Here is a 54,727-nt window from a genome sequence, read left to right on the forward strand (position 1 = left end):
GTGAGGCCAGAAACCTGCCGGTGACCCGGGTCGGCGTGGTCGACCAAGGTAGCGACTCGGTCGAGGTCCAGGGCCAGTTCAGCATCACCCTTGCGGAGCTTCGGAGCACGTCGGAGGGCGTGCTGCCCGGGCTGTTCGGGTGACGGCCGAGACCCTCGACGCACGTCATCCTCTGCTGCGCTGGGCCTGGAGCCTGGTGCGGTTGGACTTCACCGGCATCGCCGTCGGCGTCCTGTTCTTCTGCCTGTCGCTGACTCCGTCGCTGCTGCCGCGGGATTGGCTGTTCGCCGGTCTCATCGGTGGCATCAACCTCGCCATCGGTTACGGCATCGGAGTCCTGCTCGGAAAAGCGTTGTACCGCTTTGTGTTGGCGCGACGCACCTGGTGGCCCCCGCAGAAGCGGGTGCTGTACTGGGTCAAGGCCTTGGTCATCACCGGCTCGGCCGCGGCCTGCGTGCTGATGTTGATCCCGGCCGCGGCCTGGCAGCGCCAGGTCTCGGCGCTGATGGGTATCGAAGGGCCGGCCACCCTCGGCTACATGCGGACCTTGATCATCACCGCTGCGGTGGCCGCTGCGCTGATCGGCACCGCGCGGGTGCTGCGCGACGCGGTGCGACTGCTGGCCCGGTTCTTCATCCGGCGCTGGCGGCTGCATCGGGAGGTGGCCCAGTTCATCGGCACCGCGATCGTGGTGGTGCTGGTCATCACCCTGGTCAACGGTGTGCTCTACCGCGGATTCCTGGCGGGGGCCAGCCGGGTGTTCCAGCCGCAGAACTCCACCACCCGTGAGGGTGTCAACCAGCCGACCGAACCCCAAAGATCGGGCAGCCCAGCATCATTCGCGCCGTGGGATTCGCTCGGATTTCAAGGTCGCAATTTCGTGGCCACCGGCCCCCGCGCCGCCGAACTCGAAGCAGTCAACGGTGAACCCGCCAAAGAGCCCATCCGCGTGTACGCCGGTCTGCACACCGCCGACACCGACGAGCAGCGGATCGCGGTGCTGCTCAGTGAACTTGAGCGCACCCAAGCCTTCGACCGCAAGTTGTTGGTCATCGTCCCGACCACCGGTACCGGCTGGGTCAATCCGGTGGCCGCGCGCGCGTTGGAGCTGATGTACAACGGCGACACCGCGATGGTCGGCATGCAGTATTCCTATCTGCCGAGCTGGATTTCGTTCATGGGCGACCGGCAGAAGTCGATGGACAACGGCCGGATGATGATCGACGCGATCCAGGCGCGTTGGGAAGAATTGCCGCCGGAGCGCCGGCCCAAGCTTGTGCTGTACGGCGAGAGCCTGGGGTCGATGGCCGGTCAGGGCGCGTTCGACTGGCTTCCCGACATCTCGCGGATGGGTTTCTCCTCGGTGCTGTGGGTGGGCCCGCCCAACGCCAGCCCGCTGTGGAACGGGTTGACGGTGCGCCGCGACCCGGGCACCCCGCAGGTGCGTCCGCGTTACGACAACGGGCGCACCGTGCGGTTCTCCGAGGCCGCCGACGCCGGCGAGATCGCCGAGGACACCGCAGGCCCGTGGGAAGGCACCCGAGTGCTGTTCCTGCAGCACCCGTCGGACCCGATCGTCTGGTGGTCGACGGATCTGCTGTTCTCCGAACCGGATTGGTTGGTCGAAGCGCCCGGCACCGACCGCACCGCTTCCATGCGCTGGTACCCCATCATCACCTTCTGGCAGGTGGCCGCCGACATCACCAACGCCTCGAGCGTGCCGGCCGGGCACGGCCACAACTACGGCCACTCGATGCTCGACGGTTGGGCCGCGGTGGCCCCACCGGAGGGCTGGACACCGGCTGACACCGAGCGGATCCGGGTGGCGCTGGACAAGACGGCGGGCGAAGACGGGCCCGAGAACTGACGGCATGAAAGGGAAGCGATGAACGCGAGCCCGAACCCGGAGGCTGAGCCGACGCGGCTGTTCTTGCCGGACGGCGACGTCGAGTTGGCTGCGCTGCAGGGTTATTGCAGCGCGAACGCCGACATGCTCGCCCTCAACACCGACCCGTTGTATGTGTATGCCCGCCACCGCGATACGTGTCGGCAGGTCGGGCTGGTATCCGGTGGCGGCAGCGGCCATGAACCCATGCACGCCGGTTTCGTCGGTCTGGGCGGGCTCGATGCCGCGGTGCCGGGCCGGGTGTTCGCCAGCCCGCACAACCGGCAGATTTACGAGGCCTCGCGCCGCGTCGCCGGGGACGGCGGGGTGTTGCACGTGGTGAAGAACTACACCGGTGACCGGATCCACTTCGGCATCGCCGCCGAGCGGTTGGCCGCCGAAGGCATTCCGACCGAGCGCGTCCTCGTCGACGACGACCTGGCCACCGAGAACGACGAGACGGGCACTGGCCGACGGGGCACCGGTGCGACCGTGATCGTGGAGAAGTTGCTCGGCGCGCTGGCCGACACCGGGGCAGACCTGGCGCAGCTCAAGAACTTCGGTGACCGCGTGGTCAGCGAGAGCCGCAGCTTGGCCGTCGCGTCGGGATCCCATACGTCGTTTGCGACGCGCCGGGTGGCCTTCGACATCGCCGAGGGGACCCTCGAGTACGGCATCGGCATCCATGGCGAGCCGGCACAGGATTCGACCCGGTTGGCGGGTCTCGAAGATCTCGTGGAAAAGATGGTGACCGCGTTGCTCGACGCGCTGCCCGCCGGCACCGACCGGGTGCTCGTGCTGGTGAACGGGCTCGGTGCGACCACCGCACTGGAGCTCGGCGCGATCACCGCGATCGTCGACCAATTGCTCTGTGCGCGCGGCATTGTCATCGACGGCGCGCTGGTGGGCACCTACATCTCGGCCCTCGACATGCGGGGATTCTCGCTCACCGTGACCCGCTCGGACGATCAGCGGGCGCAGCTGTGGCGACACGAGACCGCGGTACCGGGATGGCCGCCCATGTCGACGTTCGCTTCCGCCGAATCGCAGGCTCCGGCCTCGGCCGCCCCGGTTGCCGACGACGATGACGACCCTTTCCTGCGGTCGGTGGGCGAGGCCGTGGAGCGAGCCCATGCGAGGCTGACCGATCTGGACCAGCGTGCCGGTGACGGCGATTTCGGGGACAACCTGGTGGCCGGAGTGCGCAATGCTCGTCGTCTTTCGTCGTCGCAGCCCGGACTGACGCGGCTGGCCCGCAGCTTCCTCGACACCGTCGGTGGATCGAGCGGCCCCCTGATCGGACTGGTGCTCGACGCCATCGCCGAGGAGACGGCGTCGGTGGACCCCTCCGAACACGCTGCCGCGCTTTCGCGCGGGGTGGCCCGCGGAATGCAGTCAGTGCAGCGCGCCGGTGGGGCAAAGCCCGGAGACCGGACGATGCTCGACGCGCTGGACGGCGCCGGCCGGGCCGGTGGGCAAAGTCTCGTCGACGTGGCCCGCGGCGCGGCCGACGGCGCTGCGGGCACGGCACAGATGCGCGCCCGCTTCGGCCGGGCGAGCTATGTCGGTCAGCGGGCCGTCGGTAGTCCCGACGCCGGAGCGGTGGGTATCGCGTTGTTGATCGCGCTCATCGCGTCAGATCTGGACCCCGAGGCCGCACCGGCGTGCCGCCGGATCATCGCCGAGCTGACCGGGCCGGCAGCCGGCGCATGAACCGACGCCGCGCACAGCTGCGCGCCCTGGGGCTGGCGACGGCGGTGGTGGCGTGGAACGGCGTGGTCGATCCGCGGCTGCCGTCGCGCTGGCAACCGCTGGTGCGGGCGGTGCTCGGCAGTGCGCTGCTGCTTCGGACCGGGGCCCGTTCCGGGTTACGCCCCCCGGCCTTGTGGTCAGGCCTGCGGCTTGGCCTGGCGAGCGCCGCCGCGGTGACCGCCGGGGTGGCCGCGAGCTCCGCGGTGCCCGTCGTCCGCACCGAGATGCGGCGTAAGCCCCTTCCCGAAGCGCCTGGTCGGTGGTTGGCGCTGCGTATTCCACTGGGAACGGTCTGGCCGGAAGAAGCCACGTTCCGGGCCGCACTCGCCACGGTCGGTGCCGACGCCTTCGGCCCGTCGGGCGGTCAGATGCTGCAGGCCACCGCCTTCAGGTTGTCCCACATCGCCGACGCCCGGGCCGCCGGGGAGCCGGTGATCCCCACCGTGCTCGCCACCGGCGTGGCGGGATGGGTGTTCGGCCGGCTCACCCAACGCTCGGCCAGTCTGGCCGCGCCGATACTGGCGCATCTGGCGATCAACGAAGCGGGGGCGCTGGCGGTTCTGGCCTACCGGCACGCGCCAGCAGCGCGGCCACCGCGAGGATCACGACGGTGAGCAGCAGCGGCCACCACGTGGGCAGGGCGTACTCGGTGACACGCAGCGGGATCAACACCACGCAGACCATGACCACGGTCAGGACCAGCCGGGGCGCCTGCTGAGCCGCCGTCGACCCGGCCACGCGTGAATTCGCCTCGGTGACAAGCAGATAAACCACGAGAAGCAACAGTGCCGGGACCGTCGTCTGTAGCCGGCCGATGTGCTCCTGAAACCGGCAGAACGCAACGGCCAGCACGCACATCGCCGCCGGAACCAGCATCGCCACCTCCGGTCCGGGCCCGAACAACCGAGCGGCGACGCGGGTGGCCGCCCACATCAACACCAGCAACGCCGCCGATGCCAGGCACAACGCCCCCGCGGAAAACCAGTAGAAGCCCGCATCCGAGAAGAACTCCGAGATCACCAACGACAGATTCACGGAAGTGGTGTGGAAGCCGCCGGTCGTGCCGATGTTGACCGCGACCAGAAGGGCCAGCGCACTCAACGCGGCGACGCCCACCGCGGTGCCCATCGGGCGGGCCGGCGACCGCAGCCGGCCGCTGACCACGGTGGCGGTTTCGAAGCCCACCAAACCCAGACCGAGCGGGATGGCCGCGGCCGTGGCCAACAGCACTGATCCGAAGTGGGTGGACCCGACCTGGATCGGAGGGGTTCCCGACACCACCCGGGCCACGACCGCCAGCGCGAGGTACACAAAGACCAGCAGGCCCACGCCGGCGAGGGCGGCAGCCGTCGCACCTACTGCACGGGCCGGCAGGTACGCCACCACGGCGCCGGCGATCACCACCACTGCCACCGACCATCCGGGCCACCACCAACCGGCCAGCGCGGTCTCCAGATCGGGTGCCCCGGTCAACGGTTGCAGCGCCAGACTCAGTGCCGCGCCCACACCCAACAACACGTAGGCCGCCAGCTGGATCAGGCTGGTGAACCGACCGGCGGCCGGACCGACGGTGGCGGCGACCAGATCACCCGTCGACACCGCACTCGGCGCGTTTCGGCGCAGCCGGGCGAACGCGAAGATCAACACGGCCGCAATGGATGCGGCGCACACGGCGGCCACACCGTGGAACGCCGCGGCGCAGATCGGCGCGAGGGACAGCCCGACCCCGCGCCATGCCGGGAGGGCAGGCGGCCAGGCCGCGGGCTGCTCAACGCTCGCCGGCACTGCGCGCTTAGGCATCGGCCAGTGTTTTCGGCCGCTGAATCCCTCGCATCCGACGATAGTAGAGCCGACCTCGACCTCAGCTGAGCGAGAACACCTCCGGTGGTGGCTGATAGACGCCACCACCGATACGGCCGTGGCCGGTGTCGGAGATCATGCCCAACAGCACCAGCGGGCTCACTCCGGCCGTCGCAACCGTGTGCGCCGACAGGCCGGTCCGCAAGCCCCCGGCCGAGTCCATGGTGAGCGGGAGCAGCCGCTGCGGCCGATCGAGGGCGTCAGCGGGCAGGTAGCCGTCCAGTGCTTGGGTGACGGCAGGGGCGCTGCGCAGCGACTGACCGCCGAGCCCGAGCAGATCCACCACCGCCGAATCGCCGATCGCTCCGACCGCGGTGCGGCCCTGATGCGCCGCCTCGACCGGCCCGGACGGCGCGGTAGCCGCCACGGTCTGCCAGTGCCCGGGCCGGGCGGCCAGCTGGATGCCGAAATCCACACCGTTGCCGCCGGCCCGCGTGATGAGGCCGGAATGTTCGAAACCCTCGGCGGCACCGAGGATCAGGGCTGCGGTGCCCATCCAGATGTTCAGCGCAAACGCCCCGCAAGTGGTCAAGAACTCACGGATGTCGTCCGGCGCGGTGTCATCGAGCAGACATTCGGCGAACAGCCGAGAGCCGGCCAGGGTGCGGCTGTGCCCGTCGTCTCCGTGGTTGAGGGATCCGGCGAGCAGACCCAGCAGCGGGATGGCGGGATCCAGCCGCGCGGCCAGCCAGGCCGCATACCGCCCGTTGAGCCAGCGGTGGAACTCCGGGACCTCCGGATCGAGAACGCCCAGCCGCAGGCAGTGCCGCATGCCCTCGTTGAGCGCGGCGTAGCGCACCCGGCCCGATTCGGGATCGGAGATGACGTGCAGCGCCATCGACGGTGAGATCACCCCGGCCAACGGCACCACCAGCCCGTGGTCCTGAGCCGGCGCATACTCGACGCACCCGTCCGCCAGCAGTGCCCACGCCTCATCGGGGGTGGCCGCCCAGTTTTCGTAGATGCAGGCCAGCGCCAGCGAGTTACGAACCGGGACCGGAACCGCGGACCAGTCGGAGAACGGCGGGCCGGCGTGCCACAACCGGCGATCGGCTCCGGTCACGTCGACGGCCCGGGTCAGCCCGGTCCAGTGCGGGTCAGTGGCCAGCATGGCCGCACCGGCCGCGGCATCCGCGGCGGGCAAGGCTGAGACGGTCACGCTTGCACCCAGGTTTCCGACAGTGCCAGCGCGGCCGATTGGGCACGGCCGCCGAAGAAGTCGCGCTCCACGGTGGCTCCGGGCAACGCGGTGCCTTTCACCGTGACGACGGCCGAGCCGGCCGGCAGAAAGACGCTGAGCATCTCGTGGCGCCCGGTACCCGATTCGGCGGCCGGTTGATGGACCGCGAACGACGGCTGCAGCTGATCCCACTGCATGGCCACCTCGACACCGGCGGAGGCGTCCCGGGCCCGCTCTACCCAGGCGGTGTCGGTGATGTCTTGGGAGAACTCGGCGTTGGTGTGCAACTTGACCGATTCGAATGCCTTGGTGGGCCGGAACAACACGAACTTGCTGACGAAGTCCTCGATCAGGAAGCGGGCCAGCGGCTCGTTGTCGGTGAGCCCGAGGGCCGAAGCTCGTTCGGGGTCATACGGATCGGTGACGACGACGGTGAGGTGGCCGGTGCCGTGGTCGGATGCGGTGATCCGGAAGAACACCGACAGGGAGGACCAGTCGCCGGTCGGATCGGTCTTGAGATAAATGAAGGGGTTGTCCCCGGTCCAATCCACCTTGCCGGGCAGAACGGTGCTTGTCATGGAGTAGTCCTTTCTGCGGTTCTCAGACGCCGAGTTCGGCGCGCAGCGAGAGAAAATCTGTGGTGGGTTCCCAGCCCAGCAGCTCACGCGCCTGCCGGTTGCTGAAGATCGATGCCCGCGGATTGAGTTGGAACAGACGCGGATTGGTGATCTCGGGCAGTTCCCCGATCCGGGACCGGTACCAGTCGAGCGTCGGTTCCGGATGCGAGGTGTCGTCGGCGCTGAGAAAGAAGGTGCCGAACTTCAGGTCGCGCGCCTCGAGTGCTTTGCGGAAGCCGGTCGCCACATCGCGGGCGTGCACGTAGTAGTAGAGCCAATGGGTTTCCGGATTGTCGATGAACGCGGTGTATTCGGCGATCGTCTCCGGCAGCACCACCGCCAGCGGGCGCAGGCACAGCACGTCCATGGGGCTCCCGGTGGCGAAGCTGCGGCCCATGGTTTCCATGATCTGCTTGCTCACGCTGTATGCCTGCACCGGGCGAAGTTCATGGCGCTCGTCGACCTGCAGCGCCTGCGGCGTCCAGTCCGGCCGCATCTCGGATAATCCGCACGCCGAAATGCTGGAGCACAGCACGACTTTGCGTACCTCGTTCTCGGCGGCGGCCTGCAGGACGTTCCAGGTGCCCATGGTGTTGACCCGAATGTACTGTTCCGGTGCGGCGTTCCAGTCGTAATCGAGGGCGGCCAGATGCACGACCGCATCCGCACCCTTGGTGGCGCGGCGGACGCTGTCCAGATCGGTGACATCGAGCTGGGTGTAATCGACCGCAGCCTCGGACTGGGCGAGATCGGCGTTGGTGACATCGAATCCGGACGCCAGTTCGTCGACGACATAGCGGCCGACGCGACCGGACCCGCCGGTGACGACGACCTTCGACAGGGTGGACATGAGATGTTCCTTTCGGATGAGGGGCTCAGATATCGAGAACCAGGCGGGCGGTTCGGGCGCGGGAGACGCAGATCATCATGGTGTCGTTGGCTTCCCGCTCTTCGGTGCTGAGTACCGCATCACGGTGCTCGGGCACGCCTTCGACCACCGCGGTCTCGCAGGTACCGCAGACTCCTTCGGAGCAGGAGAAGTCCACCGCCATACCGTTTTTCCGGAGAACTTCCAGGATCGAACAGCCGGCCGGAACGGGATAGCTGGCACCGCTGCGGGCGGTGACCACCTCGAAGTCGACGTCACCGCTGACATCGATCGGGGCGGCGGCGAAGCGTTCCAGGTTGAGCTGCCAGTCCGCGTCGGCGTGGTGTAACTCGGTGAGAGCGTCGAGCATCCGGCCCGGGCCGCAGGCGTAGACGCCGCAACCTGGCGTCAGTTCGGCCACCAGGGCGGGCAGATCGAACAGGCCCATCTCATCGTCGACCCAGATCGTGACCCGGTCTTCGCCCAGAGCCAGCAGCTCGTGGGCGAAGGCCAACCGGTCCCGGCTGCGCACCAGGTACACCGCGCGCCAGGGCCGGCCGGCGGCCGTGGCCATCCGGGCCATGGCCAGGATCGGCGTGATGCCGATTCCACCCGCGACGAACAGGTAGGACTCGGCGGCCTCGTCGAGCGGGAAGTGGTTGTGCGGACCGCGGACCCGGACTGAGGTGCCTTCGTTCAGGTGCGCGTGCACATACGCCGACCCGCCGCGGCCTTCGGGTTCCTCGAGCACGCCGAACCGGTAGACGCCACGATCCGTCGGGTCCCCACACAACGAGTAGTGCCGGATCAGCTCGGTACCGTCGGGTCCGGGCAGCAGGAACTCCAGATGCGCTCCCGGTCGCCAGGGCGGTAGTTCGCCACCGTCCGGTGCGACGAGGTCCAGACCGATGATTCCGGTCGCGGCATCGTGGCGCCGGGCCACCTGAAGGTCGAATGCCGAAGCGTTGGCGGGCTTTTCCGGTGCCATCGAGGTTCGGCTCAGCTGGCTGGTCATGACTGTTGGTCGGCTGCGCGGTACTTGCGTACCAGCCAGTGGTTGAGTGCGACGAGCACTTCTTCGGGCGGGGCGTAGCGTCCGCGCGGGGCGAACCGGGACCGCATGCCGCTCTGCGTGCCGTTCCAGGCCATTTCGTCTTCGCGCATGACCTCGGCCAGATCCTCGACCTCCTGCTTCCAGTCCACATCGAAGTTCGGCAGCGCCAAGGTGGACTCCGGGTACATCCAGGTGGCGGCGAACTGTGAAGTGCCGGCAGTGGTTCCGGGTAGCCAGTGGAAGTACTTGACCTTGTCGGGCATCGCGATGATGAGCAGGTTGGGTGCCACCGTGACGTAGGCCAGCTTGGACCGCTGCTCACTGGTGAGGTTGGGCAGGAAGGGCTGCATCACCCGTCCGGTCTTGGTGGGCGAGGCGCCTTCTTCGACGCTGATCAGCTCGTAGCCGATGACGCCCTTGTCGGCGTCGTTGAAGGAGGCGCGGAAGTTGATCTGTTCGGCCGAGGTCGGGTACATCGGTACCCAGGATTGCGAGTGCAGGAATTGGCAGTGATAGCACTCGTCGCCGAACAGCTTCCAGTTGAAGTTGTAATCGGTGAACTGCTGCGGCGCCGCTGAGTGCAGGGAGGCGATATCCCAGTTGGCCAGATAGTCCGAGAGTCCGCCGAGCCGCTCGGTGAGCGGAGGAATGGTGTCGTCGAAGGTGACGAAGATGAAGCCTTCCCAAAGCTCCGAGCGCACCTCGGGCAACTTGACGTCGGCCTTGTTGAAGCACGGTGAATCGTTGAGCTGGGGAGCGGACTGCAGTTGCCCGTCCAGGCCGTAAACCCAGGAGTGGTAAGGGCATTGGAAGCGACGGCGGTTGCCGCTGCCCTCGACCAGCAGCATGGCACGGTGTTGACAGACATTGGCCAGCACCCGCACCACGCCGTCGCGGCCGCGCACCGCCATCAGCGGATCGTTGGCCACCGTGACGGTGAAGAAGTCGCCGGCGTTGGGGATGTCGGCGGCCCGGCCGATGCAGAACCACTCGTGGCCCCACACGGCGTCGAGTTCGAACTGGTGGAATTCCTCTGAGGTGTACACCGCCGGTGGCATCGAGATGGCGGTGTCGATGCCTTGGTCGCTGGTGTCGAAAGCCTGAAGGGGGATGGGGCTGTGCAGGTTTCGGGACATGTTTCAAACTCCTTCGTTGCCGCGTGAACGGATCAGGACAGGGTGTCGATCAGGGCGCGCATCCAGGCGCCGAGATCACGGGGCAGCTGGGCGGTGATCAGGTTGCCGTCGACGACCACCGGCTCGTCCACCCAGTCGGCGCCGGCGTTGCGCAAGTCATCGCGGATTGCGGTGACGCTGGTGAGGCGGCGGCCCGAGACGATGCCGGCCGAGATGCCGACCCAGGCGCCGTGGCAGACGAATGCCACCGGTTTGACCGCGGCGTCGAACTTGCCGACCAGGTCCAGGACGGCCGCCGAACGGCGCAGCAGGTCGGGGGCGAAGCCGCCTGGCACCAGTACCGCGTCGAAGTCGTCGGCACTGAGGTCGGCGACGTCGGCGTCGACCGGGTATGGCCCGTAACCCGATTTGCCGCGTACGGGTGCGGTCCCCATGCCGGCCACGGTCACCTGGTAGCCCTCCTCCCGGGCCCGGAGGACGGGGTAAATCAGCTCCGACTCTTCGAAGAAGTCGGCCGCGAGGACCAGGATGCGGGTGGGTTGCTCAGGATTGGACATGGCAGCTCCGGGGAATCGACTGAGATCGAGCGATCTGTGAGAACAAACGCGAGTGTTCTGTAGGTCCAAACGCTTGTCAAGCGTCGGATCCCGGATGGAGGTCAGAAAGCCTGATCGGTGCGCCGAAGTGGGGTGCGCCGGCGTCGATCAGTGCGGAACGTTGGACACCCAGACGGCGCGGGCCACGCCCGGGCCCTCGTTCCAGAATCGGTGTGGGCGAGAGGATTCGAAGGCGATCGAATCGCCCGGGCCCAGGACGAAGACGTCGAACTCGACCTGGGCATGAAGACGGCCTTCGAGGACCAGGCCGTATTCATGACCGTGGTGCCGGATGAATGCCTCCTCCGGCGGGGACGAGGCGATCTTCGAGTAGATGATCTCGCGGAAATCTATGCCCGCATCGGTGGACGGGGTGAGCAGTTCCCAGCGCACGCCGGGGCTCACCTCGATGGCCTGACGCTGATCGAAACGACGGATATACCGGCCTTCACCTGGTGATCTCGGAATGTCGGGATCGCCGGCGGCCGCGGTGGGACGGCCCCCGTCGGTGCCGTCGTCGAACAGTGAATCCATCGATACGTCGAGTTCGGAGACGATCGCGTAGAGCAGGCTGATCGACGGCGCCACCAGATCACGCTCGATCTGGGAGAGGTGTCCGGGGGAGACGTTGACCCGTCGGGACAACTCGCGAAGCGACATCTGTCGCGCCTCGCGGGCCTGGCGCAATCGGGATCCCTGGCCCCGGCCCGGGCGGCTTCCTGCAGCTTGGCCGTGTGAATCCACCACGCCGCGAGTGTAGGTGACGGCCGCCCTCGCGGCGGTGGCTCCGGCGACCGGTGTGTTCCGCTCGCGTTAAAAGTGTTCGTTCACTATTGACATAGCGTTCGTTAAGAAAGAACACTGTCGGGTGTCGGGGATCACATCGAGGGTCCTAGACTTCACAATCCGCACTCCGCAGAGGAGATCCGCTTGTCAACCGCCTCATCGTTCATCGACACCGTCCCGCTCACGCGCTTTCACAAACGTCTGCTGCTGCAGAGCGCCGGCGGACCCTTCCTGGACGGCTACCTGCTGAGCATCATCGGCATTGCCCTGGTCGGGATGACGCCGGAACTGGGCATGTCCACCGGCCAGGAGAGTCTGGCCGGCGCCGCGGCGCTGATCGGCATCTTCGTCGGCGGGGTGGCCTTCGGTCGCATCACCGACCGCATCGGGCGACAGCTGATGTACACCGTCGACCTGTCCGTCCTGGTGGCGGCCTCGGCCCTGTGTGTTTTCGTCGACGCGCCGTGGCAGGTGATCGCCTTGCGCTTCGTCATCGGCATCGCGATCGGGGCGGACTATCCCATCGCCACCGCGCTGCTGGCCGAATGGCTACCGGCCAAGAAACGCGGCGCCATGCTCGGCTCGCTGGTGGTGTTCTGGTTCCTCGGCGCCACCGTGGCCACTTTCGTGGGCTTCACCATCTCGGCACTGTTCGGCGACCACGCGTGGCGGTACATGCTCGGAAGCGCGATCATCCCGGGCATCGCCATCCTGCTGATGCGGATCGGCACACCGGAATCTCCCCGCTGGCTGCTGTCCAAGGGACGAGTGGACGAGGCAAAACAGGCGGTACGCAAGGCATTCGGCGAAAACATCGACCTCACCGGCCTGGAAACCATCGAGACGCCGGCCACCCAGGATCTGGGTTTCCGCGGACTCATGCGCGGCGTGTACCTTCGCCGGACCTTCTTCTGTGGCTTCTTCTATCTGGCCGCCGTCACCCCGGTGTTCGCGATGTACACCTTCGGGCCACAGATCCTCGGCTCGTTCGGTCTCGCCGAGGGCAATATGTCCAACCTGGGCTACACCCTGATCAGCCTGCTGTTTCTGATCGGCTGCCTGCCGGCCCTGCGCTGGACCGAGTCGCTGGGCCGCCGTCCACTGCTGATCTGGTCGTTCGTCGGCATGCTGATCCCGATGGTGGTGCTGGGCATCGCCCCCGCCGGACCGGCGTTCCTGGTGATCGCTGCCTTCGCGGTCTATGCCATCGCCTCGGGCGGACCGAACATCCTCGAATGGTCGTATCCCAACGAGATCTTTCCGACCGAAATCCGTGCCACCGCAATGGGACTGGTCACCGCGGTGAGCCGGGTCGGCGCGGCCATCGGTACCTTCCTGCTGCCGATCGGGTTGGATCACCTCGGCACCGGACCCACCATGCTGGCCGCGGCCGGACTCACCCTGGCCGGCCTGGTCGTCTCGGTGCTGATGGCCCCGGAAACCCGCAATCGCAGCCTGGCCGAAGCGAGTGGAGACGGCACCGTCAAACCAGGGCCGGTCGCTGTCGTGGCCGAGCCCGAGAACCAGCCGGCGAGCCAACCGTGACTCAACCGTGCGACTTGGGGATCCACGCGATTGCCGAGCTGATTCACGACGGTGACCTCCTGCCGTCGCAGCTGCTGGAGAGCTGCCTGGATCGCATCGACGCCCGGGAACCGGCTGTCGGGGCGTGGGAGGTACTCGACGTCGAGGGTGCCCGAGTGCAAGCGAAGGAACTCGACGACCGCCCTCCCACCGGCCCCCTGCACGGGGTACCGGTGGGAGTGAAAGACATCATCGACGTCGCGGGACTGCCGACCCGATGCGGTTCGCCGGTTCGCGGTGGTGCCCCGGCGGCGCAGGACGCCTGGATCGTCAGGCGGCTGCGGGAGGCCGGGGCCGTCATCGTGGGTAAGACCGTCACCACCGAGTTCGCCTACTTCACCCCGGGCAAGACCCGGAATCCGCACGATGTCGAGCGGACCCCGGGGGGTTCGTCCAGCGGGTCGGCGGCCGCGGTTGCCGACCGGATGGTGCCGTTGGCGCTGGGCACCCAGACCGCCGCGTCGACCACCCGGCCCGCCGCCTACTGCGGGGTGGCCGGTCTGGTGCTGCCTCCCGGACATCTGGACGACAGCGGGATCACCGGGTTGAGTCCCACGCTCGACTCGATGGGCTTCCTGACGCGCTCCGTGCCGGACCTGCAGCTGGTGGCCGCCGGACTGTTGGGTATGGATCGCGCACCGGGACTCGACCACGCGCCTGCCTTGCGAATCTGTGCCGCAGAACAGTTCGGTGAAGTCGAACCGGCCATGCGGGAAGGTTTGGCCAGTTCGGTTGCCGCACTACACAACAGCGGTGCCGTGGTGGACCGGCTGGCCCCCGAGGCGGCACCGGGATCGCTGGTGCAGGCGCACCTGGACATCATGGCAGTGGAAGCGGCACAGTCCCTGGCGGCCGAGACCGGGCAGGTGAGTCCCAGCCTGCAGGCCCTGCTCGATCAGGGGCGGGCGACGTCCGAGGCTGCCTACCGCCGGGCCATCGACCATGCCCGTAGGCAACGAGATGCGGTCACCGAGCAGTTGCGCGGGTTTGACGCCATCCTGGCTCCGGCCGCGCCCGGACCGGCGCCGGTCGGTATGCCGACCGGCAGCCCGGTGTTCAGCCGGCCCTGGCAGGTGATGGGCTTGACCTCGGTGGCCGTCCCGGGGCTCCGCGACACCGATGGGATGCCGCTGGGCCTTCAGGTGATCGGACGGCCCGACGACGTACCGCGGCTGCTCGCCGTGGCCGAGTGGATCGAGCGGGTATTGGCCCGAGCCGTCACGGGTTGATCGTGGGCTCACCGACCTGGCGCCCCCACACGTAGTCGATGAAGATCGGCGAGCCGAGTTCGACGTGGTTGTACGGGGCGATCGACAGACCGGTGTCCATCACCAGATACGGCGCCGGCCACAGGTCGCGCGTGATCTTCTGCCAACAGCCCGGCCGGCCCTCGGGCCCACCGCTGGCATTGACCCGCGGCAGATTGTCCGGATAGACGTAGGCGTTGCCCACCCCGATGCTCGACAGGGTCCCGGTGACGTCCAGCGAATACCCGTTGTCACCGCCGAAGGTCTCCCAGAAGGCCGGTGCGACATCGTGATAGTTGCGGATGGTGCAGAACAACTGCCCCTGATAGTCGTCGAACAGTTTCGACGTCGGGATCAGATCCTGCGCGCCGCGCTGCAGATAGGGACCGCCCCGTTCGAGGATGTCGGACCCGGTTTCGGCGAATCCGACGGCTGCGATCAGGGCGGCGTCGAGGTGACCGCGCTGGGAGTTGAACGTGTCGGCACTACGGGCCGCGTCGGCCAGTCCGTCGAACAGATCAGGCGCGGCCGCTGCATAGCGCGCGCCGAGATCGGCCAACCCGGCGATGTCGTGACGCAGCGCAGGCAGTCGCGGGTTCACCTGATCGAGGATGGTGTTGCCGTCGGACAACGACTGCCCGAACGCGCTGCCCATACCGGACAACGCCTGCGCGGTGGCCGACAGCGTCTGGTTCAACTTGATCGGATCGACAAGTTCGGTGATCGCGGTGATCGTTTCGAACAAACTGTTGAACTCGGTGGTGACCGCGGTGACATCGATGGCGGTGGTGCTCGAAACCCGTTGTGGGCTTGGATGTTCCGGCGAGGTGAAGGCGACGTACTTGTTGCCGAACACCGTGGTGGCCGCGATCGATACCTGCACGTTGGCCGGCAGCAGATCAACGTACTTCGGCGTGATGTCCAGGCGTACCAGGGCCCGCACCGGATCTGCGCCGTCCGTGCTGACCGAGGCCACCCGGCCGATCGGCACCCCGTTATAGGTCACCTTCGAACCCGGGTCGAGCACCAGACCGGCCCGCGCGGCCAGCAGGGTCAGCCCGACCTTGGCCTCGAACGCGCCCCGGAACTGCGCCGCGATCAGTCCCAGGGCCAGCGCGAGAACCGTCACCAGCACCGCACCGGCCGTGCGATACGGCGGATTGCGGTGATCGGCAAACACTTTGCGAGACTCTAGGGCATGGCCGCGCGAGGCAGTGTCGATCCACAAAAGACCCGGGCATCGGTTATCGCGGTGGCCGGCTGGTTGCATGACCCGACCGAGCCGGAACCCGCGCGCGCCGAACTGGCCGAGGCCGTCCGGCTGACCGCCCGCACCCTGGCCGCACTCGCTCCCGGCGCCAGTGTCGAGGTCAGGGTGCCGCCCTTCGTCGCGGTGCAGTGCATAGAAGGGCCCCGGCACACCCGGGGCAATCCGCCCAACGTGGTGGAAACCGACGCCCGCACCTGGCTGCTGCTGGCCACCGGGCTGCTGGGACTCGAGGCGGCCGGTGCCGCCGTGCAGATGTCGGGATCGCGGGCCGGCGAGATTGCCCGCTGGCTACCGCTGGTGGCGGTGGACTCGTGACTCACCGGAAGTACGGATACTCCTGCACCCAGTGGAAGCCCCGGTTGCGCAGCGTGAACTGGTCGAGGTCGTAGCGATCCAGCCAGATGTCGACGTCGCGGCCGGACAGCTCACCGCTCAGCTGCAGCTGCTGCGGTGACGGTCGGGTCGCGGTCAGCGAGGCCAGCGGGGAACCGTCCGGTCCCGACACCACCAGGTGGTTCCCGTCGACCTTGACCGGCGCGTCCACCAACTCGCCGTTCATCCGCTGATAGGTCATCACCTCAGGGGTGTCGAAAACGATGCGCTGCCAACGCTGCTGATCGCTCGTCAAGGGGGCGGCGGGCTTGCCGTCGACGTCGAACCGGCTCACCGTCCAGATCCCGTAGAGCTCGGGCTTGTCGCGGCCACCGCCGTACTCGGTCCAGCTCTGCCAGCTGGTCAGGACGCAACCGGCGATCATCCAGATACCAAGCAGGACCTGGACCCGGGCTGCGATGGTGTTGGCCCGTGCATGTGCGAACAGCTCAGGTTGACGCGCCGGAGTGGTGTCGCGCTGCAGCACCAGGAAGTCCGCCAGCCGGCGGTACTGCGGTGCCAGCAGCACCAGCCCCATCAACAGCAGATGGCCGGAGAGGATCTTGACCGGCACATCGAAGGTCATGTTCAGCAGGAACACCTGAACCATGCTGGCCACCCCCAGCAGGGCACCCAGGGTCGCGGTCCGCGGAGCGAACAGCAGCACCCCGGCGAGGACCTCGACCGCACCGAGCGTCATTTCGTACGGATACGAGCTGCCGACCTGCAACCACAACACCGAGGCCGGGCTGAAGTCCCCGTACGGGCGCAGCAGTGCGGCCAGGGGCGGGGCCGGCATCTGCGTCGGGACCAACTTGGCGAACCCGTAGAACAGCATCTGCCCGGCCACACACAGCCGTAGGAACGTCAGGAACCAGGCCCACAACCGGGCGTAGTCGCGGCGCCGCCGATCCATCAACGACCACGCTGCGGTACCGGCGACCGCGACGACCAACAGGCAGAACACCATCACCCAGATCGCGGCCTGGTCCCCGCTGCCCGAATCCCGGTGCAGCACCGCCTCGATCCCGAAGACATGTGCGCCGACCCAGCGCAGCAACGGCTCCAGCACGGTCATCTGCCACATCACCGCCCGGTCCGGCAGCCAGTTGCCCACGGCGCCGAGGAACGCGAACAGGATCTGCGCGAACATCAGGCTGAACAGACCGAAGTACAGGAAGCAGAACCGGAGTGCGATTTTCGTCACCTCCGGCCACGCCGAGGGCCGGGCGTTGTCATCGGATACCGGACCCGCGGTTGGCAGCGTCTCGGGGAGTTGGGGCGTCACGAAAACCTTCCTTGCCCTTGGCATGTGGTGGGCCGACGAGGTTGTCCCGACAATTTCGGGTAGGGCACGCCACACCATCGTGCGGTCAGCACGGAAATGCAACCGCGTCCCGTGCTGTTGTAACCGCTGATGCCAGACCGGCCATTCGATTCCTTTGTTGGGCCGGCTGGACCGTAGACTCGGTTATGTCACCAACCGCCGCCCCGGGAGCAGCCCTATCGTGACTGGTCAGCAACTCGACGAGAACGAACCGCGCGAGGAGTGTGGCGTATTCGGGGTCTGGGCCCCGGGTGAAGACGTCGCAAAGCTCACGTATTACGGCCTGTACGCACTGCAACACCGAGGGCAGGAAGCTGCCGGTATCGCGGTGTCCGACGGGTCGCAGATTCTCGTGTTCAAAGACCTCGGGCTGGTCAGCCAGGTATTCGACGAGCAGACCCTGGCCGCGATGCCGGGCCATGTCGCCGTCGGGCACTGCCGCTACTCCACCACCGGCTCGACCACGTGGGAGAACGCCCAGCCGGTGTTCCGCAACACCGCGGCCGGCACCGGCGTCGCACTCGGTCACAACGGCAACCTGGTCAACACCGCCGAGCTGGCCACCCGCGCCCGCGACGCCGGACTGATCGACATGACGATCCGGGGGAGCGCCGCCGCTCCAGCGACGACGGACTCCGACATCCTGGGGGCGTTGCTGGCCCACGGCGCCGCCGACGCCACATTGGAACAGGCCGCCCTGGAGCTGCTGCCCACGGTCCGCGGCGCCTTCTGCCTGACCTTCATGGACGAGAACACGCTCTACGCCGCACGCGACCCGCACGGTGTGCGCCCGCTGGCTCTCGGCCGGCTGGACCGCGGGTGGGTGGTGGCGTCGGAAACCGCCGCCCTCGACATCGTCGGCGCCTCCTTCGTGCGCGACATCGAACCCGGCGAACTGCTGGCCATCGACGCCGACGGGGTGCGCTCCACCCGATTCGCCAATCCGAACCCCAAGGGCTGCGTCTTCGAATACGTCTATCTGGCCCGTCCCGACAGCACGCTGGTCGGCCGTTCGGTGCACGCGACCCGCGTCGACATCGGCCGCCGGCTGGCCCGCGAGCACCCCGTCGACGCGGACCTGGTGATCGGCGTCCCGGAATCGGGAACGCCGGCTGCCGTCGGGTACGCGCAGGAGTCCGGGATCCCGTTCGGGCAGGGCCTGATGAAGAACGCCTACGTCGGCCGCACGTTCATCCAGCCCTCACAGACCATTCGTCAGCTCGGCATCCGGCTCAAGCTCAACCCGCTGCGAGAGGTGATCCGCGGCAAGCGGCTCATCGTCGTCGACGATTCGATCGTGCGCGGCAACACCCAGCGCGCACTGGTTCGCATGCTGCGGGAGGCCGGAGCGCTGGAGGTGCACGTACGCATCGCGTCACCGCCGGTGAAATGGCCGTGCTTCTACGGCATCGACTTCGCCACCCCGGCCGAACTGATCGCCAACGCGGCCTCTGCCGAACACGAGGGCGAGATGCTGGAGGCCGTCCGGCACGCCATCGGTGCCGACAGCCTGGGCTACATCTCCCAGCAGGGCATGATCGCCGCCACCGAGCAGCCTCCCACCCGGCTGTGCTCGGCCTGCTTCGACGGCAACTACCCGATCGAGCTGCCCGGGGAGACCGCCCTGGGGAAGAACGTCGTCGAGCACATGCTGGCGACCGCGCACGCGAGGAGCGAAAAGGCAGCTGCGGCTCGCACCGGTGTCCCGCTGACGGCCGACAACGACAACGCGTCGGCGCTGCGCAGGCCCTGACGGCTCCGGCGTCGCGGCGACCCTGACGGCGTCCTTGACGCGGGCTTAACGCCTCCTGCGCTGTACCCCCGAAATAGCGGGGCGGTAGCCTTGCATCCGATGACTAAGGGCGCCGAACAGCACGGCATCGCCGAACAGCACAGCATTTCCTATGCGTCGGCCGGAGTGGACATCGAAGCCGGTGACCGCGCCGTCGAACTTTTCAAACCGCTGGCCGCCAAGGCCACCCGTCCCGAGGTGCGGGGAGGGCTGGGCGGCTTTGCCGGCCTGTTCGCCTTACGCGGCGGGTACCGCGAGCCGGTGCTGGCCGCGTCGACCGACGGGGTCGGCACCAAGCTCGCCGTCGCCCAGGCCATGGACAAGCACGACACCGTCGGCTTGGACCTGGTCGCCATGGTGGTCGACGACCTCGTGGTGTGCGGTGCCGAGCCGCTGTTCCTGCAGGACTACATCGCCGTCGGCCGTACCGTCCCCGAGCGGGTCAGCGCCATCGTCGCGGGCATCGCCGAAGGGTGCGTCCAGGCCGGTTGTGCGTTGTTGGGCGGGGAGACGGCCGAACACCCCGGCCTGATGGAACCCGACCACTACGACATCTCCGCAACCGGCGTCGGCATTGTCGAGGCCGACGACGTGCTCGGGCCCGACCGGGTCCGCCCGGGTGACGTCATCATCGCGATGGCGTCCAGCGGCCTGCACTCCAACGGCTACTCGCTGGCCCGCAAGGTGCTGCTGGAGATCGACCGGATGAACCTGGCCGGCCATGTCGAGGAGTTCGGCCGCACGCTCGGCGAGGAGCTGCTCGAGCCGACGCGTATCTACGCCAAGGACTGCCTGGCGCTGGCCGCCGAAACTCAGGTCCGCACGTTCTGCCACGTCACCGGCGGTGGTTTGGCGGGCAACCTGGAGCGCGTCATGCCGCACGGGCTGACCGCCGAACTGGATCGCGGCACGTGGACGCCGGCCCCGGTGTTTCAGATGATCGCCCAGCGCGGACGTATCGAACGTGCCGAGATGGAGAAGACGTTCAACATGGGCGTCGGGATGGTCGCCGTCGTCGCCCCGGAGGACACTGACCGCGCGCTGGCCATCCTGACCGCACGACACCTGCAGTGCTGGACGCTGGGAACCGTCAAGAAGGGCGGCAAGGACAGTGTGCGCGCCCAGCTGGTCGGACAGCATCCGCGGTTCTAGGCAGTCAGAGACAGGTCGCGCTGGTAAGCGTTCTGCGTAAACCAGCGCGACCTGTGTCTAAGAGCTGCGACGGAGTGCTGACGGCTCAGCGCCGCCAGTCATCCTCACCCGACCATTCATCGGCGTCGTCGTTGACGTCGCCGGAATCGGGAGATCCCGACAGCTCTCGTTGGAGCTGACTGAAGTCGGTCTGCGGTGAGCTGTACTTCAGCTCACGTGCAACCTTGGTCTGCTTTGCCTTCGCCCGGCCGCGGCCCATGGGGGGACCCCCTCGCGCAATAACGGAGCGGCCCAATTACTAGGCGGCTCCGATCTGTGTGTCTTTATTGTCCTGCCGACACTTTACCGTGCCCCGCCGCGAAGCGCTGCCAGGCCCTGCCGCACGGTGACCGTCCTGGGGGTTCGGAAGGCTTGAGGGCTCAACGGCCGCGCAGGCGCTCGACGGCAGCGCGGCCGGCCCCGGCGGTGGCATCGGCCTCGGGCAGTGAGTCCGGGTCGATAGCGGCCGGTACTTGCGCCTCAGTGCCGGCCACCAGCTCGGTGTCGGCCGGCAACCCACGCTTGAGCAGTGCCAAAGCGATCGGCCCCTCGTCGGCATGTTCCACAACCGTGCCGACCCGGCCGACAGTGCGTCCGCCCGCCGTCACCGGATCCCCGGTCACCGGACGGTCCGACGCCCCGTCGAGGTGCAGAATCACCAGCATGCGGGGCGGTTTGCCCAGGTTGTGGACCCGAGCGACGGTCTCTTGACCGCGGTAGCAGCCCTTGTCGAGGTGGACGGCCCCGATGCCGGGGCCGCCGATCCAGCCGACCTCGTGCGGAATGGTCCGCTCATCGGTGTCCACACCCAGGCGCGGACGTCCCGCGGCCACCCGGTGCGCCTCGTACGCCCAGACACCGGCCGGGCGGACCCCGGCATCGGTGAGCTTCTGAAGGTAGGCGGCTACGGATTCACGAGGTACCACCAGGTCCAGTTCGATTCCCGCGGCAGGCAGCCTGCGGATGAACCCACCGCCGGGCAGCGGCGTGGCCGTGGACTCCGCGGGCAGCTCGTCACAGCCGAGGGCCTCGATCACCGCCGTGTCGGCCAGGCCGGGTCCGAGCAGGGACAGCACCGCCAGATCGGCGGGCTCGATCTGCACATCGGCCCAGAACACCATCTTGCGCAGGTACGCCAGCAACGGCTCGCCCCGCCACGGCTCGGTGTCCAGATACGTGGTGCCGTCGAGCTCGGTCTGCAGCCAGTGATCTTCGACACGGCCCTGCAGATCCAGGCTGAGGTTCTCGGTGACGGCCCCGTCCGGCAACGCGCTGACGTGCTGGCTGGAGATGCTGTGGAGCCACGTCTGACGGTCCTTGCCGGTCAGCGCGAGCACCGCGCGGTGTGATCGGTCCACCACGACCGCGGCGCGGTCGGCGGCCTGTTGTTCACCGAGCGGATCACCGTAATGCCACGCGGCGCCTGCGTCAGGGCCGGCCTCGGGCGCCGGAACCGCCGGCGGTAGTGCAGTCATAGGCCAACTCTACGTTTGCGGCGCATCGCGCTCTCGGTGCTCTTGGCGCTACGCTGGCGCCCCATGGCAAGCCCACCAGCCGTGCTGGTCACCCTTGACGGGCAGATCCACGATCCGGACGTCCCGCTGCTGCACGCCGACGACCTGGCCGCGGTGCGCGGTGACGGAGTGTTCGAGACCCTGCTGGTGCGCGACGGTCGGCCGTGCCTGCTGGAGGCGCATCTGACTCGGCTGACGCAATCGGCCAAGATGCTTGATCTGCCGGCCCCGGACTTGGACGCCTGGCGGGCGGCGGTGGCACTCGGAGCAGGGCACTGGGCTGCCGAGCACGACGCAGAAGGCGTGCTGCGGTTGGTCTACAGCCGCGGCCGGGAAAGCGGGGGACCGCCCACGGGGTTTGCCACCATCGGTGCGGTGGCCGACCGGGTGGCCGGCGCCCGGCGCGACGGGCTGGCGGCGATCACCCTCGACCGGGGACTGTCCCGCAGCGCCAGTGACCTGCCGTGGCTTGCCGCGGGGGCCAAGACGTTGTCCTACGCGGTGAACATGGCGGCGCTGCGGCACGCCGAACGGCACGGCGCCGGCGACGTCATCTTCGTCAGCTCGGACGGCTACCTGTTGGAGGGGCCGCGGTCCACCGTGGTGATCGCAGCCGCGGGGGCCGACGGTCAACCGTTGCTGCTCACCCCGCCGCCGTGGTATCCGATCCTGCGTGGCACCACCCAGCAGGCGCTTTTCGAGGTGGCCCGCAACAGAGGATACGACTGCGACTTCCGCGCCCTCACCACCGCGGATCTTCTTACTGCGCAAGGGGTTTGGCTGGTCTCCAGCATTACCCTGGCCGCGCGGGTGCATACGCTGGACGGACAGCGGCTACCTGATGCGCCCCTGGCCGCCGAAATGGCACAGCTGATCGACGCGGCGATCACCAGCGACCGTTGAGCGGCGAATAAATCGCTTGTCGGGCTGCGCGGACGAGGGTACTTTCGTGGGCACACAGGGAAGGAGGTGGTCCGTCAAATTGAGTGACTTATGGACATGTGAGGTGGCTGCCCGCTAGCAGCGCCGGGGTATTGCCCGCAGCGCGCTGGCGAATTCCCCGCAGCCACCCGGCCCCCGAGCCCCTCGGTCTGTCCAACCAGGAACCAAGGCTCGGGGGCCGCCCCATATCTGGGCCCGGCGAAGACATGACGGTGAGATGTGCGCTGTGGGGGCTAGCTCGGGCCCGGTGCCAGCGTCGAACACGCTTTGGTGGCCTGTTGCCAGGTTTGGTCGTCAACCCCGGCGGGCGGGCCGGCGACCGGTCCGGGCGCCGCCGGTACCCCGTGCTCGGTCAGGCAGTGGGCGTAGGACCCGTGCTCGGCCGGTGCCGAGGTGGGTGCGGGCTGCGGGCCTTCCGACGAGCAGGCGCCCAGGATCGCGGCCGCGGCAAGCAGACCTGCCGTGATGATTGGCCGGCGCATCAGCCGACGAACCGGGACAGTCGGGCCGACAGGTGCGGTACGAGGCCACCGTCGGCGTCCACCCGTTCCTCGACGTACCCCAGATCGCCACCCTCGACGATGCCGTACAGCCGCTTGGCGCCGCCCACCAACAGCCCGGACTTGCTGCGGGCCAGGGCATCGGTGGCCAGCTCCCAGGAGGCCTGGGTGAGGGGTTTGCCGTAGAACAACTCGACATAGCCGGCTGAATGGGCCAGCAGCAGTTCGATGGCCTGTGACTCGGCCGGATCGTCGGGATCGGTGACGAAGCGCCAGAAGCCGGTCTCCCGCAAGCCGGGGGAGTCGTATTCGCCGGACTCGGTCAACCGCCAGGAGCGAGACTCCCAGTTCAGGTAGTCACCGCCGTCGTGGGAGACCACGATCTGCTGGCCGAATCGGTAATCGCCGTGGGTGTCACGGCCTTCACCCTCGCCACGCCAGACGCCGACCAACGGCAACAGCGCCAGGAGAGCATCGTTGAGTTCGACGCCGTCGCGCAGGTTGGCGGTATCGGCGGGTAACGGGAGGTCGTCGAAGACCGGAATGTTGCGGGCGGCGGTGACCTTGGCCCGTTCGGCGGCAGCCGCTACGGCCCGGTCACCGGAACCCGGCTCGGGCGCCGGGGTCTTGGCCGGCACGTCCCGGTCGGAGGTCACGACTCGTCGGTGACGAGGCGGTACAGCGCGTACAGCGCGAACCACGTGATGACCACGACGGCCGCGACGAGCAGAATCTCGAAGAAGAGCACCACGGGAAAGAGTCTAGTTCCTAGTCGGAGGGGTCGGCGTCCCGGGTCGGGGCGCCCTATACCAGTCGAACGTGAGCTTGTGTGCGAGAAATCGCTGAAAACTCGCACACAAGCTCACGTTCGAGCGGCTAGGTCTCAGGCGACCTTGACGTCGACCTCATGGATGCCGGCACCGGTGGGGGCCACGCTGGCGTCGCCGTTACCCGCCGGCGACAGGGCGCGCAGCGTCCACGTGCCCGGGGCGGCGAAGAAGCGGAAGTCGCCGGTCGCCGAGGCCACCACCTCAGCGGTGAACTCGTCGCTGGAGTCCAGCAGACGCACGAACGCGCCGCCGACCGCCTGGCCGGAGCCGTCCACCACGCGGCCGGTGATGACGGTTTCCTTCTCCAGGTCGACGCCGGCCGGCAACGTCAGTCCTTGCTTAGGTGCAGAGCACATATCAACTTCCCAACTCGATCGGGGCGCCCACCAGGGAGCCGTATTCCGTCCAACTGCCGTCGTAGTTCTTGACGTTCTGGTGTCCCAGCAGCTCCTGCAGCACGAACCAGGTGTGCGAGGAACGCTCACCGATCCGGCAGTAGGCGATGGTCTCCTTCTGGCCGTCGAGGCCGGCCGCGGCATACAGCTTGGCCAGCTCCTCGTCGGACTTGAAGGTGCCGTCGTCGTTGGCTGCCTTGCTCCACGGAACGTTGATGGCGCCGGGGATATGCCCGGGCCGCTGGCTCTGCTCCTGCGGCAGGTGCGCGGGCGCCAGGATCTTGCCGGAGAACTCGTCGGGCGAGCGCACGTCGACCAGGTTCTTCTCACCGATCGCGGCGATCACCTCGTCGCGGAAGGCGCGGATGTTGTTGTCCGGGGCCTTGGCCGAGTACGAGGTTGCCGGGCGGCTGACGGCGTCGGTGACCAGCGGGCGCCCGTCGAGCTGCCAGCGCTTGCGCCCGCCGTCGAGCAGCTTGACGTCGTTGTGGCCGTACAGCTTGAAGTACCAGTAGGCGTAAGCGGCGAACCAGTTGTTGTTGCCGCCGTACAGGATCACCGTGTCGTCGTTGCTGATGCCCTTGTCGCTCAACAGCTTCGAGAACTGCTGCTGATCGACGAAGTCACGCTTGACGGCGTCTTGCAGATCGTCTTTCCAGTCCAGCTTGACGGCGCCGGGGATGTGCCCCTCGTCGTCGTAGGCGCTGGTGTTCTCGTCGACCTCGACGAACACCAGGCCCGGGGTGTCGAGATTGTTCCCGGCCCACTCGGTCGAGACCAGGACGTCGGAACGTGCCATGTACGAATTCCTTTCGATTGCTTCAGGTTTGAGTTGTCAGGCGGGATCGGGGACGCGACGCAGCCGCGCCACCAGCGGGTAGATCTGGCAGCCCAGGCAGATGCCGAAGGCCGCGTTGAGGAAAGCCGCCACCAACGCCAGCGCGGTGGCGGTCAGGCCGAGGATGTCCAGGCCGAACCCGAATCCGGCAGTACCGACGACCGCGAACACCAGGCCGACCAGCTGGGCGAACTTCAGCGGTGCCACCGGCTCGCGTTCGCTGACCGGAGCCAGACGCGGCGCGACGACGGTGGCGAACACGCGGCCATAGGGATGGTGGCGTGGACCGGCGAGCGCGCCGATGGCGAACACCACCGCCTGGACACCCAGCAGCACCGCCGCCGCGGACGTGCTCACACCGGCCAGCAGCACGGTGGCGATCAGTACCGCGGTGGTGACCCAGGCCGCGAAGCGTGGCCCCCGCGCGTCGACCTGCGTAGGCGCTACGCCGGCGGCGGGCCTGGTCGATGTCGATGACATGTGAAAGAACTCCTGTTGTTGTCGAAGGTCTGGTGGTGTGCAGGCTCAGGACGCAAGGCCCGAGCGGGCGCGCAGAAGCGCGCGGCTGCCCTCAACAGCAACAACAACAGCAGCAACCCGCGACGCGGCACAGATCAACTGCGCGGCGCTTGGTGAGCACGAGCTCAAGGCGGGCTGACACGAGCGACAGCTTACCCAATGACCGCCGCGTCAAGCCAACAGCGGTTCCAGCGCCGAGCGCAGGTCAGCGGCCTTGGGAACCCCGCTGGTGCGGTACCGCGGCCGGCCATGGCGGTCGAAGATGATCGTGGTGGGCAGCGACAGGACCGAAAGCCGCCGGGCGGCTTCGGGATTGGCATCCATGTCGATCTCGACGTGAGCAACGTCGGGCAGCTCCGCGCAGACCTGGTCGACCACTCGGCGCACGCCGGCGCACGGCCCGCACCATTCGGCCGAGAAGTGCAGCACGGTGGGACCGGTGTCCGACAAACCCAGATCGCTGGTATCGACGTTGGCGGCTTCTTCGCCGGCCTTGACCATCCCGGAACGCAGCGTGATCAACCGGCCGATCACATAAGCCACCCCCAGCGCGGCGATGAGCACCGCGATCGCCGTCACCAGGGAGGCACTCATGACTGCCTGAACCCCGGCAGGTCGATCGTCACTCCCGATGCGATGCCCTCGATGATCACGTCCGAGCCGCGCGCGCCTGCGGTGGTCGGAGCGATGCCGAAGGGCAGTTTCTGGCCGGTGATCGTATTGCTGAACTCCGAGAGCACCGCTGCGGTCTTGTCCTCGGGTACCGGTTCGTCGGCGGTCCCCGGCCCGGTCAGGATTCCGGTGGCGGTCAGCACCAGGGTGGTCTTGTCCGCGTCGGCGAACGACAGGTCAACCGACACGCTGACCCGCTTGTCCACACCGGACGCCTTGGGCGTTCCGGTGAACACCAGCCCCTGAGGGCTGGAGATTCCGGACTCGGTGGTGCCCCCGGTGGCGTCGTTGGATTCGCGTGCCGGCGCCTCCACCAGCAGGTCGTCGATGCCCATGTATCTGCCGATGTGGGTGGAGTCGATGATGATGCGGCTCTCGGCCTTGTTGACGTGCATTTTCGCCGTGGGACGGATCAGCCACGACGCCTGGGTGAGATCGATCCCGTGCAGGGTGGCCTCGAGTGAGGCTTTGCCGACCACCGGGTGATCGACGCCGCCGGCCCGGATCTCGACTTCCCGGTATTTGTGGTTGCGGACCTGGGTGAGGAACGGGAAACCCAGGATGGCCACCCACGGATCCCAGTTCAATCCGGCGGCGCTGCGGATGTTGCGGGCCAGCCGGTACTCCGCGTAGATCGCGGAACCGAAATCGGCGCCGAGCACCCCGACGACGAGTGCGGTCACGGTCGCGGTGAGCCCGATCAGCAGTTTGCGCACCGCCACATTGTCGCCCACGGCAGACGGATCGATCCGCTCGGCGCGGCTGATCCGCAGGTGAGGCGTTATCGTTAGAACACTAATGGCCGGTAACGGCTTCATGTCAGTCATGAATCCGACCGTGCGGACACCGGGGTCCGGGCGATCGTGGGAAGTGATTGCCGGCGCGCCGGAGGACCCGTTGGATCTACTGCTACTGACCGTCGACCCGCATCCCGAGACTGTCCTGCCCTCTCTGTCGCTTCTGGCCCACACCGTGCGGACCGCACCGACCGAGGTGTCCTCGCTCTTGGAAGCAGGCAGTGCCGATGTGGCCATCGTCGACGCGCGCACCGATCTCGCGGCTGCTCGCGGGCTCTGTCGACTGCTGGGGACGACGGGCACGTCGGTGCCGGTGGTCGCGGTGATCAACGAGGGCGGATTGGTGGCGGTCAACCACGAGTGGGGATTGGACGAAATCCTGCTGCCGGGCACCGGCCCCGCCGAGATCGACGCCCGGCTGCGGCTGTTGGTCGGCCGCCGTGGCGGCGGCGCCAATCAGGAGAATGTCGGCAAGATCACGCTCGGCGAGCTGGTGATCGACGAAGGCACTTACACCGCGCGGCTGCGGGGGCGTCCGCTCGACCTCACCTACAAGGAGTTCGAGCTGCTGAAATACCTCGCCCAGCACGCCGGGCGGGTGTTCACCCGGGCCCAGCTGCTCCAAGAGGTGTGGGGCTATGACTTCTTCGGCGGCACCCGCACGGTCGACGTGCACGTCCGTCGGCTCCGGGCCAAGCTCGGGCCGGAGTACGAAGCGCTCATCGGCACCGTCCGCAACGTCGGCTACAAGGCGGTACGTCCGTCCCGCGGACGCACTCCCGCCGCTGAGGCGGCCGGTACCGAACCCGGCGACGGCGACGTCGACGACGACTTCGACCCGACCCACGACGCCGGTGAGCCGTTGGCCGGGAGGCTGCCGAGCCAGTGACCGAACTCGACTGGCGAGCCGGGCTGTCACCGGCCGAGCAGACCCGTATCCGTGACCTCATCACCGCCGCCACCACCGCCGACGGGGTGGCGCCCGTCGGCGATCAGGTGCTGCGCGAGCTGAGCCAGGACCGCACCCGCCATCTCGTGGCCACCGACGGTGCTGACCTGGTCGGCTACCTGAACCTGGCCCCGGCCGGCGGTGACGACCCGGCCATGGCCGAGCTGGTGGTACATCCCGATGCCAGACGTCGCGGTACCGGTGCGGCACTGGCCCGCGCCGGACTGGCCGCGGGTGGTCCGGGCACCAGGATCTGGGCGCACGGCAACCTCGAGGCGGCCCGGTCGTTGGCCTCGGCGCTGGATCTGAAGGTGGCTCGTGAGCTGCTGCAGATGCGCCGTCCGCTGACCGACCTGCCGCCGGTGCGAGTGCCCGAGGACGTGCGGATCGCCACGTACCGAGGGCCGCAGGACGACGCCGAAATCCTGCGCGTCAACAATGCGGCCTTCTCCTGGCATCCCGAGCAGGGCGGCTGGACCGAACGGGAGATCGCCGAACGACGCGACGAGCCCTGGTTCGACCCGGCCGGACTGTTCGAGGCGTTCGACGACCAGACCGGGGTACTGCTGGGCTTTCACTGGACCAAAGTGCATGCCACCGAGTTGGGGGAGGTTTACGTCGTCGGCGTCGATCCGGCCGCCCAGGGACGTGGCCTGGGCTCGGTGCTGACACTGATCGGCCTGCACCATCTGGCCGAGCGCGCCTGTTCGACGGTGATGCTGTACGTGGAGGCAGATAACTCGGCGGCCGTCGCCACCTACCGGAAATTGGGTTTCGAGGTGTTCAGCGTCGACGCGGCGTACGCCGCCGGTTAACCCGTTTAGCTGTGAACACGCTGAACCTGTTCACTGCTGATTCACCTGCCGTCCGCGAGTTGTCCACTGCGGCCGAATACGTTGCCGGAGAGTCCGAAGCCGTCAACTGGTCGACTGAAAGTGGGACATGTGAAGCTCATCAGCATTGGCAGGGGTGTGGGAAAGCCGATCGGGGTCGCGCTCTCGGCGACCGCCATCGCGGCGCTCACCCTGACCGCGTGCGGTAGCGACAACAACACCGGAACCTCCGGCTCTGCGACTTCGGGTGGCACCGCGGCTTCCTCGGCCGAGTGCGGCGGCAAGAACTCGCTGACCGCCGAGGGCTCGACGGCCCAGCAGAACGCGATCGCCGAATTCAACAAGGTGTGGGGCCAGGTGTGCTCCGGCCAGAACCTGTCGTACAACCCGACGGGCTCGGGCGCCGGGGTCGATCAGTTCATCGCCAAACAGGTCGACTTCGCCGGTTCCGATTCGGCGCTCAAGGGCGATCAGGTCGCCCGGGCCGCCGAGCGCTGCGGCGGTAACGAGGCCTGGAATCTGCCGCTGGTGTTCGGCCCCGTCGCGCTGGCCTACAACGTCGAAGGCGTCGACAAGCTCGTGGTCAGCCCCGACACGCTCGCCAAGATCTTCTCCGGCCAGATCACCAAGTGGAACGATCCGGCGCTGGCCGCGCTGAACGCCGGCACCACGCTGCCGGATCTGGCGATCACGCCGATCTACCGGTCGGACTCCTCGGGTACCACCGACAACTTCCAGAAGTACCTGGCCGCCGCGGCACCGCAGACCTGGACCAAGGGCGACGGCAAGGAGTTCCAGGGCGGAGCCGGTGAGGGCGCGCAGAAGTCCTCCGGAGTGGTTCAGGCGGTGCAGGCCACCCCCGGCTCGATCGGCTATGTCGAGAAGAGCCCGGCCGCCGCCGCGGGCCTGCCCTACGCCGAGATCGACAGCGGTGCCGGTGCCGTCCCGCTCGACGACCAGTCGACCACCAAGGCCGTCGGCGCAGCCAAGTTCGAGGGTGAGGGCAAGGACCTCGTGCTGGACCTGAACGCGCTGTACGCCTCGAAGGAGGCCGGGGTGTATCCGCTGGTGCTGGCCACGTACGAGATCGTCTGTTCCAAGGGCTACGACGCCGACACCGCCGCGGCCGTCAAGTCCTTCCTGACCGTGGCGGCCAACGAGGGGCAGGCCAGCCTGTCGCAGGCCGGATACATCGCCCTCTCCGACGAGTTCAAGCAGCGTCTGCTGACCTCCGTCGAGGCCATCGCATAGACAGCCCGCTGGCATTAGGGGAGGAATCTGGGCAAGGATGGGTTTTTCGACCATATGACCAACAGGGGCCCTGACGGGACAACAGTGACGACGCCGAATCCATCTGAATCGGGGTCGGGGGAGACGCTCGCCTCCCCCTTCCCTGAGCCAGAACCCATCTCCACCAACCCTTCCAAGGGCGCCAAGGTTCGCCTCGGCGACCGGATCTTCCATAGCGTCGCCGAAGGTTCGGGCATCCTGATCGTCACGCTCATCGCGGCGATCGGGGTGTTCCTGCTGTGGCGGGCAGTGCCGGCCCTGACCCGCAACGAGGAGAACTTCTTCCTCTACGGCGGCAACTGGATCACCACCGACACCTCGGCGATGCACTTCGGCATCTTCGATCTGCTCCAGGTCACGGTGTTCGTCTCGGTATTTGCTTTGGCGTTGGCGATGCCGGTGGCGTTGGGTATCGCGATCTATCTCACCCAGTACGCCTCGCGCCGGTTGGCCGGGCCGCTGGCCTACCTGGTGGACCTGTTGGCCGCGGTGCCGTCCATCGTCTACGGCGTGTGGGGCCTGTACGTCTTGGCCCCGGCGATCAAACCCTTTGCGGTGTGGCTCAATACGAACCTGGACTGGCTGTTCCTGTTCAAGACCGGCAACGCCTCGGTGGCCGGCGGCGGCACCGTCTTCACCGCGGGCATCGTGTTGGCGGTGATGATCCTGCCGATCATCACCGCGGTGACCCGCGAAGTGTTCATCCAGACCCCGCGAGGCCAGATCGAGGCCGCGTTGGCCCTGGGCGCCACCCGCTGGGAAGTGGTGCGCACGACGGTGTTGCCCTTCGGTCTGTCGGGTTACATCAGCGGCGCCATGCTGGGGTTGGGCCGCGCGCTCGGTGAGACCATCGCGCTGCTGATCATCCTGCGTGGTACGCAGACCGCGTTCAGCTGGACGCTGTTCGACGGCGGCTACACCTTTGCGAGCAAGATCGCCGCGACGGCAAGCGAATTCAACGACGAGTACAAGGCCGGCGCCTACATTGCCGCCGGCCTCGTGCTGTTCATCCTCACCTTCGTGGTGAACTCGCTGGCCCGGGCCGCGGTCGCCGGAAAGGGGCGGTCATGACCTCCACCCTCGAGCGGCCGGTCAAAGCGGCCGCGTTCCAGGGCGTGAGCCTGCGACGCAAACTGACCAACCACGTCGCCACGGTGTTGGTGACCCTCTCGGTGCTGATCGCTCTGATCCCCCTGGCCTGGGTGCTGTACGCGGTGATCGTTCGGGGCTGGCGCGCATTGACTTCAGCCACCTGGTTCACCCACTCGCAGGCCGGGATGACGACGTTCATCGAAGGCGGCGGCGTCTACCACGCCATCGTCGGTACCGTGCTCCAGGGTTTGGTGTGCTCGCTGATCTCCATTCCGATCGGCGTGATGGTGGCCGTCTACCTGGTCGAGTACGGCGGCGGCACCCGCCTGGGCAGGGTCACCACGTTCATGGTCGACATCCTCACCGGCGTGCCCTCGATCGTCGCCGCGTTGTTCATCTACGCGTTGTGGGTGGCCACGCTCGGGTTCGGCCGGTCCGGGTTCGCGGTGTCATTGTCGTTGGTGCTGTTGATGATCCCGGTGATCGTGCGGGCCACCGAGGAGATGCTGCGCATCGTGCCGATGGACCTGCGTGAGGCGAGTTACGCGCTGGGCGTGCCGAAATGGAAGACGATTGTGCGGATCGTCATCCCGACGGCCTTGTCGGGCATCGTCACCGGCGTGATGCTGGCACTGGCCCGGGTGATGGGTGAGACGGCACCGCTGCTGATCTTGGTCGGTTACGCCCAGGCGATGAACTTCGACATGTTCAGCGGGTTCATGGGATCGCTGCCGGGCATGATGTACGACCAGATTTCGGCGGGCGCGGGTGCCAACCCGGTGCCCACGGACCGGCTGTGGGGCGCGGCGCTCACGCTGATCCTGCTGATCGCCCTGCTCAACGTCGGCGCCCGGGCGATCGCCAAGTTCTTTTCCCCCAAGAAGGTGTAGGAGCCATCCATGGCCAAGCGGCTGGATCTCAAGGACGTCAACATCTATTACGGTGCGTTCCACGCCGTTTCAGAGGTTTCCCTGTCGGTGCAGCCGCGCAGCGTGATGGCCTTCATCGGTCCGTCGGGCTGCGGCAAGTCGACCGTGCTGCGCACGCTGAACCGGATGCACGAGGTGATCCCCGGCGCGCGTGTGGAGGGTTCGGTGCTGCTCGACGGCGAGGACATCTACGGCCCCGGGGTGGACCCGGTGGGGGTGCGCAAGACGATCGGGATGGTGTTCCAGCGCCCGAACCCGTTCCCCACCATGTCGATTCGCGACAACGTGGTGGCCGGGCTGAAGCTGCAGGGCGTGCGGAACAAGAAGACCCTCGACGAGGTGGCCGAGCGCTCGCTGCGCGGGGCCAACCTGTGGAACGAGGTCAAGGACCGCCTGGACAAGCCCGGCGGCGGACTCTCCGGTGGTCAGCAGCAGCGGTTGTGCATCGCCCGCGCCATCGCGGTGCAACCCGACGTGCTGTTGATGGATGAGCCGTGCTCGGCGCTCGACCCGATCTCGACGCTGGCCATCGAAGATCTGATCTCCACGCTCAAGCAGGATTTCACGATCGTCATCGTCACCCACAACATGCAGCAGGCCGCCCGGGTGAGCGATCAGACCGCGTTCTTCAATCTCGAGGCCACCGGCAAGCCGGGCCGGCTGATCGAGATCGACGACACCGAGAAGATCTTCTCCAACCCGACCCAGAAGGCCACCGAGGATTACATCTCGGGCCGCTTCGGCTGAGTTCTTCCCGCGAACAGTCATAAACCCGCACTATCTGGCTCGAAAAAGTACGGGTTTACGTCTGCTCGCGGAAGAAATCAGGGGGTCAGCACGACGCGGGTACCGGACGGCTCACCACCGGCCCACACCTCGGCGACGTCGGCCAATGCCCTTGGCTGCACCCGTAATTCGAGTCGACCGTCGGCCACCATGGCGAACAGCCGGGGCAGTGCCTCGGTGCGGGCCCGGCTCAGGACCTCCGGCGGCACACTGCCGATCCCGACGCCGCAGAGGGTGATCCCGGTGCTGCGCAGCACCCCCGCGTCCAGCGGCAGGGTCGGCCCCGCCATCGAACCGATCTGCACGAATCGGGTCGGGTGGTAGTGCGCGGCCGGGTGACTGGCAGCCAGGGCGGTCAGTACCTGGGCGGCAGGGTCACCCCACAGGTAGTCGAGCACCGCGTCGAACGGCCGTCGCGCATGCATCTCGGCGACCCGCGCACCCAGATCCTGCTCGCCGAGGGCGATCGTGTCGTGAGCGCCGGCCGACCGCAACCACTCCAGCCGTTCGGTGTTGCGGCCGGCGGCCACCACGGTTTCAGCACCGAACATGCCGCCCGCCAATTGCACTGCCATGGAACCGGTTACCCCGGTGGCGCCCAACACGAGCACATGGTCGCCGGGTTTGACGGCTGCGGCGTGCGCCAGGGCGGTCCAGGCCGAGATACCGGTGTTGGGCAGGGCGGCGGCGGTCACCGAGTCCACGTGGTCGGGGATGTCGATGCCGATTCGCGGGTCGACCAGTGTGCGCTCGGCCATCAGCCCGGAGTATCCGACGGCGCCGGTGTAGACGGTGTAGACGCGACGTCCGTCGGCAAGTCGTGCGACACCGTCGACGCCGGGGATCGCCGGTAGTTGAATCTCTTTGCTGGCGTAGTGTTTTCCCGATACCACGCCCCGGGTGAGGTTGGTCAGGGCCGAAGCTTCGACCTCGGCCACCTCGGCGCCGTCGCGTGGTTGCGGCTCGGGTACGTCGGTATAGATCGGGACAGAGCCCCATTCGGTGACCAGTGCGGCTTTCATGGTGGCTCCTTTTGTTTCTGCGGATATGGTTTCTACGGAAACAATCTACGCGGAGCAGTTGTGGGTGGCAAGATGGTTTCCGTGAAAACCAAACTTGAGCTGGTCGACGCCATCACCGGGTTGATTGCCACGGTGGGTGACCGGCTCGGGAACGACGGCGAGGGCGACGCCGAGCGCGATTTCATGGCCTCCGAATGCCCCGAGCGGCTACGGCAGATGGTGCGGGCGCTACCGACGTCATCGATGCACCTGCTGGCGGAGATCGCCGAAGGCCCGGTCAGTTTGGTCGGACTGGCGGAGCGCTCCGGCCGGCTCAAGGGCACGGTGTCCAAACACGTGCAGCGGTTGGTGGAGGCGGGCCTGGTAGAACGCCACCCAGTGCCCGGCAACCGCAAAGAGATCGAACTCGGCCTGAGTGCCGACGGCCAACTCATCGCGGACCTGCACCGCCGACTGCACGACGAGATGGACCGCGGAGTCCGTGATTTCCTGCTGCGTTACAGCGGTGCGGAGCTGAAGGTGCTGGCCAAGGTTCTGGCGGACCTGGCCGCGGCACACAAAGACGGCGTCCGGCTGGTTCCGCCCGCCGACCGGCCCTGAGTTGGCCGGCCCGGAGTCACTGATTCGAGGTGACCGACTCGCCGTCCGGGTAGGAGCCGGTGACCTGGAAGATCACCCGGCGGGCCACCTCGACCGCGTGATCGGCGAAGCGCTCGTAGAACCGGCTCAACAGCGTCACGTCGACGGCCGCCGTCACGCCGTGCTTCCACTCACGGTCCATCAACACCGAGAACAGGTGACGATGCAGATCGTCCATCGCATCGTCTTCTTCCTGAATCCGCGCTGCCTTCTCCGGGTCCTGGGTGAGCAGCACCTCGCGTGCGGCGTGGCCCAGTTCCACCGCAACCCGCCCCATTTCGGCGAAGTAGCCGTTGACCTCTTCGGGCAGCACATGCTGAGGGTGACGGCGACGCGCGATCTTGGCCACGTGGAGAGCCAACGCACCCATCCGGTCTACATCGGCGACGATCTGGATCGAACCCACCACCGAGCGGAGATCACCGGCCACCGGTGCCTGCAGCGCGAGCAACACGAACGCCGACTCCTCGGCCTGAGTGCTCAGTGTGGCGATCTGCTCATGATCGCTGATCACCTGTTCGGCCAGCGCCAGATCGGCCTGCAGCAGCGCCTGGGTGGCGCGCTCCATCGCAGTACCCGCCAAATCGCACATGCCGGCTAGTTGGTCCGTCAATGACCGCAATTGCTCGTTGTACTGGGTACGCATGGTGCAAGATTATGCGGTCAGCAGCGTGATAGTCACGGTGCAACGATGAACGACCGGTGAACGCCGCCCGCCCGGCCCCTGAAACTATTCGCAGGTGGTGTCGGCCGCGTTCGTGACGGTCAGATCCTCGGGCAGATGCGTGGGGCTGCTGCTGGTGCCTTTGATCACGTGTACCTGCACCTCCGACCCGCTCGGGGTGGGCGGATTCACCGAGTAGAAATCGGTGCCGAGCACCACTTGCACCACGTCGCCCATCCCGGTCACCCGTTCGATGGTCGGATTGGCGAACGAGCTGGCCACCGTGGCGGCCGCCTCCTCATTTCCGGGCGAGAAGAACACCGTCGTCGCCGGCAGCGTGCTCGGATAGTCGTCGGGGGTGTTGACGTTGAAGCCGTGTTCCTGCAGTTCGGTGGCCGCTGTGGAGGCCAGGCCGCTCTGTCCGGTCGAGTTCGAGACCTGCACGGTGACCTGCTGCGGTTCGGTGGTGACCGCGTTGACCGTCTCGCCACTGTCCGTGGCGGCCGGAGCGGGAGCCGCCGCCGACTCGGGGGTCTGTGACGGCGCTGCGGCCTGCACCGACGACGTCGTCGACTCCGGAGTGCCCGGTACCGGAGTGTTGTCCGGGTTCTTCTCACCCGGCAGCGGATCATCATTGATGATCGCGTCGAACAGCGCACGCATGTCATCGGTGCGCGGCACCTCGTTGCCGTACTCGTCGGCGTATCCGACCGTCGGCACCGTCACGAACGTGATCCGGCCCGCGTTGACGCCTTGCACGGACTGGCCGAGGTCGACGAGGTCCTTGGTCTTGATGTTGTCGACGAAGCTGTCGCTGATGAACATGTTGACGACGTTGTTCAGCTTGTTCAGCGAGAAGAAGGTGTCGCGGGAGATCAACGAACGCAACAACGAGGACAAGAACAGCTGTTGGCGTTTGATGCGGCCGTAGTCGCCGTTGTACTCGGTGGTGACCTGACGGGCCCGCACGTAGTTCAGCGCGGTATGACCGTCGATCATCTGACGGCCGGCGTTGGGCAACACGGTGCCCAGCTCGTAATCCTCCAGCGGCGTGGTGCTGCAGACCTCGACCCCGCCGAGCGCGTCGACCATCTTGGAGAACCCGGAGAAATCGACGGCCATGAACCGGTTGATGGACAAACCGGACAGCTTCTGGATCACCTTCACCAGGCACTTCGGACCGCCGAAGGCGAACGCTGAATTCAGCTTGGTCTCGGTGTAGACCTCGTCGGGCCCGTAGGTTTCGGTCTCCTCGTCGTAGAGCGGACCGTAGGTCGCCGTCTCCGGGTTCCAGGGCTCGCACTGCATCGGGGTGATCGACAGGTCGCGCGGGAACGACACGGCGACGACGCGTTCGCGGTTGGCCGGGATGTTCACCAGCATGATGGTGTCCGAACGGGCGCCGCCGGCGTCCTCGGTGTCACCGGCGCCCATGCCCGCGTTCTCGCCGAATCGACTGTCGGTCCCGACGATCAGGAAGTTCTCGTCACCGAACTGGGCATTGGGATCCAGGATGTCGCGGGAGTTGGGATCGAGCGCGGCCACCTTGTTGAGGCTGTTGTTCTTCGAGCTCTGCCACTGCCAGGCTCCGCCGGTGAGGACCAGGGTGAGCACGGCGATCATCGCCGCGATGGCCCGCCCGGCCAGCATCACCCGATGGTTGCGCGGCGGACGAGGCTCGTCGTCGGTCTCGTCCCATCCGTCGGCGAGGTCATCGGTATCGTGCTCGTTCGGCGCCACCCGGCCGGCCCGCCACGACGGGCGCGACCGGGCCACGTCGTAGTCGTAAACCTGTACTGCCGGCAGCACATCGGTCCTGGTGCTGTCGGTCTCGCCGGTGTGGCGCTCGGCCGCCGGCTCGTAGGGCGCGTCGAAAGGAGCTTCGAACGTCTCGAAGGGTTCCCCGAACGGCTCCGGGAATGCCTCGGCATCGTTATGGGGAAAGTCCTCCGGAAAGGCTTCGGGATAGTCCTCGGGAAGCCGGACTGCGGGGATGACGTCGGTCGGGTCGGGCACCTGCGGGCGGCTGTACGCCGGCTCTGGCTCTGGCTCTGGCTCCGATTCCGGCTCGGGCACGGTCTCAGTGGAATACGCCGGTTCGGCGTCGCCAAAGTCGTCAGAGTCGTCAGAGTCGTCGGCATCGTCAGGCTCGAGCCGGTGGCGCGTAGGGGTGAACCCGGTCCCGGCCACCTTGGCGATCAGATCGGCGACAGTTACCCCGTCGGTGTGGCTTCCGGTCGGCTCGTCGAGCGGTGAATCATCGGGTAACAGCCGATCTTGGCGCTCCCACGGCGCGGCGCCTGGCAAAGGCCGCGGGGATCGGGTAAGCCATTGGTTGTCCGACTGCTCCTCGGGCGAGCGATGCCGACGGCCGGGAGTGGCGTTGTCACCGTCACTCATGTCCTTACCGGCCTCCGACTCTTCGAGCTTGCGCGAGCGCGTCGGTGCGCATCGCTCCCACTGTTGTGCTGGGCGCTGCTGAGGTTTTTCTCCTCATCTCTTCTAGCAGCACTGTGCCGCGCTGGCTACCTGAGCCGGCCGCGGCAAGGTCCTCATCGTACTGAGACATCCTGAGACTGAGCTAGACCCAACCTGGTGACAGAGCCATCTCGATGTCGTCTCGACGACAACGGATCAGCCCCCGGAGTTCATCACGTCGGCGGCCACCGGCACCGCGCAGTCGTCGGGATCGTCGAGCCAGCCCTCGGGCAGCGACACCGAGGCGGCCGAGCCCTGGCGCCCGCGCGGACCGCCGGCCGCCGCCGGGAAGGGCACGTCCGGGTCGAGTTGGTCGAGCAACTCGTCGAGCTCCCGCCGAGTCTTGACCAAGGCCAGCCCGCGCCGCAGATCGGCGCCGGCCGGGAACCCGTGCATGTACCAGGCCACGTGCTTACGGATGTCCCGCATGCCCTTGTCCTCACCGAAGTGCTCACTGAGCAGTTCGCCGTGCCGGCGCACGATGTCGGCGACCTCCCCCAAAGTCGGGGGAGTGGCGGCCGGGCGGCCGGTGAAGGCTGCCGACAGCTCGGCGAACAACCAGGGGCGGCCCAGGCAGCCCCGGCCGATCACCACGCCGTCGCATCCGGTGGCGGCCATCATGGCCAGCGCGTCGTCGGCCTCGAAGATGTCGCCATTGCCCAGCACCGGAATGCTTGTGACATGGGCCTTCAGGGCCGCGATCTGGTCCCAGTCGGCGGTACCGGAGTAGCGCTGCGCGGCGGTGCGGGCATGCAGCGCGACGGCCGCGGCGCCCTCCTCGGCAGCGATGCGCCCGGCGTCGAGGTGGGTGTGGTGCGCGTCGTCGATACCGACCCGGAACTTCACCGTCACCGGAATGTCGGTGCCCGCGACACCGCGTACCGCGGCCGCCACGATCTGGCCGAACAACCTCCGCTTGTAGGGCAGTGCCGATCCGCCGCCGCGCTTGGTCACCTTGGGCACCGGGCAGCCGAAATTCATGTCGATGTGGTCGGCCATGCCCTCGTCGGCGATCATCTTGGCCGCCAGGTAGGTGGTTTCGGGGTCCACGGTGTACAGCTGCAACGAGCGCGGCGATTCCTCGGGCGCGAACGTCGTCATGTGCATGGTCACCGGATGGCGTTCGACCAGGGCCCGTGCCGTCACCATCTCGCACACATACAGCCCGCTGACCGTTCCGGCGCGGGCGATCTCAAGCTCACGGCACAACGTGCGGAACGCCACGTTGGTGACGCCGGCCATGGGGGCGAGGACGACGGGACTGGGCAACGCGAACGGCCCGATCCGCAGTTGGGATCGGGCCGGCGCTGCCGTTTCGGCGGGGGGAGTTGCTACGACGATGACGACACCAGCAGGTTCTTCATGGCCTTCTTCTCGGCCATCTTGCGCTCACGCTCCAGGCGGCGTTCCTTGGCGACCTCGAACTTGTCGCAGGCGTCCTCGAGCTCTTCGACGATGCGGCCCAGGTCGTCACGCAGCCGTGCGCCCTCGCCGGTGAAGTCCTCACGTTCGAAGATGCGCCACTTGCGCAGCACGGGCATCACCACGTCATCGAGGTGGATGCGAGGGTCGTAGACCCCGCCGACGGCGATGACGACGGCCTTGCGGCGGAAGTCGGGCACGGTGTAGCCGGGCATCTTGAAGTTGTCGAGCACGCGGTGCAGCGAGGCGATGCCCTGGTTGGGGGCGATGTCCAGGCCGGCCGCCGAGACGTCGCGGTAGAAGATCATGTGCAGGTTCTCGTCGGCGGACACGCGCTGCAACAACTGGTCGGCGATCGGATCATCGCAGGCCTTGCCGGTGTTGCGGTGGCTGACGCGGGTGGCGAGCTCCTGGAACGACACGTACATGACGGAGTCGAACAGGCTCTCGGCGAAGAGGTCGCCCTGCTGGTTCTGGCCGGGGGAGAAGCCGCGGGTGACCTGCTCGACGCGCAGTTCTTCGAGTTCGACGGGGTCGACCGCGCGGGTGACGACGAGGTAGTCGCGCAGGGCGATGCCGTGGCGGTTCTCCTCGGCGGTCCAGCGGTTGACCCACTCGCCCCAGGCGCCGTCCATGCCCATGTTCATCGCGATCTCGCGGTGATAGGAGGGCAGGTTGTCCTCGGTGAGCAGGTTCTGGATCATCGCGGTCTTGGCGACCTCGGACAGCTTGGATTGCCCGGGCTCCCAGTCCTGACCGCCGAGCGCGTAGTAGTTCTTGCCGTCCGACCAGGGGATGTAGTCGTGCGGGTTCCAGTCCTTACGCATCCGCATGTGGCGGTTGATGCTGGTTTCGACGACAGGCTCGAGTTCGTGCAGGAGCTGCAGGTCCGTGTATTCCTGCGACATATGCCCTCAACTCTCCTTGGCGCCCTTCCGGACGCTCAGTTATCTGTACCTGTTGGTTGCAGTCAATATATCTGTGTAACTCGGTGACATTCAAGTTACTCCGCGTGTGTCACATGAGCGCTGCGGCGCGCGGTTTGCGGCGGTACGATCCGCACTAACAGCTGTTGGTTACCCACATTCGGAGGTTGGGCACACGTGAAGAAGCTCATCGTCGTTGGCGCTGGAACTGCCGTCGCCACCGGTGCGGCGGTATCCCTTCTTTTCGGTTCGGGCCTCGCGGCCGCCGCGCCTGACGTGGTGGGGCAGAAGTACTCGGACGCTTCGGCTGCCATCGAGGACAGCGGCGCGAGCGCCAAGGTCGCCGTGACCGTGGGCAGCAAGCTGTCCCAGGGTGACTGCATCGTCACCAACGCGTGGGACGCACCGTTCGTGCGTGACGGTGGCGGCGAGTTCGGCCATGCCGATGGGGAGGTCATGGTCGCGCTGAACTGCGACGGTGACCATGCCACCGCCGAGCACCCGGGCGCGTCGGTGGCCAGCCCGGCCGGCCGGGAGGCCAAGGCTGCCGCCGACGAGGCTGCCGCCGAGCAGCAGCAGCAACTCGAACAGGTCAGCACTCCGAACGAGTAACGTCGGACGCGCAGCGTTCACGCGCAATTTGATTGCGCGACAAGGTTTTTCGAACATCGATCGGTAACTTCCCCTCCGGCTTGACATTCGACGCCAGAGGGGGAACCACCCGGGCGCTTCTGTCGCCAGCCCGGCCGGCCGGGAGGCCAAAGAAGCCGCAGACGAGGCTGCCGCGGCCGAGCAGGACGGTGTCGCCGAGGCCAGCACCCCCGACGAATAGTCCGGTTCAGAAGCTGCCCACCCGGCCGACCAGCATGTCGACGCAGTAGTCGATGAACTGTTCGCGGCTGGCCGGCAACCGGTCATCGAGGTAGGCGGTGAACAGCGCGGTGAGCGCACCGATCAGGCTCGTGGCGACCATGGCCTGACGCACCGGGTCGGCGATTCGGGTCAGCTTGCGCTGCAGCAGCCCAATGAAGTTGGGCATCCACTCCGCGCCCGATCGGGTCAACACCGGCTCGGATTCCGGGGCCAGGAGCAAAACCCGGCCTCGCATCGGGTCGTCGACCATGAGCGAGACGAACTGCTCGACCGCCTCGCGAGGAGTGACCGCGGTGGTCAGCGCGGCCATTGCGCGGGCGCAGACGTCGTCGTAGACGGCCCGGACGAAGGTGTCCCGGTCGGTGAAGCTCTCGTAGAAGTACCGCTCGGTCAGTGCCGCGGCCCGGCACACTGCCCGCACCGTCACCGCGGGGCCGTCGGACCTGCCCAGCAACGTGACGCCCGCGGCGATCAGCTCGTCGCGGCGACGGGCCGCACGCTCCGGTAGGGGAACGCCAGACCATCGGCCGCGCCGTTGAGCGGATGGCACATCAACTCCTAGCGTCCGTGGCAACAGAGGTTGTCACACCTGCGACACAAGATACTTCTGCGCCGTGCTCGGTGACCAGCGGATGCGCAGGTTGTCCGGGCTGCCGGGGCGTCGCCGCCGCGCGTCAGCGTCCGACGAGCGAGGCGTACTGCGGGCAATAGACCTTGACCGCGCCCCACACCACGTGGGTGGCCTGGCCCTTGTCGATGCCGGCCTGGTTGCGCAACTGGTTGATGATGCCGCGCACCGTGCGGGCCGGTTCGATCTTGCCCTTTTCGACCGCGTCGCAGACGCCTCGCCCCACCGTGCCGGCCTCCTCCGCGGAGTTGGTCGGCACCCCTAGATCCTTGACGATGGTGAAGAACTGGTCGTCCTGAGCGTTGGCATGCGCCGGCGCCACCCCGAAAGCGGCGCCCGCTGCCATCGCGGCAGCGCAGATCGCCGTGGCTGTGACGCGGATGCTCAGGCGCCCGGAGGACATGCGGTGACTCCTTCATCGAAAACGGCCGACCCCGCGCTCAACGATAAACGGGCCCGGCCGAAGGCGCTTGCCCACGTGGCCGAAATCCCGGTGCCTGTGAGATCGCCGTAGCCGAGCTGCTACCCCTGGGTAATTGCTTGGCAACGGCTCTCGCCGAGGCTGTCGCCATGACGACCATTTATGACCAGATCGGCGGTGCCGAGGCTCTCGAGACCGTCGTCGACGACTTCTACCGGCGGGTGCTGGCCGACGACCAACTGTCCGGCTTCTTCAGCGGCACCAACATGGCCCGGCTCAAGGGCAAGCAGGTGGAGTTCTTCGCCGCCGCGTTGGGTGGGCCGGTGCGCTACAGCGGGGCGCCGATGCGCCAGGTCCATCAGGGGCGCGGGATCACCATGCACCACTTCAGCCTGGTCGCCGGCCATCTCGGTGACAGCCTGACCGACGCCGGAGTCGCGGCGGCGACCGTCGGCGAGATCATCGCCACGATCGCGCCGCTGGCCGACGAGATCGCGACCGCGCGGAGCGCGTGAACGGACGGCGCGCGGAGCGCGTGAACGGACGGCGCGCGGAGCGCGTGAACGGCGACCGTGAACCCGCCTTTCGGCGGGCGTCTGGTGCCCCCAGTAGGGCTCGAACCTACGACCTGCGGATTAAAAGTCCGTAGCTCTACCAACTGAGCTATAGGGGCGCGAGAAGACAGGGTACAAGATGAGGCAAATTGGTGTTGCGACCACACGGTTTGAGGATTTGGGCATCTGTACCCTAAGCTATCGAAGCTCCCAACGAACGAGGTTGACGAGTGCCCCGGAGAGATTCGGATTAGGCCCCCATCGTCTAGTGGCCTAGGACGCCGCCCTTTCACGGCGGTAGCACGGGTTCGAATCCCGTTGGGGGTACGCACCACGGAAACGTGGAGCACGCAGGAAAGCAAGGCCCTGTGGCGCAGTTGGTTAGCGCGCCGCCCTGTCACGGCGGAGGTCGCGGGTTCGAGTCCCGTCAGGGTCGCCATCACGGCGAGGCAGTTCGGTTTGCAAGAGCCGGTGCCTTCCGGCCAGGTAGCTCAGTTGGTACGAGCGTCCGCCTGAAAAGCGGAAGGTCGCCGGTTCGATCCCGGCCCTGGCCACTGAGAGAACACCCACCGGCGACGGTGGGTTTTTTTGTTTGCGGAGCCTGTTGCTCGGAAGCCCGAATCTGATAGGTGAGACATCGGCTGTACATGGCGTGGCAGGCGGATTGCCATTCAATCTAATCCAACTATAGTTGTGTTGCTCTAACTTTAGTTAGAGAAGGATGCGGGTCATGCAGCTGAACAAGCCGTTCGCAACGGTGACGCCGACGCTCGACGGCGACGTGCTTGCTGTCCTGGCGAGTGCAGACGTCACGTTCACGATCAGCCAGGTCCAGCGCATCCTCACCACGGCGTCGGGGGAGGGCATCCGCAAGGTACTCAACCGGCTCACCGCGCAGGGCGTGGTGCTGCACGACGAGGTGGGTAGAACCCACACTTACCGCCTCAATGTCGAGCACCTCGCGGCCGAGCCAATCAGGATGCTGTCGCGGCTGAACTCCACGTTCCTCAGCAGACTGAAAGAGCACTTCGACGACAAGTGGTGCAAGGATCTGAAGTACGCCGCGGTGTTCGGCTCCGCGTCGACCGGGCGCATGAAGCTCGACAGCGACATCGACCTGTTCTTGGTCCGCAGTGCCGACTCCGAGGACGACGATGCGTGGGACCAGCGGTTGACCGAACTTGCCCGGCTGGTCACCGCGTGGACCGGAAACGACGGCCGAATCGTCGAGTACACCGAGGATGAGTTCCGCGCCGCGGCCGCCGCAGGTGAGCCTCTGTTCCAGGAAGTGTCGAAGCAAGGCCAGACGGTCGCAGGGAGGCGGGCCTGGTTCAACGCGCAGCTGCGCGCGGCGAGGAAGTCCTGAAGCAAGCGGTCGCTGCCCGCGGATAGTTCGCGGGTCGTCCGCATGAATCCCAAGCTCAACCCGACCCGTCCCGAACCCCGCCTGGGCAACCGACGAGAGCGACCCATTCGGGATTTGATCGCCTAGGCGCCGGGCTGTGCCGTGCGCAGCACCTTGTTCATCGGCTTGCCGCGTGCCAGCTCGTCGACGAGCTTGTCCAGGTAGCGGATCTTGCGCATCAGCGGATCCACGACCTCCTGCACCTTTACCCCGCACACGACGCCGGTGATCATCGAGGCGTTTGGGTTCAGCGAGGCGTCGGCGAAGAACTCCGCGAATGTCGTCTCGTCGTCGAGGTGGTGCTGCAACGTCGTCTCGTCGAACCCGGTCAGCCAGCAGATGGCCTCGTCGAGTTCGGCCTGGGTGCGACCCTTGCGCTGCATCTTCGCCAGGTAGTGCGGGTACACCGCGGCGACGGCGGTGCCGAAGATCCGGTGCTCCATGCGTCGAGGCTACGGCGTGGTGGCGTCTGTGACCGCGGTGTCAGACTGCGTGCGTGCCTCATCGGCTGACGCGACCGGCTTGGCGCTCGGAGGCCCTCACGAGGTAGGGGGATCTCGTGGTGACCGGCTGCAATTGACCGCTGGCGACGATTGTGGGAACCGCCGTGGCGCTTCTCGAAAACTAGATCTGCCAGTCGTTGGAGCCGTCGTACCGGGGGTAGGCGCCGCCGCCGGAGTTCTGCACGATGATGGGATCGCCGGCCTTGACGTTGTCGAAGAACCACTTCGCATTGGCAGGACTGATGTTGATGCAGCCGTGGCTCACGTTGCGCTTGCCCTGATCGGCCACCGACCACGGCGCGCTGTGCACGAAGTCACCGCTGTCGTCGAACCGGACGGCCAGATCGACGTTCAGCTTGTATCCGTTTGGCGAGTTGACCGGGACACCGTAGGTGGACGAATCCATCACCACCGAGGGCAGTTTCTCCTGGACGTAGAACGTGCCGTTCGGAGTTTGGTGGCCGCCGGCCGCCATGCCCATCGACATCGGGATGGTTTTCTCCACGGTCCCGTTGCGAGTGACGGTCAGTTGGTGGGTGGTGTCGTTGGCCGTGGCCACCACGGCGTCCCCGATGGCGAAGTTGGACACCGTGCCGGCGGCATCGACGGTGACGGCGGTGTGGGCGGGCCAGAAGCTCAGTGGACGCCAGCGCAGCTGCGTCGGGGTTATCCAGTAGAACTTGCCGGGCACCTCCGGGACGGATGAGATATGGATGGCGTTCTCGGTGGCACCGGCATCGGCGACAGGGCCCGGGAAGTTGATGATGACCGGTTGTGCCACACCGACGGTCGCGCCGTCGGCGGGCACGAGCCTCGGTGGCTCGAACGGGGCCGGGTCTGCCTGTGCGGCACCGGCGCCCAGCACCAGCGCACCGCCCACCATCGAAGCCGCTGCGGCTGCCCTCAACGCGCCGAAAAGCCGTGCCGTCGCCCCGTAGCTCATCTCGCCATCGTGTCACGCTGGTTGGGCTGCCGGCGTTTCAACGCCGCACCCGCCGCCACCGCCGCCGACGCGGAGCGGCACCCGCATGCGCGTACCGCTTGTGCCGGCACACCTCACCGGCCGCGGCCACCGCCGCCGGGTCGAATCCAGCCGGCACCGGGCCCCCGGCCACGAGCGCCCGCACCAGGGCCTCCTGTCGCCGCGCCAGTGACTCGGTCATGCCCACGCCTTTCGTGCGCGCGAGGTGATCGGTGCGGCCCCCGCGGCCGCAGCGATCGCGTCCAGCTCGTCGAACAGTTCGGCGGCCGGTGGGTACCGGCCGTCACGCTCCAGCATGAACGGCGTATCCACCCGGTCACGTAATGCCGTGACGAGCTCGAGCACCTCGGTAGGTGTCCGGTCGGTGTGGGTGTCGTGATAGAAATCTTCCCCTTCGCGCCCGCCGGCCACGTGACTGTAGGCCACCCGCTCGACGGGCAGCCGGGCCAGTTCCCGTTGCGGGTCCAGACCCCGGTTGCGGGCATTGGCATAGACATTCGCCACATCGAGCACCAGGAGCACTCCGGTGCGCTCGACCAACTCGGTCAGGAACTCCGACTCGCTGAGGTCCGATTCCGGCCACTCCACGAAGGAGGCGATGTTCTCCACCGCCAGTGGCACCGGAAGCTGGTCGGTGACGCGTTTGATGTTGCGCGCCAACACATCCAGCGCTTCGTGGGTGCGGGGGACCGGCAGCAGGTGGCCGGCCTCGACGCCGCCGGCGCGCACGAACGCGACGTGCTCACTGACCAGTGGTGACCCCAGTGCCTGTGCGCAAGCCGCCAACCGGCGCACCCGGGCCGGTTGCACCGGTTCCACGCCGCCCAACGACAGCGCCACCCCATGGGGAATCACTGGGACGCCGGCCGCCGCGAGCCCGGCGAGCATCGGCTCCGGCCGGGTCCGGCGGCGACGCATCGGCACCGATTCGGCGATCACCTCGCAGAACCCCGGCGTCAAATCGGCGATCACCCCGGCGATCTCGCGGCGCCACCCCAGGCCCAGGTCGCCCAGTGTGGGCACGGCGCGCGGTGCGGTCATCCGCCGCACCCGCCACAGCCGCCGCACCCTGCGCAACCGCCGCCACCTCCGCCGTCGCCGCCGCAGGAAGCCCCGCACCCGCCGCCGTCGGCGCCGCCACCGGAATCGCCGCCGGCAAGTTCCACAGAGCTCGAATAGTCGCCGTCGAGCACCCACAGCGCGCCGGTCCCGAACAGGGCGACGGACAACGCCACTCCGACGGCACCGTAGGTCTCGAATGCGGGACGCTTCGCTGGATCCAGGTAGGCGAGCTCAACCTGCTTGGCGGCCAGCAGCTTGCGACCTGCACGGGTCAACCGATTCACCTCGAGCAGGTGCGGAAGCACGAGCGTCGCGCACAACACGGTGGTGACCACCACCGCGGCGAACGTCACCGCCAAGCGAGGTTGCTCGGACAGCGAGGGTCCCAGGTAGATGGCGTAGCCGACGCCGAGTATCAGGGCCATGATCAAAGGCGCGGTGCCCCAGCGGATGGTGGCCCGCTCGGCCCGGCTGTGTACGAGGCCGCGGTCGCTCAGACGTTGTTCCAGCTCCGTGAGGTCGTCTTCGGATGCGGAGAACAGGCCCGACACCGTGTGCTCGGGGTCGGCGGCTGCCCGTGCCAACACCCGAGCGGTGAACGGGTCGGTCTCCTGCGTGGCGACCGTGCGGTCCACCCGCCGGTCTCCGGTGATCCGGTTAGCGGCGCGCAGGCCCGCCAGGGCGGTGACCACCGGGGCAACGTTCGAGCGTAGAAAGGCCAGCTCGGTCGGGTTCAGGGGTTCGGTCACTGCAGGCTTGCGCGGGGTCATCACGATCCGCCACGTCACCGCGAAGACCACTGACGCGGCCAACACGGCCAGATAGCCGTACCCCGCGTCGGACATCGCCGACGCGTACCAATCGATGAGTTTCTCGATCGACATCACAGTCACCTCCTGGTGTTCGGTCCAGACCACGGTGCCGCGGCTGTGCCGGTTACCGGTCACAAGTTTCAGGCGGCACGAGTGGTCATCGGCCCGGCTGGATCAGCCAGCGTGCACGCCGTAGGACAGAAGTCGGTGAGGCCGCGATGGCGGTTGTATGAGGAAGTTCGTGCGGCGGGGGCTGGTGGAACGGAACCGCCGGAGGTCACAGTAGGCACACTGCGCCTCGTGGACCCTATCTGTAACATCGCCCCCAGAAGCATCGATAATCACGCGTGTCGCAAATTTCTGGGGGTGAAGCCGTGCGCCGAGCGTTGGCGGCCTGCGCGCTGGCCCTGGCGGTGGCCTGCGGCGGGGTGATCCCAGGGATCGCCCAGGCCGCCCCGCCGGTGGCCGGCAAGGATTTCACCAAGCCTGCGATCGTCATCCTCGGCTACGGGCTCAAGCCCGACGGTTCCATGCGCGCGATCCTGTATCACCGCGTGCTCACCGGCCTGGCGATCGCCCAGGCATTCCCGCAGTCCCCGGTGATCGTCACCGGCGGCAATCCCCGCAACGGCCAGACCGAAGCTGCGCAGATGCGCAATCTGCTTCTCATGCTTGGCTTTCCGGCCAACCGGATCATCGTCGAGGACAGGGCCAACAGCACGGTTCAGAACGCACAGTTCTCGGTCCCGTTGGCGAAGAAGGCCGGCGCCACGGGCATCATCGTGGTGACCTCCTCGACCCATCAAGGCCGCGCCGATCAGAACTTCGCCGACGCGGGCGGCAACGTGCTGGCCACGGTGAGCTTCCCGGACGGCAATCCCTCGGTGAACATCGCCCAGTTCGTCAGGGATGTGTTGAGTCCGTTGACGCCGATCGGTTGAGCGCCGGCGACTAGGCTGATGGTTGTTTGGACGAAAGTGTGACGACGATGCGTAAAGCAGCCCGGCTATCCCGATTGCTCGTCGGGTGCTGCGCCGCCGCCATCGCCCTGGCCCCGGCGGCCACCGCCCAACCGGAGCCCTTCGATCCGACCGGAAACCGTTCGGGTGGGCCGGTGCCCACGGTCAACGGTGTTCCCTGCGTGGGCGGCGGCCTGGGCGCGTGCCTGAGTTTCCGGCAGAATCACCCGCCCAACGCCAGTTCCGAGGCGCGCTCGAGCTTCGGGCACAGCCCCACCGTGCGGCGCTGACCGGCATTACGATGCAGGCCGAGATGAACAGTCCCACCACGTCCGCCGCACCCGAGAAGAGCCCTGCGACCGACAAGAGCGCGTTTCGATCACGTCTGCTCAACGCCTTGATCGAATCGATCATCGAGGTCGGCTACCAGAACACCACGGTGGCCGACATCGTGCGGCGGGCCAAGACTTCTCGACGCACGTTCTACGAGCAGTTCGACAGCCGCGAAGACTGCTTCGTGGCCCTGTTGACCAGCGTCAACGCCAAGCATGTGCGGGAGATTGCCGGTGCGGTCGACCAGCAGGCGCCGTGGCAGGCGCAGGTGCGCCAGGCGGTCGAAGGGTGGATCGGCTCCTACCAGGCTCACCCGGAACTGATGGTGGCGTGGATCCGTGATCTGCCGACCCTGGGCGCCTCCGCGCGGGCACTGCAGCGCGAATCCATGGAGAAGTTCATCGCCCTGGTGCAGGCGATGACGAGCACCGAGGCGTTCCGCTCGGCCGGGGTACAGATCTCGCGTCGACGCACCATCATGATGCTGGGCGGGTTGCGGGAGCTCACCGCGATCACCGTGGAGAGCGGTGGCCAGATCGGGGACATCACCGAGGACGCCGTGTTGGCCTGCACCGCGATGCTCACACCGCTCACCTGACCGCGACCGCGGCCTGCTGGTGGCGACGCTGCCGTTCCATGGTGGCGAAGTAGAACGCGAAGGCAAACGCGAAGCTGGTGAACAGGCTCGAGACGAAGAACAGCCACGGGTGCCGGATACCGCGTCGCATCCCGTCGATGATCGTAAACAGCGGCAGCAGAATGACATTGGCGATCGTGTAGTCGGCGCTGGCGGAGCTGGCCGCCGGGTTGGTGTATCCCAGTGCGATGAACTCGGTCCAGCTGCCCGGCCCCCAGATCGGGTTGCCGCCGGGTGGGGCGTATTCGGCGACGAACTGCGAGTTGAAGTACCAGCAGATCGGGATCGATGCGAGGCCGACGACGTAGAACGCCAGCTCGACGCGCGAGAGCGCCGGGCCGGGTGGGCGCGAGAAGATGCGGGGATTGATGCGGATCACGAGCGCGACGACGGCCACGCCCAGCACCGCGTGAACGATGAGCGACACCATGGCGTGAGCACACTCGCTGAACCAAGTTTTGTCAATGTTGACATTTTGGACGAAGCGGTGATCGCGTCGCCATGCGGTAACTTGCACCCCATGGCCAGGCCTGCGCAGACCGCACGCAGTGAGCGCACGCGCGAGGCGCTGCGCCAGGCAGCGTTGGTGCGCTTTCTGGCCCAGGGCGTGGAGGACACGTCGGCCGAACAGATCGCCGCCGACGCCGGGGTCTCACTGCGCACCTTCTACCGGCATTTCACCTCGAAACATGATCTGCTGTTCGCCGATTACGACGCGGGCCTGCACTGGTTCCGCGCCGCGCTGGCCGAGCGGCCCGCGACCGAATCGATTCTCGACTCGGTGCAGTCGGCAATCCTGGCGTTTCCCTACGACGTCGACGCGGTCACCAAGATCGCCGGCATGCGCGCGGCCGAACTGGATCCGGACCGCATCGTCCGCCACATCCGTCAGGTGGAATCCGACTTCGCCGACGCCATCGCCGAACTCCTTGCCGCGCGGCGGGTCCCGGGGTCGCAAGGTGACGACCGACTGGGCATCGTCGTCACGGCCCGGTGCGTGGCGGCCGCCGTCTTCGGCGCGATGGAGCTGTGGATGATCGGTGACGACGCGGGGGAACGGTCGCTGCCCGATTTGGCCCGGATGTGCCGGACCGCGCTGGAGTCGCTGCGCTCGGGCCTGTTCTGACCGCTTGAGGTTTTGTCATTATTGACAAAACCTTGGCCGCGGTGTCAGCCTCAGTCGATGGCGGACTACGACGCGATCGTGATCGGTGCGGGGCACAACGGTCTGGCCGCCGCGGCGATGCTGGCACGGGCCGGCCGCCGGACCCTGTGTCTGGAGGCCAAGCGTTACGCCGGCGGCATGGCCGCCACCGTGGAGTTGTTCGACGGATACCGGTTCGAGATTGCCGGGTCACTACAGTTCCCCACCTCGGCGGTGGTCAGCGCCGAACTCGGACTGGACGCGTTGCCGACGGTGGACCTGGAGGTCATGTCGGTATCGCTGCGCGGTATCGGTGATCCGCCGGTCGTCTACTACTCCGACCCGATGAAGATGCTCACCCACCTCGGTGAGGTACACGGCGCTGACGCGGTGACCGGGATGGCCGGCCTGATGGCCTGGAGCCAGGCCCCGACCCGCGCGTTGGGCCGGTTCGACGCCGGACGCCCACCGCGCTCGTTCGACGAGATGTACGCCTGTGCGGCAACGGAACCCGAACGGGCTGCCGTTGACGACCTGCTGTTCGGTTCGGTCAGCGAGGTGCTGGACCGCTACCTTCCGGATCGGGACAAACACGGTGCACTGCGTGGCATGTTGGCCTTCCTGGCGGTCAACACCACCTACCGCGGACCCGAGACGCCAGGCAGTGCGGCCGCGTTGGCTTACGGATTGGCGGTCCCCGACGAGAACGCCGTGTTGATGAAGAAGCTGGCAGGCGGCATCGGCGCGCTCACCGAACATCTTTCGGCCAGGCTCACCACCGCAGGGGGTGAACTGCGGCTACGCAGCGGCGTGACGCGGATCCTGGTCGAGGACGGACGCGTCACCGGGGTGGGATTGGGCGACGGCAGTGTCGTCACCGCGCCCACGGTGGTGTCGGCGATCGCCCCCGACGCCACGGTCACCGGCCTGCTCGAACCGGATGCCCTACCGGCCGAGGTGCGGGGCCGCTACACCCACATCGACCACCGCGGCAGCTACCTCCAGATGCATTTCGCCCTCGACGGTGCGCCGACCTTCGAGGCCCCCTACGAACTGCTCAACGATCCCGAAATGCAAGCCGCCATCGGGCTTTTCAGCACCCCGGAGGAATTGCAGCAGCAGTGGCAGGATGCGCGCCACGGGATCGTGCCGGCCGATCCGGCCATCGCGTTTCAGATTCCGTCGGCCCACGACCCGACGCTGGCGCCCCCGGGTAAGCACGCCGCATCGGCCTTCGCGCTGTGGTTCCCGGTCGAGGAGTCCGCCTCCGGATACGGCGAACTGAAAGCCGAGATGGGTCGCCGGGTGATCGAGAAGATCACCCGGCTGGCACCCGATTTCGAACGCCGCATCATTCGGCACACCACCTTCACCCCGCGCCATATGGGCACCATGTTCGGCGCGCCCGGTGGCGACTACTGCCACGGCCTGGTCCATCCCGAGCAGATGGGTCCCAATCGTCCTGGCCCCAAAGGCTATGTTGGCCAACCGATTCCCATCGACGGACTGTACCTGGCCAGCGCCGGGTGTCACGGTGGGCCGGGAATCACCTTCATTCCCGGCTACAACGCCGCCAAGGCGATGCTGGACGGGTAATCTCGCCGCATGGCAACCAGTGATTCCCGCGAAGTAGTGATCGAGGCGACCCCACAGGAGATCCTCGACGTCGTCGCCGACGTCGAGGCGACGCCCAGCTGGTCGCCGCAGTACCAGCGCGCCGAGATCCTCGAGACCTACGACGACGGCCGGCCCAAGCGCGTGAAGATGACGGTCAAGGCCGCCGGGCTGACCGACGAGCAGGTGATCGAATACACCTGGAGTGAGAACAAGGTCAGCTGGACGCTGGTGAGTGCCGGCCAACTCAAGGCCCAGGACGCCAGCTACACGTTGACTCCCGACGGCGCCAAGACCAAGGTCCGGTTCGACATCTCGATCGACCTGTCGGTTCCGCTGCCCGGCTTCATCCTGAAACGGACCATGAAGGGTGGGGTGGAGACCGCCACCGAGGGCCTGCGCAAGCAGGTGCTCAAGGTCAAGAAGGGGTAGCCCGCCGGTTAGGGTGCCCCCATGACGAAGACGGGACCCCTGGCCGGCGTACGCGTGATCGAACTCGGGGGCATCGGACCGGGGCCGCACGCCGCGATGATGCTCTCGGATCTGGGTGCCGACGTGGTACGGGTGCGTCGCCCGGGCGGCCTGACCATGCCGGCCGAGAACGTCGACCTCCTGCACCGGGGCAAGCGCATCGTCGACCTGGACGTCAAGGCCGAGCCGGGCAAGTTGCTGGAGCTGGTCGCCAAAGCCGATGTCCTGCTTGACTGTTTCCGTCCCGGCACCTGCGAACGTCTGGGCGTCGGTCCGGCCGAGTGCGAGGCCGTCAACCCGCGGTTGATCTTCGCCCGCATCACCGGTTGGGGGCAGGACGGTCCGTTGGCCACCACGGCGGGCCACGACATCAACTACCTGTCGCAGACCGGGGCGCTGTCGGCGATCGGTTATCGAGACCGGCCGCCGGTCGCCCCGCTCAACCTCGTCGCCGATTTCGGCGGCGGCTCGATGCTCGTCGTCATCGGCATCGCCACCGCGCTGTACGAGCGGGAGAAATCCGGCAAGGGGCAGGTGATCGACGCGGCCATGGTCGACGGCGTCAGCATGCTGTCGCAGATGATGTGGACCATGCGGGCCACCGGATCATTGCGCGACGAGCGTGAGTCGTTCCTGCTCGACGGCGGTGCCCCGTATTACCGCACCTATGAGACCTCCGACGGCGGCTACATGGCCGTCGGCGCGATCGAACCGCAGTTCTTCGCACAGTTGGTGGCCGGACTCGGGCTGGACGCCGCCGCCATCCCCGGGCAGTTCGAGTTGGCCCGCTATGACGAGTTGCGCGACATCTTCACCGAGCGCTTCGCCACCAAGACCCGCGACGAGTGGACCGAGATCTTCGCCGGCACCGACGCCTGCGTGACACCTGTGCTCACCTGGGGCGAGGCCGCCGAGAGCGAGCACCTGCGGGCCCGCTCGACGCTCGTGTCGGTCGATGGCGTGGCCCAGGCTGCACCGGCCCCGCGGTTCTCCCGGACTGCGGCGGGCACGCCCGGTCAGCCGCCGCAGGCCAGCACGAGCCTCGACGACATCGGCTGGACCTGATCGGCACCAAGAGTCTTTGGTCCCTGGCCATCGCGCCGCTCAGCCGCCACGATGAAGGAGTGACTTCCTCAGACGCCCCGGTTGTGGTTGGAATCGACGGCAGTGACGGCGCGCTCGCCGCGGCCCGGTGGGCCGGCGCGCTCGCCGAACGGTTCGGCGCACCGCTGCGCATCGTGCACGCGCTGCCATCGCTTGGCCGCAACCTGACTCAGACCGCAGCCGCGTTGACCGCGGCGATGATGTCCTATCAGCAGGACATGGCGCAGACGTTCCTCAAGGCCGCCGAACAGGCCGTCCGCGACGAACACCCCGCGTTGACGGTGTCCACGGTCTCGTTCGACGAGCCGGCCGATCAGGTGTTGATCGAGGCCAGCCGGCAGGCGCGGCTGGTCGTCCTCGGCGGCAAGACCGTCACCCCGGCCGCGGCGCTGCTGCTCGGTTCGACCGCGCTATCGGTGGCGACCCGGGCCGCGTGCCCGGTGGTGGCCTTCCGCGGGGATCAGGTGGCACCGGGGGAGGGGCCCGTCGTCGTCGGGGCCGACGACAGCCCCGCCGCGCAGGCCGCGTTGGCGATGGCGTTCGAATTCGCCGACCGGTTCGGCCTGACGCTGAATGCTGTGCGGTCGCTGTCGTTGGCCGCTCCGGCCGAGACCGGAGTCAGCATCCCGCTGCTGATCGATTGGGACGGTGTGGAATCCGCCGAACTCGCC

61 protein-coding genes and 4 tRNA genes (1 of these 65 cut by a window edge) are annotated in these 54,727 nt (G+C 67.4%); 31 read left to right on the forward strand and 34 right to left on the reverse strand.

Annotated features, from left to right (window positions below; translation table 11 throughout):
* The 4 genes from A5699_RS30285 to A5699_RS12925 form a co-directional block, all read left to right on the forward strand.
* Nucleotides 1-143: hypothetical protein (locus A5699_RS30285; protein WP_197508279.1), on the forward strand; the 143-nt coding region annotated here is incomplete at its 5' end.
* A complete protein-coding gene (locus tag A5699_RS12915; protein WP_082957688.1) occupies nucleotides 140-1,867 on the forward strand; it encodes an alpha/beta-hydrolase family protein in 1,728 nt (575 codons plus the stop codon). The genes A5699_RS30285 and A5699_RS12915, both read left to right, overlap by 4 nt.
* 18 nt (nucleotides 1,868-1,885) lie before the next feature.
* On the forward strand, nucleotides 1,886-3,598 hold the full coding sequence (locus A5699_RS29580; protein WP_067769798.1) for a dihydroxyacetone kinase subunit DhaK: 1,713 nt from the start codon (nucleotides 1,886-1,888) through the stop codon (nucleotides 3,596-3,598).
* Nucleotides 3,595-4,251, forward strand: coding sequence for a CPBP family intramembrane glutamic endopeptidase (locus A5699_RS12925; RefSeq protein ID WP_067769800.1), 657 nt, complete (start codon nucleotides 3,595-3,597; stop codon nucleotides 4,249-4,251). The genes A5699_RS29580 and A5699_RS12925 overlap by 4 nt, the downstream gene beginning before the upstream one ends.
* Here A5699_RS12925 and A5699_RS12930 read toward each other — a convergent pair.
* From A5699_RS12930 to A5699_RS12965, 8 genes are all read right to left on the reverse strand, one after another.
* Complete coding sequence (locus A5699_RS12930) at nucleotides 4,172-5,437, reverse strand: hypothetical protein (RefSeq protein ID WP_067769802.1); 1,266 nt, start codon at nucleotides 5,435-5,437, stop codon at nucleotides 4,172-4,174. The two genes, A5699_RS12925 and A5699_RS12930, sit on opposite strands and share 80 nt — an antisense overlap.
* Nucleotides 5,438-5,498: 61 nt before the next feature.
* A complete protein-coding gene (locus A5699_RS12935) occupies nucleotides 5,499-6,656 on the reverse strand; it encodes a DUF1116 domain-containing protein (protein WP_082957689.1) in 1,158 nt (385 codons plus the stop codon).
* Nucleotides 6,653-7,255: a hypothetical protein gene (locus A5699_RS12940; RefSeq protein ID WP_067769804.1), complete on the reverse strand. Its 603-nt coding sequence runs from the start codon at nucleotides 7,253-7,255 to the stop codon at nucleotides 6,653-6,655. Before A5699_RS12940 ends, A5699_RS12935 begins: the two co-directional genes overlap by 4 nt.
* Nucleotides 7,256-7,277: 22 nt before the next feature.
* On the reverse strand, nucleotides 7,278-8,144 hold the full coding sequence (locus A5699_RS12945) for an NAD(P)-dependent oxidoreductase (RefSeq protein ID WP_067769806.1): 867 nt from the start codon (nucleotides 8,142-8,144) through the stop codon (nucleotides 7,278-7,280).
* A gap of 25 nt (nucleotides 8,145-8,169) precedes the next feature.
* On the reverse strand, nucleotides 8,170-9,177 hold the full coding sequence (locus A5699_RS12950) for a PDR/VanB family oxidoreductase (RefSeq protein ID WP_082957690.1): 1,008 nt from the start codon (nucleotides 9,175-9,177) through the stop codon (nucleotides 8,170-8,172).
* On the reverse strand, nucleotides 9,174-10,352 hold the full coding sequence (locus A5699_RS12955) for an aromatic ring-hydroxylating dioxygenase subunit alpha (RefSeq protein WP_067769808.1): 1,179 nt from the start codon (nucleotides 10,350-10,352) through the stop codon (nucleotides 9,174-9,176). The genes A5699_RS12950 and A5699_RS12955 overlap by 4 nt, the downstream gene beginning before the upstream one ends.
* Nucleotides 10,353-10,384: 32 nt before the next feature.
* Complete coding sequence (locus tag A5699_RS12960; protein WP_067769809.1) at nucleotides 10,385-10,909, reverse strand: type 1 glutamine amidotransferase domain-containing protein; 525 nt, start codon at nucleotides 10,907-10,909, stop codon at nucleotides 10,385-10,387.
* A 147-nt stretch (nucleotides 10,910-11,056) separates the two neighbouring features.
* Nucleotides 11,057-11,695, reverse strand: a complete 639-nt coding sequence (locus tag A5699_RS12965; protein ID WP_142254074.1) for a helix-turn-helix domain-containing protein — start codon at nucleotides 11,693-11,695, stop codon at nucleotides 11,057-11,059.
* A gap of 183 nt (nucleotides 11,696-11,878) precedes the next feature.
* On the opposite strand from A5699_RS12965, the gene A5699_RS12970 reads away from it, so the two are divergent.
* On the forward strand, nucleotides 11,879-13,279 hold the full coding sequence (locus tag A5699_RS12970) for an MFS transporter (protein ID WP_067769813.1): 1,401 nt from the start codon (nucleotides 11,879-11,881) through the stop codon (nucleotides 13,277-13,279).
* The gene (locus tag A5699_RS12975; RefSeq protein ID WP_231965705.1) at nucleotides 13,276-14,547 is read left to right on the forward strand and encodes an amidase; all 1,272 of its coding nucleotides are present in this window, start codon (nucleotides 13,276-13,278) and stop codon (nucleotides 14,545-14,547) included. The genes A5699_RS12970 and A5699_RS12975 overlap by 4 nt, the downstream gene beginning before the upstream one ends.
* Here the strand turns inward: A5699_RS12975 and A5699_RS12980 are convergent.
* Entirely contained in the window at nucleotides 14,537-15,745 is a 1,209-nt protein-coding gene (locus A5699_RS12980) for an MCE family protein (protein WP_067769815.1), read from the reverse strand. The two genes, A5699_RS12975 and A5699_RS12980, sit on opposite strands and share 11 nt — an antisense overlap.
* Before the next feature lie 18 nt (nucleotides 15,746-15,763).
* Between A5699_RS12980 and A5699_RS12985 the strand changes: the two genes are divergently transcribed.
* Nucleotides 15,764-16,150: a sterol carrier family protein gene (locus A5699_RS12985; protein WP_067769817.1), complete on the forward strand. Its 387-nt coding sequence runs from the start codon at nucleotides 15,764-15,766 to the stop codon at nucleotides 16,148-16,150.
* Nucleotide 16,151: 1 nt separating this feature from the next.
* Here A5699_RS12985 and A5699_RS12990 read toward each other — a convergent pair whose 3' ends face one another.
* The gene (locus A5699_RS12990; protein WP_369806696.1) at nucleotides 16,152-17,495 is read right to left on the reverse strand and encodes a DoxX family protein; all 1,344 of its coding nucleotides are present in this window, start codon (nucleotides 17,493-17,495) and stop codon (nucleotides 16,152-16,154) included.
* A gap of 220 nt (nucleotides 17,496-17,715) precedes the next feature.
* Between A5699_RS12990 and purF the strand changes: the two genes are divergently transcribed.
* Both purF and purM read left to right on the forward strand, forming a co-directional pair.
* Nucleotides 17,716-19,287 carry an amidophosphoribosyltransferase gene (gene purF, locus A5699_RS12995; RefSeq protein ID WP_067769819.1) on the forward strand — a complete coding sequence of 524 codons (1,572 nt, stop codon included), beginning with the start codon at nucleotides 17,716-17,718 and terminating at the stop codon, nucleotides 19,285-19,287.
* 99 nt (nucleotides 19,288-19,386) lie between these two features.
* Nucleotides 19,387-20,478, forward strand: a complete 1,092-nt coding sequence (purM, locus tag A5699_RS13000; protein WP_067769820.1) for a phosphoribosylformylglycinamidine cyclo-ligase — start codon at nucleotides 19,387-19,389, stop codon at nucleotides 20,476-20,478.
* Between the two features lie 85 nt (nucleotides 20,479-20,563).
* On the opposite strand, the gene A5699_RS28510 is transcribed toward purM, so the two are convergent.
* Together A5699_RS28510 and A5699_RS13005 are read right to left on the reverse strand one after the other, a co-directional pair.
* Nucleotides 20,564-20,737, reverse strand: a complete 174-nt coding sequence (locus A5699_RS28510; protein ID WP_076241199.1) for a DUF3073 domain-containing protein — start codon at nucleotides 20,735-20,737, stop codon at nucleotides 20,564-20,566.
* A gap of 160 nt (nucleotides 20,738-20,897) precedes the next feature.
* On the reverse strand, nucleotides 20,898-21,992 hold the full coding sequence (locus tag A5699_RS13005; protein WP_067769821.1) for a folate-binding protein YgfZ: 1,095 nt from the start codon (nucleotides 21,990-21,992) through the stop codon (nucleotides 20,898-20,900).
* 63 nt (nucleotides 21,993-22,055) lie between these two features.
* On the opposite strand from A5699_RS13005, the gene A5699_RS13010 reads away from it, so the two are divergent.
* Nucleotides 22,056-22,934 (forward strand): aminodeoxychorismate lyase, encoded by an 879-nt coding sequence (locus tag A5699_RS13010; RefSeq protein WP_067769822.1) that lies wholly within the window; start codon nucleotides 22,056-22,058, stop codon nucleotides 22,932-22,934.
* Between the two features lie 272 nt (nucleotides 22,935-23,206).
* Here A5699_RS13010 and A5699_RS13015 read toward each other — a convergent pair whose 3' ends face one another.
* The 8 genes from A5699_RS13015 to lmeA all read right to left on the reverse strand — a co-directional run bounded on the left by A5699_RS13015 (nucleotide 23,207) and on the right by lmeA (nucleotide 27,461).
* Nucleotides 23,207-23,455 (reverse strand): hypothetical protein, encoded by a 249-nt coding sequence (locus A5699_RS13015; RefSeq protein ID WP_067769823.1) that lies wholly within the window; start codon nucleotides 23,453-23,455, stop codon nucleotides 23,207-23,209.
* Nucleotides 23,455-24,129, reverse strand: a complete 675-nt coding sequence (locus A5699_RS13020) for an FABP family protein (protein WP_067769825.1) — start codon at nucleotides 24,127-24,129, stop codon at nucleotides 23,455-23,457. The genes A5699_RS13015 and A5699_RS13020 overlap by 1 nt, the downstream gene beginning before the upstream one ends.
* A 227-nt stretch (nucleotides 24,130-24,356) precedes the next feature.
* Entirely contained in the window at nucleotides 24,357-24,659 is a 303-nt protein-coding gene (locus A5699_RS13025) for a DUF1416 domain-containing protein (protein ID WP_003884652.1), read from the reverse strand.
* 1 nt (nucleotide 24,660) lies between these two features.
* Entirely contained in the window at nucleotides 24,661-25,497 is an 837-nt protein-coding gene (locus A5699_RS13030; protein WP_067769828.1) for a sulfurtransferase, read from the reverse strand.
* Nucleotides 25,498-25,533: 36 nt separating this feature from the next.
* On the reverse strand, nucleotides 25,534-26,016 hold the full coding sequence (locus tag A5699_RS13035) for a DUF4395 domain-containing protein (protein ID WP_067769830.1): 483 nt from the start codon (nucleotides 26,014-26,016) through the stop codon (nucleotides 25,534-25,536).
* A gap of 91 nt (nucleotides 26,017-26,107) precedes the next feature.
* On the reverse strand, nucleotides 26,108-26,197 hold the full coding sequence (locus tag A5699_RS30290) for an Ms5788A family Cys-rich leader peptide (RefSeq protein WP_350222965.1): 90 nt from the start codon (nucleotides 26,195-26,197) through the stop codon (nucleotides 26,108-26,110).
* A 29-nt stretch (nucleotides 26,198-26,226) separates the two neighbouring features.
* Complete coding sequence (locus A5699_RS13040) at nucleotides 26,227-26,649, reverse strand: thioredoxin family protein (protein ID WP_067769832.1); 423 nt, start codon at nucleotides 26,647-26,649, stop codon at nucleotides 26,227-26,229.
* Nucleotides 26,646-27,461, reverse strand: a complete 816-nt coding sequence (gene lmeA, locus A5699_RS13045) for a mannan chain length control protein LmeA (protein WP_067769834.1) — start codon at nucleotides 27,459-27,461, stop codon at nucleotides 26,646-26,648. Before lmeA ends, A5699_RS13040 begins: the two co-directional genes overlap by 4 nt.
* A 163-nt stretch (nucleotides 27,462-27,624) precedes the next feature.
* Between lmeA and A5699_RS13050 the strand changes: the two genes are divergently transcribed.
* From A5699_RS13050 to pstB, 6 genes are all read left to right on the forward strand, one after another.
* Entirely contained in the window at nucleotides 27,625-28,413 is a 789-nt protein-coding gene (locus A5699_RS13050) for a response regulator transcription factor (protein ID WP_082957698.1), read from the forward strand.
* Nucleotides 28,410-29,288, forward strand: coding sequence for a mycothiol synthase (mshD, locus tag A5699_RS13055; protein ID WP_067769836.1), 879 nt, complete (start codon nucleotides 28,410-28,412; stop codon nucleotides 29,286-29,288). The genes A5699_RS13050 and mshD overlap by 4 nt, the downstream gene beginning before the upstream one ends.
* Nucleotides 29,289-29,417: 129 nt before the next feature.
* Nucleotides 29,418-30,557: a phosphate ABC transporter substrate-binding protein PstS gene (pstS, locus tag A5699_RS13060; RefSeq protein WP_067769838.1), complete on the forward strand. Its 1,140-nt coding sequence runs from the start codon at nucleotides 29,418-29,420 to the stop codon at nucleotides 30,555-30,557.
* A gap of 54 nt (nucleotides 30,558-30,611) precedes the next feature.
* Nucleotides 30,612-31,667 carry a phosphate ABC transporter permease subunit PstC gene (pstC, locus tag A5699_RS13065; protein WP_067769840.1) on the forward strand — a complete coding sequence of 352 codons (1,056 nt, stop codon included), beginning with the start codon at nucleotides 30,612-30,614 and terminating at the stop codon, nucleotides 31,665-31,667.
* Complete coding sequence (gene pstA, locus A5699_RS13070; RefSeq protein WP_067769843.1) at nucleotides 31,664-32,578, forward strand: phosphate ABC transporter permease PstA; 915 nt, start codon at nucleotides 31,664-31,666, stop codon at nucleotides 32,576-32,578. The genes pstC and pstA overlap by 4 nt, the downstream gene beginning before the upstream one ends.
* Nucleotides 32,579-32,587: 9 nt before the next feature.
* Entirely contained in the window at nucleotides 32,588-33,364 is a 777-nt protein-coding gene (gene pstB / locus A5699_RS13075; RefSeq protein WP_067769845.1) for a phosphate ABC transporter ATP-binding protein PstB, read from the forward strand.
* 77 nt (nucleotides 33,365-33,441) lie between these two features.
* On the opposite strand, the gene A5699_RS13080 is transcribed toward pstB, so the two are convergent.
* Complete coding sequence (locus A5699_RS13080; protein WP_067769847.1) at nucleotides 33,442-34,425, reverse strand: zinc-binding alcohol dehydrogenase family protein; 984 nt, start codon at nucleotides 34,423-34,425, stop codon at nucleotides 33,442-33,444.
* 81 nt (nucleotides 34,426-34,506) lie between these two features.
* Between A5699_RS13080 and A5699_RS13085 the strand changes: the two genes are divergently transcribed.
* Nucleotides 34,507-35,025: a MarR family winged helix-turn-helix transcriptional regulator gene (locus A5699_RS13085; RefSeq protein ID WP_067770002.1), complete on the forward strand. Its 519-nt coding sequence runs from the start codon at nucleotides 34,507-34,509 to the stop codon at nucleotides 35,023-35,025.
* Nucleotides 35,026-35,041: 16 nt separating this feature from the next.
* Here A5699_RS13085 and phoU read toward each other — a convergent pair whose 3' ends face one another.
* The 4 genes from phoU to A5699_RS13105 all read right to left on the reverse strand — a co-directional run bounded on the left by phoU (nucleotide 35,042) and on the right by A5699_RS13105 (nucleotide 40,536).
* Nucleotides 35,042-35,710 (reverse strand): phosphate signaling complex protein PhoU, encoded by a 669-nt coding sequence (phoU, locus tag A5699_RS13090; RefSeq protein WP_067769850.1) that lies wholly within the window; start codon nucleotides 35,708-35,710, stop codon nucleotides 35,042-35,044.
* 84 nt (nucleotides 35,711-35,794) lie between these two features.
* On the reverse strand, nucleotides 35,795-38,128 hold the full coding sequence (locus tag A5699_RS13095) for an LCP family protein (protein ID WP_157561223.1): 2,334 nt from the start codon (nucleotides 38,126-38,128) through the stop codon (nucleotides 35,795-35,797).
* Nucleotides 38,129-38,362: 234 nt separating this feature from the next.
* A complete protein-coding gene (gene dusB / locus A5699_RS13100) occupies nucleotides 38,363-39,496 on the reverse strand; it encodes a tRNA dihydrouridine synthase DusB (protein WP_082957691.1) in 1,134 nt (377 codons plus the stop codon).
* A gap of 41 nt (nucleotides 39,497-39,537) precedes the next feature.
* Nucleotides 39,538-40,536, reverse strand: coding sequence for an acyl-ACP desaturase (locus A5699_RS13105; RefSeq protein WP_067769854.1), 999 nt, complete (start codon nucleotides 40,534-40,536; stop codon nucleotides 39,538-39,540).
* Nucleotides 40,537-40,731: 195 nt separating this feature from the next.
* Between A5699_RS13105 and A5699_RS13110 the strand changes: the two genes are divergently transcribed.
* Nucleotides 40,732-41,166, forward strand: coding sequence for a hypothetical protein (locus A5699_RS13110; RefSeq protein ID WP_067769859.1), 435 nt, complete (start codon nucleotides 40,732-40,734; stop codon nucleotides 41,164-41,166).
* Between the two features lie 226 nt (nucleotides 41,167-41,392).
* On the opposite strand, the gene A5699_RS13115 is transcribed toward A5699_RS13110, so the two are convergent.
* Nucleotides 41,393-41,977, reverse strand: a complete 585-nt coding sequence (locus tag A5699_RS13115) for a TetR/AcrR family transcriptional regulator (protein WP_067769861.1) — start codon at nucleotides 41,975-41,977, stop codon at nucleotides 41,393-41,395.
* 124 nt (nucleotides 41,978-42,101) lie between these two features.
* The gene (locus tag A5699_RS13120) at nucleotides 42,102-42,458 is read right to left on the reverse strand and encodes a DUF732 domain-containing protein (protein ID WP_067769863.1); all 357 of its coding nucleotides are present in this window, start codon (nucleotides 42,456-42,458) and stop codon (nucleotides 42,102-42,104) included.
* 167 nt (nucleotides 42,459-42,625) lie between these two features.
* Here A5699_RS13120 and A5699_RS13125 point away from each other — a divergent pair, with 167 nt between their 5' ends.
* Complete coding sequence (locus tag A5699_RS13125) at nucleotides 42,626-42,991, forward strand: group 1 truncated hemoglobin (RefSeq protein ID WP_067769865.1); 366 nt, start codon at nucleotides 42,626-42,628, stop codon at nucleotides 42,989-42,991.
* Between the two features lie 82 nt (nucleotides 42,992-43,073).
* On the opposite strand, the gene A5699_RS13130 is transcribed toward A5699_RS13125, so the two are convergent.
* A tRNA-Lys gene (locus A5699_RS13130) sits at nucleotides 43,074-43,149 on the reverse strand.
* Between the two features lie 135 nt (nucleotides 43,150-43,284).
* Here A5699_RS13130 and A5699_RS13135 point away from each other — a divergent pair.
* The 4 genes from A5699_RS13135 (at nucleotide 43,285) to A5699_RS13150 (ending at nucleotide 44,396) form a co-directional block, all read left to right on the forward strand.
* Nucleotides 43,285-43,357 (forward strand) — tRNA-Glu (locus A5699_RS13135).
* A 35-nt stretch (nucleotides 43,358-43,392) separates the two neighbouring features.
* Nucleotides 43,393-43,469 (forward strand) — tRNA-Asp (locus A5699_RS13140).
* A 41-nt stretch (nucleotides 43,470-43,510) separates the two neighbouring features.
* Nucleotides 43,511-43,584 (forward strand) — tRNA-Phe (locus A5699_RS13145).
* Nucleotides 43,585-43,760: 176 nt separating this feature from the next.
* A complete protein-coding gene (locus tag A5699_RS13150; protein ID WP_067770007.1) occupies nucleotides 43,761-44,396 on the forward strand; it encodes a nucleotidyltransferase domain-containing protein in 636 nt (211 codons plus the stop codon).
* Nucleotides 44,397-44,518: 122 nt separating this feature from the next.
* On the opposite strand, the gene A5699_RS13155 is transcribed toward A5699_RS13150, so the two are convergent.
* The 5 genes from A5699_RS13155 to A5699_RS13175 form a co-directional block, all read right to left on the reverse strand.
* Complete coding sequence (locus tag A5699_RS13155) at nucleotides 44,519-44,878, reverse strand: DUF2200 domain-containing protein (RefSeq protein ID WP_067769867.1); 360 nt, start codon at nucleotides 44,876-44,878, stop codon at nucleotides 44,519-44,521.
* Nucleotides 44,879-45,059: 181 nt separating this feature from the next.
* Nucleotides 45,060-45,821 (reverse strand): L,D-transpeptidase family protein, encoded by a 762-nt coding sequence (locus tag A5699_RS13160; protein WP_231965708.1) that lies wholly within the window; start codon nucleotides 45,819-45,821, stop codon nucleotides 45,060-45,062.
* 97 nt (nucleotides 45,822-45,918) lie between these two features.
* The gene (locus tag A5699_RS13165) at nucleotides 45,919-46,101 is read right to left on the reverse strand and encodes a hypothetical protein (protein ID WP_067770010.1); all 183 of its coding nucleotides are present in this window, start codon (nucleotides 46,099-46,101) and stop codon (nucleotides 45,919-45,921) included.
* On the reverse strand, nucleotides 46,098-46,961 hold the full coding sequence (locus A5699_RS13170) for a DUF692 domain-containing protein (protein WP_067770008.1): 864 nt from the start codon (nucleotides 46,959-46,961) through the stop codon (nucleotides 46,098-46,100). Before A5699_RS13170 ends, A5699_RS13165 begins: the two co-directional genes overlap by 4 nt.
* The gene (locus A5699_RS13175) at nucleotides 46,958-47,866 is read right to left on the reverse strand and encodes a TIGR04222 domain-containing membrane protein (RefSeq protein WP_197508280.1); all 909 of its coding nucleotides are present in this window, start codon (nucleotides 47,864-47,866) and stop codon (nucleotides 46,958-46,960) included. Before A5699_RS13175 ends, A5699_RS13170 begins: the two co-directional genes overlap by 4 nt.
* A 302-nt stretch (nucleotides 47,867-48,168) precedes the next feature.
* On the opposite strand from A5699_RS13175, the gene A5699_RS13180 reads away from it, so the two are divergent.
* The 3 genes from A5699_RS13180 to A5699_RS13190 are packed head-to-tail and all read left to right on the forward strand — an operon-like array spanning nucleotide 48,169 to nucleotide 49,684.
* Nucleotides 48,169-48,735, forward strand: coding sequence for a YdcF family protein (locus A5699_RS13180; RefSeq protein WP_082957692.1), 567 nt, complete (start codon nucleotides 48,169-48,171; stop codon nucleotides 48,733-48,735).
* Nucleotides 48,736-48,782: 47 nt separating this feature from the next.
* A complete protein-coding gene (locus A5699_RS13185) occupies nucleotides 48,783-49,043 on the forward strand; it encodes a hypothetical protein (protein ID WP_197508281.1) in 261 nt (86 codons plus the stop codon).
* Between the two features lie 23 nt (nucleotides 49,044-49,066).
* Nucleotides 49,067-49,684 carry a TetR/AcrR family transcriptional regulator gene (locus A5699_RS13190; protein WP_067770018.1) on the forward strand — a complete coding sequence of 206 codons (618 nt, stop codon included), beginning with the start codon at nucleotides 49,067-49,069 and terminating at the stop codon, nucleotides 49,682-49,684.
* Here the strand turns inward: A5699_RS13190 and A5699_RS13195 are convergent.
* Nucleotides 49,677-50,153, reverse strand: a complete 477-nt coding sequence (locus A5699_RS13195; protein ID WP_067769871.1) for a DUF2834 domain-containing protein — start codon at nucleotides 50,151-50,153, stop codon at nucleotides 49,677-49,679. The two genes, A5699_RS13190 and A5699_RS13195, sit on opposite strands and share 8 nt — an antisense overlap.
* A 90-nt stretch (nucleotides 50,154-50,243) precedes the next feature.
* Here A5699_RS13195 and A5699_RS13200 point away from each other — a divergent pair, with 90 nt between their 5' ends.
* The 5 genes in view from A5699_RS13200 to A5699_RS13220 are tightly spaced (at most 59 nt apart) and all read left to right on the forward strand, a layout consistent with a single transcriptional unit that may run on beyond the window.
* Nucleotides 50,244-50,849 carry a TetR/AcrR family transcriptional regulator gene (locus A5699_RS13200; protein ID WP_067770020.1) on the forward strand — a complete coding sequence of 202 codons (606 nt, stop codon included), beginning with the start codon at nucleotides 50,244-50,246 and terminating at the stop codon, nucleotides 50,847-50,849.
* 57 nt (nucleotides 50,850-50,906) lie between these two features.
* A complete protein-coding gene (locus A5699_RS13205) occupies nucleotides 50,907-52,463 on the forward strand; it encodes an NAD(P)/FAD-dependent oxidoreductase (protein ID WP_067769873.1) in 1,557 nt (518 codons plus the stop codon).
* Between the two features lie 9 nt (nucleotides 52,464-52,472).
* Nucleotides 52,473-52,913, forward strand: coding sequence for an SRPBCC family protein (locus A5699_RS13210; protein ID WP_067769875.1), 441 nt, complete (start codon nucleotides 52,473-52,475; stop codon nucleotides 52,911-52,913).
* 21 nt (nucleotides 52,914-52,934) lie between these two features.
* On the forward strand, nucleotides 52,935-54,017 hold the full coding sequence (locus A5699_RS13215; protein WP_067769877.1) for a CaiB/BaiF CoA-transferase family protein: 1,083 nt from the start codon (nucleotides 52,935-52,937) through the stop codon (nucleotides 54,015-54,017).
* A 59-nt stretch (nucleotides 54,018-54,076) separates the two neighbouring features.
* Nucleotides 54,077-54,727 carry the 5' portion of a universal stress protein gene (locus tag A5699_RS13220; protein WP_067769879.1) on the forward strand. 252 nt of this gene lie beyond the right edge of the window, so only the first 651 of its 903 coding nucleotides appear in the window; it begins with the start codon at nucleotides 54,077-54,079; its stop codon lies beyond the right edge, outside the window.

Source organism: Mycobacterium sp. E802, assembly GCF_001666875.1.
In the GTDB taxonomy this organism is placed as follows: domain Bacteria; phylum Actinomycetota; class Actinomycetes; order Mycobacteriales; family Mycobacteriaceae; genus Mycobacterium.

Excerpts from the sequence above, each read along its gene's own strand:
- A5699_RS29580 (WP_067769798.1), top strand. The coding sequence starts at position 1,886 with ATGAACGCGAGCCCGAACCCGGAGGCTGAGCCGACGCGGCTGTTCTTG.
- A5699_RS12925 (WP_067769800.1), top strand. The coding sequence starts at position 3,595 with ATGAACCGACGCCGCGCACAGCTGCGCGCCCTGGGGCTGGCGACGGCG.
- A5699_RS12930 (WP_067769802.1), bottom strand. The coding sequence starts at position 5,437 with ATGCCTAAGCGCGCAGTGCCGGCGAGCGTTGAGCAGCCCGCGGCCTGG.
- A5699_RS12940 (WP_067769804.1), bottom strand. The coding sequence starts at position 7,255 with ATGACAAGCACCGTTCTGCCCGGCAAGGTGGATTGGACCGGGGACAAC.
- A5699_RS12945 (WP_067769806.1), bottom strand. The coding sequence starts at position 8,144 with ATGTCCACCCTGTCGAAGGTCGTCGTCACCGGCGGGTCCGGTCGCGTC.
- A5699_RS12950 (WP_082957690.1), bottom strand. The coding sequence starts at position 9,177 with ATGACCAGCCAGCTGAGCCGAACCTCGATGGCACCGGAAAAGCCCGCC.
- A5699_RS12955 (WP_067769808.1), bottom strand. The coding sequence starts at position 10,352 with ATGTCCCGAAACCTGCACAGCCCCATCCCCCTTCAGGCTTTCGACACC.
- A5699_RS12960 (WP_067769809.1), bottom strand. The coding sequence starts at position 10,909 with ATGTCCAATCCTGAGCAACCCACCCGCATCCTGGTCCTCGCGGCCGAC.
- A5699_RS12985 (WP_067769817.1), top strand. The coding sequence starts at position 15,764 with ATGGCCGCGCGAGGCAGTGTCGATCCACAAAAGACCCGGGCATCGGTT.
- purM (WP_067769820.1), top strand. The coding sequence starts at position 19,387 with ATGACTAAGGGCGCCGAACAGCACGGCATCGCCGAACAGCACAGCATT.
- A5699_RS28510 (WP_076241199.1), bottom strand. The coding sequence starts at position 20,737 with ATGGGCCGCGGCCGGGCGAAGGCAAAGCAGACCAAGGTTGCACGTGAG.
- A5699_RS13005 (WP_067769821.1), bottom strand. The coding sequence starts at position 21,992 with ATGACTGCACTACCGCCGGCGGTTCCGGCGCCCGAGGCCGGCCCTGAC.
- A5699_RS13010 (WP_067769822.1), top strand. The coding sequence starts at position 22,056 with ATGGCAAGCCCACCAGCCGTGCTGGTCACCCTTGACGGGCAGATCCAC.
- A5699_RS13015 (WP_067769823.1), bottom strand. The coding sequence starts at position 23,455 with ATGCGCCGGCCAATCATCACGGCAGGTCTGCTTGCCGCGGCCGCGATC.
- A5699_RS13025 (WP_003884652.1), bottom strand. The coding sequence starts at position 24,659 with ATGTGCTCTGCACCTAAGCAAGGACTGACGTTGCCGGCCGGCGTCGAC.
- A5699_RS13030 (WP_067769828.1), bottom strand. The coding sequence starts at position 25,497 with ATGGCACGTTCCGACGTCCTGGTCTCGACCGAGTGGGCCGGGAACAAT.
- A5699_RS13035 (WP_067769830.1), bottom strand. The coding sequence starts at position 26,016 with ATGTCATCGACATCGACCAGGCCCGCCGCCGGCGTAGCGCCTACGCAG.
- A5699_RS13040 (WP_067769832.1), bottom strand. The coding sequence starts at position 26,649 with ATGAGTGCCTCCCTGGTGACGGCGATCGCGGTGCTCATCGCCGCGCTG.
- pstC (WP_067769840.1), top strand. The coding sequence starts at position 30,612 with ATGACCAACAGGGGCCCTGACGGGACAACAGTGACGACGCCGAATCCA.
- pstA (WP_067769843.1), top strand. The coding sequence starts at position 31,664 with ATGACCTCCACCCTCGAGCGGCCGGTCAAAGCGGCCGCGTTCCAGGGC.
- pstB (WP_067769845.1), top strand. The coding sequence starts at position 32,588 with ATGGCCAAGCGGCTGGATCTCAAGGACGTCAACATCTATTACGGTGCG.
- A5699_RS13080 (WP_067769847.1), bottom strand. The coding sequence starts at position 34,425 with ATGAAAGCCGCACTGGTCACCGAATGGGGCTCTGTCCCGATCTATACC.
- phoU (WP_067769850.1), bottom strand. The coding sequence starts at position 35,710 with ATGCGTACCCAGTACAACGAGCAATTGCGGTCATTGACGGACCAACTA.
- A5699_RS13095 (WP_157561223.1), bottom strand. The coding sequence starts at position 38,128 with ATGAGTGACGGTGACAACGCCACTCCCGGCCGTCGGCATCGCTCGCCC.
- A5699_RS13105 (WP_067769854.1), bottom strand. The coding sequence starts at position 40,536 with ATGTCGCAGGAATACACGGACCTGCAGCTCCTGCACGAACTCGAGCCT.
- A5699_RS13120 (WP_067769863.1), bottom strand. The coding sequence starts at position 42,458 with ATGTCCTCCGGGCGCCTGAGCATCCGCGTCACAGCCACGGCGATCTGC.
- A5699_RS13125 (WP_067769865.1), top strand. The coding sequence starts at position 42,626 with ATGACGACCATTTATGACCAGATCGGCGGTGCCGAGGCTCTCGAGACC.
- A5699_RS13150 (WP_067770007.1), top strand. The coding sequence starts at position 43,761 with ATGCAGCTGAACAAGCCGTTCGCAACGGTGACGCCGACGCTCGACGGC.
- A5699_RS13155 (WP_067769867.1), bottom strand. The coding sequence starts at position 44,878 with ATGGAGCACCGGATCTTCGGCACCGCCGTCGCCGCGGTGTACCCGCAC.
- A5699_RS13160 (WP_231965708.1), bottom strand. The coding sequence starts at position 45,821 with ATGGTGGGCGGTGCGCTGGTGCTGGGCGCCGGTGCCGCACAGGCAGAC.
- A5699_RS13165 (WP_067770010.1), bottom strand. The coding sequence starts at position 46,101 with ATGACCGAGTCACTGGCGCGGCGACAGGAGGCCCTGGTGCGGGCGCTC.
- A5699_RS13170 (WP_067770008.1), bottom strand. The coding sequence starts at position 46,961 with ATGACCGCACCGCGCGCCGTGCCCACACTGGGCGACCTGGGCCTGGGG.
- A5699_RS13175 (WP_197508280.1), bottom strand. The coding sequence starts at position 47,866 with ATGTCGATCGAGAAACTCATCGATTGGTACGCGTCGGCGATGTCCGAC.
- A5699_RS13185 (WP_197508281.1), top strand. The coding sequence starts at position 48,783 with ATGCGTAAAGCAGCCCGGCTATCCCGATTGCTCGTCGGGTGCTGCGCC.
- A5699_RS13190 (WP_067770018.1), top strand. The coding sequence starts at position 49,067 with ATGAACAGTCCCACCACGTCCGCCGCACCCGAGAAGAGCCCTGCGACC.
- A5699_RS13195 (WP_067769871.1), bottom strand. The coding sequence starts at position 50,153 with ATGGTGTCGCTCATCGTTCACGCGGTGCTGGGCGTGGCCGTCGTCGCG.
- A5699_RS13200 (WP_067770020.1), top strand. The coding sequence starts at position 50,244 with ATGGCCAGGCCTGCGCAGACCGCACGCAGTGAGCGCACGCGCGAGGCG.
- A5699_RS13205 (WP_067769873.1), top strand. The coding sequence starts at position 50,907 with ATGGCGGACTACGACGCGATCGTGATCGGTGCGGGGCACAACGGTCTG.
- A5699_RS13210 (WP_067769875.1), top strand. The coding sequence starts at position 52,473 with ATGGCAACCAGTGATTCCCGCGAAGTAGTGATCGAGGCGACCCCACAG.
- A5699_RS13215 (WP_067769877.1), top strand. The coding sequence starts at position 52,935 with ATGACGAAGACGGGACCCCTGGCCGGCGTACGCGTGATCGAACTCGGG.